At 39.3% G+C, this 57671-nt stretch carries 52 protein-coding genes, 6 pseudogenes, 1 CRISPR repeat array and 1 riboswitch (1 of these 60 running past the window's edge); of the genes and pseudogenes, 50 read left to right on the top strand and 8 right to left on the bottom strand.

The genetic code is table 11. From position 1 onward, the window contains the following. The 11 genes and pseudogenes from GZ996_RS05485 to smpB form a co-directional block, all read left to right on the top strand. A pseudogene (locus GZ996_RS05485) lies at positions 1-227 on the top strand (cache domain-containing sensor histidine kinase); it begins 1100 nt to the left of the window's first position. A 153-nt stretch (positions 228-380) separates the two neighbouring features. Continuing rightward, entirely contained in the window at positions 381-1208 is an 828-nt protein-coding gene (gene mutM / locus GZ996_RS05480; protein ID WP_162011518.1) for a DNA-formamidopyrimidine glycosylase, read from the top strand. Further along, a complete protein-coding gene (gene coaE, locus GZ996_RS05475; protein ID WP_162011517.1) occupies positions 1205-1786 on the top strand; it encodes a dephospho-CoA kinase in 582 nt (193 codons plus the stop codon). Before mutM ends, coaE begins: the two co-directional genes overlap by 4 nt. Positions 1787-1865: 79 nt before the next feature. Next, entirely contained in the window at positions 1866-2567 is a 702-nt protein-coding gene (locus GZ996_RS05470; RefSeq protein ID WP_162011516.1) for an ABC transporter ATP-binding protein, read from the top strand. Then, on the top strand, positions 2557-4188 hold the full coding sequence (locus GZ996_RS05465; protein WP_162011515.1) for a hypothetical protein: 1632 nt from the start codon (positions 2557-2559) through the stop codon (positions 4186-4188). The genes GZ996_RS05470 and GZ996_RS05465 overlap by 11 nt, the downstream gene beginning before the upstream one ends. Positions 4189-4392: 204 nt before the next feature. After that, positions 4393-5886 carry a helicase HerA-like domain-containing protein gene (locus GZ996_RS05460; protein WP_162011514.1) on the top strand — a complete coding sequence of 498 codons (1494 nt, stop codon included), beginning with the start codon at positions 4393-4395 and terminating at the stop codon, positions 5884-5886. A 44-nt stretch (positions 5887-5930) separates the two neighbouring features. Next, positions 5931-7103, top strand: coding sequence for a multidrug efflux MFS transporter (locus GZ996_RS05455; RefSeq protein ID WP_161980174.1), 1173 nt, complete (start codon positions 5931-5933; stop codon positions 7101-7103). Further along, on the top strand, positions 7103-7249 hold the full coding sequence (rpmG, locus tag GZ996_RS05450; protein ID WP_156806380.1) for a 50S ribosomal protein L33: 147 nt from the start codon (positions 7103-7105) through the stop codon (positions 7247-7249). Before GZ996_RS05455 ends, rpmG begins: the two co-directional genes overlap by 1 nt. A gap of 45 nt (positions 7250-7294) precedes the next feature. Continuing rightward, positions 7295-7531 carry a preprotein translocase subunit SecG gene (gene secG / locus GZ996_RS05445; RefSeq protein WP_156806379.1) on the top strand — a complete coding sequence of 79 codons (237 nt, stop codon included), beginning with the start codon at positions 7295-7297 and terminating at the stop codon, positions 7529-7531. Between the two features lie 249 nt (positions 7532-7780). Continuing rightward, the gene (rnr, locus tag GZ996_RS05440) at positions 7781-10162 is read left to right on the top strand and encodes a ribonuclease R (RefSeq protein WP_161979493.1); all 2382 of its coding nucleotides are present in this window, start codon (positions 7781-7783) and stop codon (positions 10160-10162) included. Then, positions 10162-10632 (top strand): SsrA-binding protein SmpB, encoded by a 471-nt coding sequence (gene smpB / locus GZ996_RS05435; protein WP_161979492.1) that lies wholly within the window; start codon positions 10162-10164, stop codon positions 10630-10632. Before rnr ends, smpB begins: the two co-directional genes overlap by 1 nt. A 183-nt stretch (positions 10633-10815) precedes the next feature. On the opposite strand, the gene GZ996_RS05430 is transcribed toward smpB, so the two are convergent. Beyond that, a complete protein-coding gene (locus tag GZ996_RS05430; RefSeq protein ID WP_162011513.1) occupies positions 10816-11244 on the bottom strand; it encodes a GtrA family protein in 429 nt (142 codons plus the stop codon). Positions 11245-11590: 346 nt separating this feature from the next. Between GZ996_RS05430 and GZ996_RS05425 the strand changes: the two genes are divergently transcribed. The 3 genes and pseudogenes from GZ996_RS05425 to ltrA all read left to right on the top strand — a co-directional run bounded on the left by GZ996_RS05425 (position 11591) and on the right by ltrA (position 14857). Beyond that, positions 11591-12160, top strand: a complete 570-nt coding sequence (locus tag GZ996_RS05425; protein ID WP_156806375.1) for a hypothetical protein — start codon at positions 11591-11593, stop codon at positions 12158-12160. 42 nt (positions 12161-12202) lie between these two features. Further along, positions 12203-12325: riboswitch (PreQ1 riboswitch) on the top strand. Further along, on the top strand, positions 12323-12847 hold the full coding sequence (locus tag GZ996_RS05420; protein WP_156806374.1) for a QueT transporter family protein: 525 nt from the start codon (positions 12323-12325) through the stop codon (positions 12845-12847). (Overlaps the previous riboswitch by 3 nt.) A gap of 726 nt (positions 12848-13573) precedes the next feature. After that, positions 13574-14857, top strand: a pseudogene (gene ltrA / locus GZ996_RS05415) (group II intron reverse transcriptase/maturase). A gap of 343 nt (positions 14858-15200) precedes the next feature. On the opposite strand, the gene GZ996_RS05410 reads toward ltrA, so the two are convergent. Next, a complete protein-coding gene (locus GZ996_RS05410) occupies positions 15201-16223 on the bottom strand; it encodes a GIY-YIG nuclease family protein (protein WP_156806373.1) in 1023 nt (340 codons plus the stop codon). A gap of 93 nt (positions 16224-16316) precedes the next feature. Between GZ996_RS05410 and GZ996_RS05405 the strand changes: the two genes are divergently transcribed. The 5 genes from GZ996_RS05405 to GZ996_RS05390 all read left to right on the top strand — a co-directional run bounded on the left by GZ996_RS05405 (position 16317) and on the right by GZ996_RS05390 (position 23848). Next, entirely contained in the window at positions 16317-17057 is a 741-nt protein-coding gene (locus GZ996_RS05405; protein WP_156806372.1) for a lysophospholipid acyltransferase family protein, read from the top strand. A 97-nt stretch (positions 17058-17154) separates the two neighbouring features. Next, positions 17155-17289, top strand: a complete 135-nt coding sequence (locus tag GZ996_RS12085) for a hypothetical protein (RefSeq protein WP_274378779.1) — start codon at positions 17155-17157, stop codon at positions 17287-17289. Positions 17290-17297: 8 nt separating this feature from the next. Then, the gene (locus GZ996_RS05400; RefSeq protein WP_202913567.1) at positions 17298-17936 is read left to right on the top strand and encodes a helix-hairpin-helix domain-containing protein; all 639 of its coding nucleotides are present in this window, start codon (positions 17298-17300) and stop codon (positions 17934-17936) included. Positions 17937-17973: 37 nt separating this feature from the next. After that, positions 17974-20151 (top strand): DNA internalization-related competence protein ComEC/Rec2, encoded by a 2178-nt coding sequence (locus GZ996_RS05395; RefSeq protein WP_162011531.1) that lies wholly within the window; start codon positions 17974-17976, stop codon positions 20149-20151. Between the two features lie 391 nt (positions 20152-20542). Continuing rightward, on the top strand, positions 20543-23848 hold the full coding sequence (locus GZ996_RS05390) for a DUF6359 domain-containing protein (RefSeq protein ID WP_162011512.1): 3306 nt from the start codon (positions 20543-20545) through the stop codon (positions 23846-23848). A 145-nt stretch (positions 23849-23993) separates the two neighbouring features. Here the strand turns inward: GZ996_RS05390 and GZ996_RS05385 are convergent, their stop codons facing one another. Then, on the bottom strand, positions 23994-24374 hold the full coding sequence (locus tag GZ996_RS05385; RefSeq protein WP_162011511.1) for a hypothetical protein: 381 nt from the start codon (positions 24372-24374) through the stop codon (positions 23994-23996). 239 nt (positions 24375-24613) lie between these two features. On the opposite strand from GZ996_RS05385, the gene GZ996_RS05380 reads away from it, so the two are divergent. From GZ996_RS05380 to GZ996_RS05355, 6 genes are all read left to right on the top strand, one after another. Beyond that, positions 24614-25282, top strand: a complete 669-nt coding sequence (locus tag GZ996_RS05380) for a hypothetical protein (RefSeq protein WP_162011510.1) — start codon at positions 24614-24616, stop codon at positions 25280-25282. A gap of 172 nt (positions 25283-25454) precedes the next feature. Beyond that, on the top strand, positions 25455-26246 hold the full coding sequence (locus GZ996_RS05375) for an HAD family hydrolase (RefSeq protein WP_232323229.1): 792 nt from the start codon (positions 25455-25457) through the stop codon (positions 26244-26246). Next, positions 26243-27079 (top strand): Cof-type HAD-IIB family hydrolase, encoded by an 837-nt coding sequence (locus tag GZ996_RS05370; RefSeq protein ID WP_156806367.1) that lies wholly within the window; start codon positions 26243-26245, stop codon positions 27077-27079. The genes GZ996_RS05375 and GZ996_RS05370 overlap by 4 nt, the downstream gene beginning before the upstream one ends. Next, positions 27066-28328 carry a signal recognition particle-docking protein FtsY gene (gene ftsY / locus GZ996_RS05365; RefSeq protein ID WP_162011509.1) on the top strand — a complete coding sequence of 421 codons (1263 nt, stop codon included), beginning with the start codon at positions 27066-27068 and terminating at the stop codon, positions 28326-28328. The genes GZ996_RS05370 and ftsY overlap by 14 nt, the downstream gene beginning before the upstream one ends. A gap of 166 nt (positions 28329-28494) precedes the next feature. Continuing rightward, positions 28495-30336 (top strand): translational GTPase TypA, encoded by a 1842-nt coding sequence (gene typA, locus GZ996_RS05360; RefSeq protein WP_156806365.1) that lies wholly within the window; start codon positions 28495-28497, stop codon positions 30334-30336. A 115-nt stretch (positions 30337-30451) separates the two neighbouring features. Further along, the gene (locus GZ996_RS05355) at positions 30452-30691 is read left to right on the top strand and encodes a DUF3165 family protein (RefSeq protein WP_156806364.1); all 240 of its coding nucleotides are present in this window, start codon (positions 30452-30454) and stop codon (positions 30689-30691) included. 82 nt (positions 30692-30773) lie between these two features. On the opposite strand, the gene queA is transcribed toward GZ996_RS05355, so the two are convergent. Next, complete coding sequence (gene queA, locus GZ996_RS05350) at positions 30774-31802, bottom strand: tRNA preQ1(34) S-adenosylmethionine ribosyltransferase-isomerase QueA (RefSeq protein ID WP_156806363.1); 1029 nt, start codon at positions 31800-31802, stop codon at positions 30774-30776. A gap of 149 nt (positions 31803-31951) precedes the next feature. On the opposite strand from queA, the gene nagB reads away from it, so the two are divergent. The 7 genes and pseudogenes from nagB (at position 31952) to GZ996_RS05315 (ending at position 39599) form a co-directional block, all read left to right on the top strand. Next, a complete protein-coding gene (nagB, locus tag GZ996_RS05345) occupies positions 31952-32656 on the top strand; it encodes a glucosamine-6-phosphate deaminase (protein WP_161980165.1) in 705 nt (234 codons plus the stop codon). A gap of 324 nt (positions 32657-32980) precedes the next feature. Continuing rightward, a complete protein-coding gene (cas9, locus tag GZ996_RS05340) occupies positions 32981-37093 on the top strand; it encodes a type II CRISPR RNA-guided endonuclease Cas9 (protein WP_162011508.1) in 4113 nt (1370 codons plus the stop codon). Further along, complete coding sequence (gene cas1, locus GZ996_RS05335) at positions 37075-37941, top strand: type II CRISPR-associated endonuclease Cas1 (RefSeq protein WP_162011507.1); 867 nt, start codon at positions 37075-37077, stop codon at positions 37939-37941. The genes cas9 and cas1 overlap by 19 nt, the downstream gene beginning before the upstream one ends. Next, positions 37938-38282, top strand: coding sequence for a CRISPR-associated endonuclease Cas2 (gene cas2 / locus GZ996_RS05330; protein WP_162011506.1), 345 nt, complete (start codon positions 37938-37940; stop codon positions 38280-38282). The genes cas1 and cas2 overlap by 4 nt, the downstream gene beginning before the upstream one ends. Next, positions 38269-38934 (top strand): type II-A CRISPR-associated protein Csn2, encoded by a 666-nt coding sequence (csn2, locus tag GZ996_RS05325; protein ID WP_162011530.1) that lies wholly within the window; start codon positions 38269-38271, stop codon positions 38932-38934. Before cas2 ends, csn2 begins: the two co-directional genes overlap by 14 nt. A gap of 85 nt (positions 38935-39019) precedes the next feature. Further along, positions 39020-39216: pseudogene (locus GZ996_RS05320) on the top strand (type II toxin-antitoxin system HicA family toxin). A 2-nt stretch (positions 39217-39218) separates the two neighbouring features. Continuing rightward, the gene (locus tag GZ996_RS05315) at positions 39219-39599 is read left to right on the top strand and encodes a type II toxin-antitoxin system HicB family antitoxin (RefSeq protein WP_162011505.1); all 381 of its coding nucleotides are present in this window, start codon (positions 39219-39221) and stop codon (positions 39597-39599) included. Between the two features lie 139 nt (positions 39600-39738). After that, a CRISPR array of direct repeats spans positions 39739-40896; the repeat unit is 36 nt; unit sequence GTTTTAGAGCTGTGCTGTTTCGAATGGTTCCGAAAC. A gap of 142 nt (positions 40897-41038) precedes the next feature. Here GZ996_RS05315 and GZ996_RS12205 read toward each other — a convergent pair. Together GZ996_RS12205 and plsY are read right to left on the bottom strand one after the other, a co-directional pair. Then, positions 41039-41547 (bottom strand): annotated as a pseudogene (locus GZ996_RS12205) (transposase); the annotation flags it as partial. A gap of 212 nt (positions 41548-41759) precedes the next feature. Next, positions 41760-42395 (bottom strand): glycerol-3-phosphate 1-O-acyltransferase PlsY, encoded by a 636-nt coding sequence (plsY, locus tag GZ996_RS05300; protein WP_162011504.1) that lies wholly within the window; start codon positions 42393-42395, stop codon positions 41760-41762. A 115-nt stretch (positions 42396-42510) separates the two neighbouring features. Between plsY and GZ996_RS05295 the strand changes: the two genes are divergently transcribed. The 3 genes from GZ996_RS05295 (at position 42511) to gorA (ending at position 45038) form a co-directional block, all read left to right on the top strand. After that, a complete protein-coding gene (locus GZ996_RS05295; RefSeq protein WP_162011503.1) occupies positions 42511-42972 on the top strand; it encodes a GNAT family N-acetyltransferase in 462 nt (153 codons plus the stop codon). Between the two features lie 77 nt (positions 42973-43049). Beyond that, positions 43050-43583, top strand: a complete 534-nt coding sequence (locus tag GZ996_RS05290) for a DUF2798 domain-containing protein (RefSeq protein WP_162011502.1) — start codon at positions 43050-43052, stop codon at positions 43581-43583. 96 nt (positions 43584-43679) lie between these two features. After that, complete coding sequence (gene gorA / locus GZ996_RS05285; RefSeq protein ID WP_162011501.1) at positions 43680-45038, top strand: glutathione-disulfide reductase; 1359 nt, start codon at positions 43680-43682, stop codon at positions 45036-45038. A 140-nt stretch (positions 45039-45178) separates the two neighbouring features. On the opposite strand, the gene GZ996_RS05280 is transcribed toward gorA, so the two are convergent. Further along, entirely contained in the window at positions 45179-46096 is a 918-nt protein-coding gene (locus tag GZ996_RS05280) for a polysaccharide deacetylase family protein (protein WP_162011500.1), read from the bottom strand. A gap of 373 nt (positions 46097-46469) precedes the next feature. On the opposite strand from GZ996_RS05280, the gene GZ996_RS05275 reads away from it, so the two are divergent. The 6 genes from GZ996_RS05275 (at position 46470) to GZ996_RS05250 (ending at position 52156) form a co-directional block, all read left to right on the top strand. Next, the gene (locus GZ996_RS05275) at positions 46470-47756 is read left to right on the top strand and encodes a homoserine dehydrogenase (protein WP_162011499.1); all 1287 of its coding nucleotides are present in this window, start codon (positions 46470-46472) and stop codon (positions 47754-47756) included. 1 nt (position 47757) lies between these two features. Continuing rightward, entirely contained in the window at positions 47758-48618 is an 861-nt protein-coding gene (thrB, locus tag GZ996_RS05270; protein ID WP_162011498.1) for a homoserine kinase, read from the top strand. After that, positions 48611-49489: an EamA family transporter RarD gene (gene rarD, locus GZ996_RS05265; RefSeq protein ID WP_162011529.1), complete on the top strand. Its 879-nt coding sequence runs from the start codon at positions 48611-48613 to the stop codon at positions 49487-49489. The genes thrB and rarD overlap by 8 nt, the downstream gene beginning before the upstream one ends. A 90-nt stretch (positions 49490-49579) precedes the next feature. Beyond that, entirely contained in the window at positions 49580-50233 is a 654-nt protein-coding gene (locus GZ996_RS05260) for a uracil-DNA glycosylase (RefSeq protein WP_156806354.1), read from the top strand. A gap of 12 nt (positions 50234-50245) precedes the next feature. After that, positions 50246-50878: a hypothetical protein gene (locus GZ996_RS05255; protein ID WP_162011497.1), complete on the top strand. Its 633-nt coding sequence runs from the start codon at positions 50246-50248 to the stop codon at positions 50876-50878. Positions 50879-50887: 9 nt separating this feature from the next. Beyond that, the gene (locus GZ996_RS05250) at positions 50888-52156 is read left to right on the top strand and encodes a dihydroorotase (protein ID WP_162011496.1); all 1269 of its coding nucleotides are present in this window, start codon (positions 50888-50890) and stop codon (positions 52154-52156) included. A 71-nt stretch (positions 52157-52227) separates the two neighbouring features. On the opposite strand, the gene GZ996_RS05245 is transcribed toward GZ996_RS05250, so the two are convergent. Next, the gene (locus GZ996_RS05245; RefSeq protein WP_162011495.1) at positions 52228-52866 is read right to left on the bottom strand and encodes a copper homeostasis protein CutC; all 639 of its coding nucleotides are present in this window, start codon (positions 52864-52866) and stop codon (positions 52228-52230) included. 116 nt (positions 52867-52982) lie between these two features. Here GZ996_RS05245 and GZ996_RS05240 point away from each other — a divergent pair, with 116 nt between their 5' ends. The 9 genes and pseudogenes from GZ996_RS05240 to GZ996_RS05200 all read left to right on the top strand — a co-directional run. Further along, the gene (locus GZ996_RS05240; RefSeq protein WP_161979213.1) at positions 52983-53528 is read left to right on the top strand and encodes a GNAT family N-acetyltransferase; all 546 of its coding nucleotides are present in this window, start codon (positions 52983-52985) and stop codon (positions 53526-53528) included. Next, positions 53529-54020 carry a methylated-DNA--[protein]-cysteine S-methyltransferase gene (locus tag GZ996_RS05235; protein WP_156807165.1) on the top strand — a complete coding sequence of 164 codons (492 nt, stop codon included), beginning with the start codon at positions 53529-53531 and terminating at the stop codon, positions 54018-54020. Then, entirely contained in the window at positions 54004-54354 is a 351-nt protein-coding gene (locus tag GZ996_RS05230) for an arsenate reductase family protein (RefSeq protein WP_156807164.1), read from the top strand. The genes GZ996_RS05235 and GZ996_RS05230 overlap by 17 nt, the downstream gene beginning before the upstream one ends. Positions 54355-54366: 12 nt before the next feature. Continuing rightward, positions 54367-54603: a DUF2829 domain-containing protein gene (locus GZ996_RS05225; RefSeq protein WP_156807163.1), complete on the top strand. Its 237-nt coding sequence runs from the start codon at positions 54367-54369 to the stop codon at positions 54601-54603. Beyond that, a complete protein-coding gene (locus GZ996_RS05220; protein WP_156807162.1) occupies positions 54596-55294 on the top strand; it encodes a 3-oxoacyl-ACP reductase in 699 nt (232 codons plus the stop codon). Before GZ996_RS05225 ends, GZ996_RS05220 begins: the two co-directional genes overlap by 8 nt. A gap of 14 nt (positions 55295-55308) precedes the next feature. Continuing rightward, the gene (locus tag GZ996_RS05215; RefSeq protein WP_162011494.1) at positions 55309-55749 is read left to right on the top strand and encodes an ASCH domain-containing protein; all 441 of its coding nucleotides are present in this window, start codon (positions 55309-55311) and stop codon (positions 55747-55749) included. Positions 55750-55758: 9 nt separating this feature from the next. Beyond that, a complete protein-coding gene (locus GZ996_RS05210) occupies positions 55759-56001 on the top strand; it encodes a DUF3977 family protein (RefSeq protein ID WP_162011493.1) in 243 nt (80 codons plus the stop codon). Positions 56002-56233: 232 nt separating this feature from the next. Beyond that, positions 56234-56784: pseudogene (locus tag GZ996_RS05205) on the top strand (LLM class flavin-dependent oxidoreductase); the annotation flags it as partial. Positions 56785-56962: 178 nt separating this feature from the next. Next, positions 56963-57671, top strand: a pseudogene (locus GZ996_RS05200) (IS30 family transposase); the annotation flags it as partial.

The raw sequence follows: 57671 nt of genomic DNA, 5'->3' as shown, positions 1-57671 counted from the left end.
TCAGTATCGAAGATAATGGGAAAGGTTTTGATAACCTGACTAAGTCAGATAGTGATGAGCCTAAAATGAAGCAAGGTGGTGTTGGCTTAAAAAATGTTGACCAGCGCTTACGTTTACAATTTGGAGAAGCCTATCACATGGTGATTGCTTCAGAAAAGGATTGCTTTACACGAATTGAACTCTTTTTACCTAAAATGTCAGTAAAAAATGAGATAATAGGCCATTAGCAGAGTGGCTTAATAATTAATGTTTCTCTGGTAATGAGTATTTCAGTTTGAAAAAATGAAGAGTTAGACAAGATTATCAAAACTGAAAAGTTGGGCTTTGCTCAGCTTTTTTGTTAAAATGATAGTAGCGATTACTCAATGAGAGGAGAACGTATGCCAGAGTTACCAGAAGTAGAGACGGTGCGCCGTGGTTTGGAGCGGTTGATTGTGGGTCGGACGATTACAGCTGTTAAGATTTTGTATTCTCCCATGGTCAAGACAGGTGCCGAAGAGCTTAGCTTATCCTTGTTGGGGTTACAGATTGAGGCGATGCGCCGCCGTGGCAAGTATTTGATTTTTGATTTTGGACAAGCGGTGCTGATTTCTCATTTACGGATGGAAGGGAAGTACTTGGTCTTTTCGGATAAGAGGCAAGTGCCAGAAAACAAGCATTTTCAAGCCTTCTTCACCTTGGATAATGGGGCTGTGCTAGTCTATCAAGATGTTCGTAAGTTTGGGACCATGGAATTACTAGCTAAGGCGGAGGAAGCGGCTTATTTTCAGCAGAAAAAAATCGGTCCTGAGCCGACCAAGGAGGCTTTTAAGCTGAAACCTTTTGAAGAAGCTCTGCGATTATCCCAAAAACTCATCAAACCCTATCTCTTGGAGCAAAGTCTGGTAGCAGGGCTTGGCAATATCTATGTGGATGAGGTGCTCTGGGCGAGCAAGGTTCATCCAGAGCGTGTGGCGAGTAGTTTGAAAAAGGCTGAAATCAAGCGGCTGCATGATGAGACCATACGGATTTTGCAGTTAGGGATTGAAAAGGGCGGCTCGACCATTCGGACCTATCAGAATGCCCTGGGGCTTAATGGAACCATGCAGGAGTATCATCAGGTGTATGGTAAGACAGGCGAGCCTTGTGCCCGTTGTGGCCGTGAGATTGTGAAAATTCAAGTGAGAGGGCGGGGCAGTCATTTCTGTCCAAGGTGTCAGAAGTTATGAAAAAAGTGATTGGTCTGACAGGAGGGATCGCTTCTGGAAAATCAACTGTCTCCGCTTATTTAAGAGAGAAAGGCTATGCAGTGGTTGATGCTGATCAGGTGGTTCGAGACTTGCAGCAAAAAGGGGGCACTCTTTATCAGGTTTTATTGGAGTGGCTTGGAGAAGGGATTTTACAAGCAGATGGTGAGCTGAATCGTTCGGAAATAGGGAAGCAGATTTTTGCTTCTAAGGAAATGTTGGCAGCGTCTGCAGAGCGTCAAAATCCGATCATTAGACAAGCCTTGTGGGAGCAAAAAGAAGCACTTCTAGCGACGGAAGAGGTGGTTATTCTTGATATTCCGCTCTTATTTGAACAAGGGTATGAGAGTTGGTGTGATGAGGTTTGGTTGGTCTGGGTTGACGAACAAACTCAGTTAACCCGCTTGGTGGCGCGAAACGGATATACGGAAGAAGAAGCGAAGCAACGAATCGTGGCGCAAATGCCCTTAGCTGATAAGAAAGAAAAAGCCAGCCACTGGATTGACAATAATGGTGAGCTGGCAGAAACCTTTGCACAGGTAGATGCTTTATTGCGATAGAAGAGGGAGTCAGCTTCCTCTTTTGTCTTGTTTGTTTTGTATGACTTTGCTATAATAATGTTAAAAAGGAGATGATGAGATGAAATTGATTGTTCGGGAATTGCAAAAATCGTTTCAAGAAAAAGAAGTGCTCAAGGGAGTCACTTATATCTTTTCATCGGGAGAGATTACTGGGCTTTTAGGGAGAAATGGTGCTGGAAAGACAACTTTCTTCAATGTGCTTTATGGGGATCTTATGGCTGATGGAGGTGAGCTCTTTCTTGAAGAAAATGGGGTTGAACGTCCGCTACAAGTTGAAGATGTGGGCATGGTGTTTTCGGAAAATTACCTACCAGAATTTTTAACAGGTTACGAATTTATTAAGTTTTACATGGACTTGCATGCTCAGTCTGATAGTCGTTCGGTGGATGATTATTTAGATTTTATGGAGATTAGTCAGGAAGATCGACATCGGATTATCAAAGGGTACTCAGATGGAATGAAAAGTAAGCTATCTTTGCTCTGCATTTTTATTTCAAAACCTAAGGTCATTTTATTAGATGAACCCTTGACAGCAGTTGATGTGGTGTCAAGTATTGCAATTAAGCGCTTTTTATTAGCATTGAAAGATAATCATATCCTCATTTTATCGACGCATATCATGGCTTTGGCAGAAGATTTGTGTGACAAGGTCGTGGTTTTGGACAAAGGTATTTTGATGGCGCTTGACGTTGACAAGAAATATGAGCAATTTGAAGAGAAAGTTTTGGAAGCCTTGCAAGGAGGCACTTATGAAACTTAGTCAGATAATGAGAGTTTTGTTTCAGGTTAGCAATGCCAAGCAGTACAATTCATTGATCCATTTTTTACAAAAGTTAGGTAAAAAGATTCCTAATCGTTGGTACAGAGCCGATGACGTCAAGGTCGTGATGATGATTCTTAAGGGCTTACTGATACCAGTTGACCTCTTTGGCAAGTCAATTATCTACACCTTTTTTTGCCTAGGCTCTGGGTTCGTCTTGAAGGAATTGCTCCCTAAATTTTTGGATTTGGAAAAAGCTTCCGCAGATCACTATTCTTTAACCTTAATGATTATTTTTTCAGTCCTATTTGCCACCATTTTTGAGATGAAATGGGTTGAAAAATCAGATGTGGAATCCAGTCAAGCCATTCGTATTTTTAAGATTCTTCCTAGAAACTATTTACTGGCTCGAGAAGTAATGGTATTTGGGCGGGGATTGATAGCAAGAAGTGTTGTGTTTGGTGTTTATTTTGGGACACTTGGAATGCCTTTTTGGTACGGTTTGACGTTTGCCCTGTTGCTCTCTGGATTGCGTATAGGTGTCAAAGTGATAGGGATTCCTCTTTATGTTTGGAATCACGAAAAAGCTGACAAACTGATGACGAGGGGACAAATTATTGGAGTCTTCGTTGTGGTTGGTCTAGGTGGAGCCTTAGTTTTTCTAGGAGAACAGTTTTCACCTCACATACTTATGGGATTACCTGCTGGGCTAATTGGGTTAGTGATGTGGTTATTTTCTTATCACTATCTTAAAAATCATCCTCAGATTAATCAGCTAACGCGCAGCCTCTTGACCCATGCAGCTCTAAAAGAAAGTGCAACAGCTATTGAAAATATCGAAGCAGCTGCAATGGAAGTCAAGGATAAGGATTTTGAGATTGATCATCAAAAGGTAATCAGAGATGATTTAACAGGAGTTGCTTTTCTCAATGCCATTTTCATGCAACGTCTTGGAAAACACCTCAAAAGAGAAATTAAATGGCGCTTGATTATTATTGGTGGGATAGGTGCTCTGATTTTAATCGTTAAGACGATTTTTGAATCCAATAAACAAGTCATCACAGATGATACATTTTTCTGGCAGAGTTTATTTGTGACAGTGGTGATTGGCTATCTTCTTTATGTGGGGGAATCCTATGTCAAGTTTTGTTTCTATCATCTAGACAGACCGCTTTTAAAATACCATTATTACCGTAGAAAAGATGTGATTCTAGCAACTTTTCTAGAACGGTTTAAAAGCTATCTACGCCATAATTTTCCTATCTTTTTATTGCTGTCGGTCATTTATTGTCTGATTTACATGGCATTTTTTGATTGGAACATAGCAGGGCTTCTGATGATTATTGTTGGGCAAATCCTATCAGTTACCTTTTTTAGTCTGTATTTCCTTTATTTTTATTTTCTGCTTCAGCCTTTTAATGATGGCATGAAATCAAAAAGTAAGTTATATAATATTTTAACGGGAATCATTTATTACGCAGGTTATCAGATCATCCGACTGGCGAATCATATGACATTCCCAATTTTGATGGGGATTTTGTTAGGAATTGCCATTTTTCTTATAGCTGGGTTCTTTGCGGTGCTCCGCTTTGCTCCCAAAACCTTTAAATTAAGGTCTTAAGGAAATTTATAATGTGAAAGTTTGGCTAGTCAAATATCAGAGATGGGAAAATGGGGCGAATACCTGTTTTCTCTCCTACTTTTTTAACCCTATCTCAAATATGTGTTATAATAAAAGAGTTGATACGTAGAAGATAAGGTGTTTGTCTAAACAGATGTGATGACCTATTGACCTTTTCTTGAATAACATTAAGGAAGTAAACGGATGTCTACAGTAACTATTGCTAAAAATGAAACCACAGATGTAGCTTTCCAGCTGGCGATGCTCAATCGTCACGGCCTCATTGCAGGTGCCACAGGAACGGGTAAAACGGTCACGCTAAAAGTCATTGCGGAACAGCTTAGTTTAGCAGGGGTTCCTGTCTTTTTAGCCGATATCAAAGGGGACTTGACCAATCTTGCGAAAGAAGGCGAGGTGACAGAGAAGTTAGCCGCGCGTCTTGATAAACTTGGAATTAGTGACTACGAGCCACAGGCCTTTCCAGTGCGTCTTTGGGATGTCTTTGGGGAACAGGGGCATCCTGTGCGTGCCACCATTTCTGAGATGGGACCGCTCTTGTTGTCTCGTCTACTAGGGCTTAACGATACACAAACTGGCATTTTAAACATCGCTTTTAAGATTGCGGATGAAAAAGGCTGGCTTCTGATTGATTTGAAGGATTTACAGTCTCTTTTACGGGAAATAGCAGAGCATGCCAGTGAGTATTCAGCAGTATATGGGAACATTGCTAAACAGTCTGTAGCAGCTATTCAGCGGAGCTTATTAGTAATAGAGCAAGAAGGTGGTGAGCTTTTCTTTGGCGAACCTGCCTTGGACTTGAAGGACTTTATGAGCCTTGACGAACACGGTCAGGGAGTCATTAACATTCTTAATGCAACCAAGCTTTTCCGAGCCCCAACACTCTATGCGACCTTCCTCTTATGGCTCTTGTCAGAGCTCTATGAAAACCTACCAGAAGTTGGTGACCTTAACAAGCCAAAATTCGTCTTCTTCTTTGATGAAGCTCACCTGCTCTTCAAGGATGCTCCAAAAGTCTTTGTGGAAAAAATTGAACAGATGGTTCGCCTCATTCGCTCCAAAGGTGTGGGAATTTTCTTTATCACCCAAAATCCGATGGATTTGCCAGAAACGGTCTTAGCTCAGCTCGGTAATCGAGTTCAGCACGCTCTTCGTGCCTATACGCCAAAAGAAATCAAAGCCGTTAAAACAGCTGCAGAGACCTTCAGACAAAATCCAGAGCTTGATGTTGTGACGGCTATTACTGAATTACAGGTTGGTGAAGCCTTGATTTCTCTTCTGAATGAAGAGGCTCAGCCAACAGCAGTCGAACGTGCCTTTGTCATGCCACCTAAGAGTAGCTTTGATGTTCTTAGCGCCTTAGAAGTACAGGCTATCGTTGGCAATTCACCATTTGACGAGAAATACCGTGAGATTATTGATCGAGAATCAGCTCACGAACTGTTGGCCAAAAAAATTTTGCAAGAAGCGGAAGCAGCTAAACAAGCTGAAGAGCGTAAGCAATTAGAAAAAGAAAAAGCAGCTTTGGAAAAAGCGAAAGCTAAAACGGCAAGTGGCGGTGGACGTCAACGAAAATCAACGGTTGAAAAAGCAGCGGATGCCTTTTTGACAACAGCCGTTCGTACCATTGGTCGTGAGCTTGTTCGGGGACTTTTTGGAAGTCTTAAAAAACGCAGATAAGAGAAAGTGTGACTATTATCGCCAGTATCAATTGGAAAAACAATATGCGAATTGCCTGGTTAGGCAATTTTCTAACAGGGGCAAGCTATTCACTAGTTATGCCCTTTATGGCGCTTTATGTAGAAGAACTTGGAGCGCCACAAGGAACGGTTGAATTTTACGCTGGATTGGCAGTAGCTCTAGCGGCTCTAGCTTCGGGTGTCTGTGCCCCTATTTGGGGGCGTTTGGCAGATCGTTATGGGCGTAAAATCATGATGGTCAGAGCGGCCTTTGTCATGACCTTTACCATGGGAGGGCTCGCCTTTGTGCCTAATGTTTTTTGGCTTTTGGTCTTAAGGCTGTTAAATGGGATGTTTTCCGGTTATGTGCCTAATGCCAACGCCCTTATTGCATCTCAGGCCCCTAAGGATCAGTCGGGTTATGCTTTAGGAAATTTAGCCACGGGTGTCATTGGCGGGAGCCTGATTGGCCCCATTTTTGGAGGCGTCCTAGCAGAATTTTTGGGAATTCGCAATGTGTTTCTATTAGTGGGTGCTTTACTCTTTATCGTAACCTTGTTAACGGTTTACTACGTCAAGGAGGACTTTACCCCTGTAACAAGGGAGCAACAATTGTCGACCAGACAAGTGTTTCACTCTGTAAAAAATCGGCAAATGTTAGTAGGACTCTTTATTACTAGCATGATTATCCAAATTTCAGCCCAGTCGGTATCACCGATTCTCTCCCTCTATATTCGCTATCTTGGAACGACTGAAAATCTCATGTTTATTTCGGGAACAATCGTGTCTGCCATGGGAGTATCCAGCATGATTTCAAGCGGTCGACTGGGGAAAGTTGGCGATAAAATTGGTAACCATAGGCTGATTTTAGCAGGTCTTTGCTACTGCGGTGTCCTTTATCTATTCTTGGCTCAGGCGGAAAATGCGGTGCAACTCGGCCTGTTGCGTTTTCTTTTCGGTTTTGGAACAGGAGCTTTGATGCCATCAGTCAATGCCTTACTAACTAAAATTACACCAACCGAACACATTTCCACCATTTTTAGTTATAATCAGATGATGACCAATTTTGGTCAAGTCATCGGTCCCTTTGTTGGCTCTACCGTAGCAACTGTATGGGGATTTCGCTGGGTCTTTTATGTAACTGCAGGAATCGTCTTTTTCAACCTTGCCTGGAGTCTAATTAATTTCAGAAAATATCTTAGAAATCGAGAAATCTAGTGCGCGTTAAAATCAATTTAAAATGTCAGGAGTGTGGGAGTAAAAACTACCTGACAAGTAAAAATAAACAAACTCATCCTGAGAAGATTCAGGTGCTGAAATATTGTCCAAAAGAGAGAAAAGTAACCTTACATGTTGAAACCTGAGGAAACTTATGGTAAACTAATAAAGACTATTCTAGGGGGAAACTCATGTATACTACATTACTAACCGTTCTATTAATTTTATCAGTCGTATTGATTTTAGCTATTTTTATGCAACCACAGAAAAATCCAAGTTCAAATGTTTTTGACAGTAGTGGTTCAGAAGCTCTTTTTGAACGTTCAAAACCTCGTGGCTTTGAAGCTTTCATGCAACGTTTGACAGCAGTATTAGTTTTCTTGTGGCTAGCTGATGCTTTAATCTTGGCAATCTTGTCAAGTCGTTAATGATGAAGATAGATAGAAATGGGCTGGTATAACAGTCCATTTTTTACAGTTTTTTTACCCTCATTCACTAATGAAAGGATTATTTAGCTCATTAGAGCTAGACAAGGAAAGCAAGTTTTGGGAATGTGAATTCAATAGATGACTTTATTTGTGCTACTAATCTTATTTCACGAATAGTAGTAAAAATAAGGTCAATGACGAATTGAATCATCACAGCATTACTAAGAAAAATTCCTTGATAATAATGATATGAAAGAACAGATTATAACTTATTTAAAGGAGCAGGGCAGATCAAATGTCAATGATCTTGCTGAAGCTCTTGATATGGCAGGAAGTCAAAAATTTCCTGCCTTGATTAAAGAAATTTCTAAAATGGAGAGCCAAAAGGAACTCCGCTTTTCAGACGATGGGACCATCAGTCTGCGTAAAAAGACAGATAAAAAAGAGCAAATCACTATTCAAGGTACTTTTCGTGCTAATAAGGCAGGTTTTGGTTTCCTTTTTGTCGATGAAAATGAAGACGATATGTTTATCGGAAAAAATGATGTTGGCTATGCCGTTGATGGAGACCAAGTTGAGGTTGTCATTAAAAAGCCATCAGATCGTCTTAAAGGCACAGCGGCAGAAGCGCGTGTTGTTGGGATTATAGAACGCAGTCTCAAAACAGTTGTTGGGAAATTTATTTTAGATGATAAAAAGCCTAAATATGCCGGTTACATCAAGTCTAAAAATCAAAAAATCCAGCAAAAAATTTACATCAAAAAAGAACCTGTGGTATTGGATGGAACTGAAATCATCAAGGTGGATATTGACAAATACCCAATACGAGGTCATGATTACTTTGTAGGGAATGTCCGTGATATTGTGGGCCATCAAGGTGATGTCGGTATTGATGTCCTTGAAGTGTTAGAGTCCATGGATATCGTGTCTGAATTTCCAGAGGATGTTTTGGCGCAAGCTAATAGTATCCCTGAGGCGCCGACTGAAAAAGATTTGATTGGTCGTGTGGATTTAAGAGGAGAAACGACTTTTACCATTGACGGTGCGGATGCTAAGGACCTAGATGATGCGGTGCATATTAAATTACTGGACAATGGGAATTTTGAACTTGGAGTTCATATTGCGGATGTTTCCTATTATGTGACGGAAGGCTCTGCCTTGGACCGTGAAGCGATTACGCGTGGTACATCGGTCTATGTGACTGACCGTGTGGTCCCAATGTTACCAGAACGTTTGTCAAATGGGATCTGTTCCCTTAATCCTAATGTTGACCGCTTGACGCAGTCGGCCTTGATGGAAATTAATCGTCAAGGTAAGGTGGTTAACTATCAAATTTGTCAGTCTGTCATTAAGACCACTTACCGTATGACTTACATCCGTGTTAACGATATGCTTGCCGGTGATGAGGAAGCTCTTGCAGAGTATGAAGCTATTGTTCCGAGTGTTCGTTACATGGCGGAGCTGCATAACATTTTGGAAGAAATGCGTGTCCGCCGTGGTGCCTTAAACTTTGATACTTCTGAGGCTAAAATTATCGTTAATGATAAGGGGATGCCGGTTGATATTGTGGTGCGTCAGCGTGGCATTGCAGAGCGGATGATTGAATCCTTTATGTTAGCCGCAAATGAGTGCGTTGCTGAGCATTTTTCAAAACACCATCTGCCATTTATTTACCGTATTCACGAAGAGCCTAAGGCAGAGAAATTGCAGAAGTTCATTGATTTTGCAAGTGTGATGGGGGCTAAAGTTCAAGGAACGGCTAACAAGATGACTCAAGCTGCCTTACAACAATTCATGGCAAGTTTCGATGGTAAGCCAGGGGCAGAAGTTCTCAATATGATGTTATTGCGCTCTATGCAACAGGCTCGTTATTCTGAACACAATCATGGGCACTACGGGCTTGCGGCAGAATACTATACGCATTTTACGAGCCCGATTCGCCGTTATCCAGATCTTTTAGTACACCGTATGATTCGTGAGTATACTAAAAATGCCTCTCAAGAAGTTCAAGACCATTTTGCTCAAGTTGTTCCAGAATTGGCGACTTCATCTTCAAATCTTGAACGCCGTGCCATTGATGCGGAACGTGTCGTTGAAGCCATGAAAAAAGCTGAATACATGGAGGAGCATGTTGACGAAGAATTTGAAGGGATTATCTCCAGTGTTGTTAAATTCGGCTTGTTTGTGGAATTACCAAACACCATTGAAGGTTTGATTCATGTGACAAGTCTCCCTGAATTTTATCATTACAACGAACGAAACCTCACACTTCAAGGCGAGAAGTCAGGCGTTGTCTTCAAAGTCGGTCAGCCGATTCGTGTCAAATTGGTTAAGGCGGATAAGGAAACTGGTGATATTGATTTTGAGTATCTGCCTAGTGACTATGATGTCGTTGAAAAGACTGCTAAATCTGATAGACATGATCGCCGTGGCGGTCGTTCTAAGGGAAATAGCAGAGCTAATCGTGATGAGAAGCGTAGTACAGAAGAAAAGAGCAACCACTCTCGAGGTGGTTCTGGCAAGCGGAAATCATCTGATAAGCGCAGCCATTCTTCCAAAACAAAATCCAAAAAGGCCCCCCTTTTTTATAAGGAAGCGGTTAAAAAATCAAGTAAGAAAAGGAAAAAATGATGCCCAAAGGACTTTCTGATAACGTTCTTGCGCAAAATAAAAAAGCAAGGCATGATTATAGTATTGTAGATACATTTGAAGCAGGAGTAGTTCTGACAGGAACAGAAATAAAGTCTGTTCGTGCTGCTCGTATCCAGCTTAAAGATGGTTATGCGCAAATCAAAAACGGGGAAGCTTGGTTGGTCAATGTGCATATCTCACCTTTTGAACAGGGAAATATTTGGAACCAAGATCCCACTCGTACCCGCAAGCTACTTCTTAAGAAGAAGGAAATTGCCAGATTGGAAAATGAATTAAAAGGAACAGGTATGACCCTCGTTCCCCTCAAGGTTTATTTAAAAAATGGCTTTGCTAAAATCCTTATCGGATTAGCTAAAGGGAAGCATGACTATGACAAACGCGAGTCTATCAAACGTCGTGACCAAGAACGTGACATTAAGCGCGTCATGAAAAGTGTCAATGCAAGATAAATTGAGTAAACCAACCAAAAGGCTAAGAAAAAATCTCAAAAATAGAAAAGGGCTTAGAATGACGTTGTCAAGAAATGTTGATTTTAAGCCTTTTTCTACTATGTAATTTTATCAGTAAGAGTTAAATCTGAGTTTTACCGGTCTCATTGGCTTTATTTTCATGATTTTGAGTCATCGAATGGCTTATTTCTTAAAAATTAAAAATTTACTAATCACGTAATTGGTGATAACAATTAAGACTTGGCCGATTAAGGCGACAATGGAATCAACAGTATCAATATTGTGATTAACAAACTGACCAATGATTTCAGGAAATTTGTCAACTAAAAAGAAAGAAAGGGAGACATCAATTCCCATAGAGGATAACCTAGCAATAAAAAACTTGATAAGCCTTGCAAGCCATCCTTTTCTTTCTTGAGCAAAAACCCAGATATCATTGAGTGCAAATGCTGCTAAAATAGCTAAACCATTTGCGAAAATAGTTGAGGTAATAACATGATGACTGAGGCTAAAAATTAGTTTTCGGGTTAGAAAATAAAAGATTGTTGTCAAAATACCAGCAATCAGATACTTAAAGAGATCATTTTTTAAAACATTATTAAAATACTTCATGGTATAAGCATATCAAAAATCAATAAAAAATACGATTTATAGAACAATTTGTTTTTAAAGTTACAGAAGTAATACAGGAAATATGATCATCTCGTAATAAAAGTGTCGATCTCCAATAATTGTTTCAGCACCACTCTAACCATTTGAGGATTATCAGATAGAAAATGATAAACTGATGGTGTGCAATATAAAAATATGAAAAGACATACAACTATATGTGGTTAGACAAGGTTTAAATGTTTTTTTGTGCGTTTGTTGTGAACAAAGAGCTTTGATTTGTCAAAGAAATTCAAAGTATGGTATAATAACTTGATGTAAATACTTTTCAATAAAGGAGTTAAATGAAATGAAAAAAGTTTTTACCCTAGTATTTACCTTAGCAACTGTGTTTTTTTTAGTAGCTTGCTCAAAAGGTAAAAACAGTAAACAGGTATCGTCAGAACAAGAAGTGACAACAGCTAGTGAGACAACAACAATAACAGAAACTAAAGAAACTTATAAAAAATCGCAAGAGATAAATGGGGGAAAGCAAGATATTTATATTGATTTAACCTATACAGGAGACACTTATCAATCGCTTGTTCTTCGGTACGAAACGATTTATGAAGGTGAAGCTTTAGCGAATTTTCAAGCTCAAGGACGTGAAGCAGTTGAAGCTAGCTTTAATGAGCATCTTGAGGCTCTAATACCAGGAATTAGTGCGATTAAAGATTTAAAAGGTGTTGACGTCAAATCAACTGTCGATGAGAATTTTGCTTGGAAATTGACAGTCTCGTTAGATCCTAATGTTGTTAATTTTGAAGATCTTGCAACAAAAGGAGATACTTTCGCTTACTTAGCAAAAATAGAAAAGATGCCACCAAGTCAATTGATTGCTGGATTTAGCATTATTGGTTTTGAAAAAGTACCGCAGTAAAGTATAAAAAGCAACGGCAAAGGTTGCTTTTTAATTTGTTTTTATGATAGAATATTCAAGTTGCCTAGCAACCCTTGGTGCTTAGTTCTTCTTTCGCCAAGCATATTACACACGTTGAAAGATCGTCATGTTGGTCTTTGGGACGTTAAAGGAGAAAAAAACATGAAAAACTTAACGATTCGTGACTTTGTCCAAGTCACTCTTGTGGCTGCGCTTTACGTTGTATTGACTGCAACCCCACCCCTCAATGCTATTGCTTCAGGCATGTACCAGTTCCGTATGTCTGAGATGCTGAACTTTCTTGCCTTTTATAATCGCAAGTATATCTGGTCTGTGACGATTGGCTGTATGATTGCTAATGCACCATTTGTTAATCCGATGAGCCTCGGAGCGCCAGATATTTTGATTGGCGGGCTATCAACCCTTATATTTGTCACCCTTGGTGTTATCTTGTTTGATCAATTCAAGAAGAAAGAGGTATTTGGTGGGCAATTTATTCTTGGACACTTGTTCTTTGCTGTCTTCTTTGCAGCAACCATGTTTACCATTGCCTGGGAATTGAAAGCTTTTCTTGGCTTGCCATTTTTATCAACATGGGCATGGCTCTTTCTTGGAGAATTGTCGTCACTCATTTTCGGAGCCTTTATTATCAAAAAGGTCGGTGACCGTATTGATTTGACAAAGTGATTATATTAAAAGAAGTAGCGCGAGCTACTTCTTTTGGGTACGACGGGCATGTCGTATATCTGAGGTGCAAGTCCTCCGTGGGCACCCGCTGAAGGTAGAACCCAATAGCGACTATGCATCCTGACTATCGTGAGGTAGCGGATTAAAACAGTCTGGGGATAGACTGTTTTAAGTCTGACGTTAGAAATTGTGACCGTCAGAGGAAGGGATAGCGAAATCGTGGCTCTACGAACAGAAACGTGATATCATCAAGGCGTATATAGGGGATGAGGAGGCCCAAAACTCTAAAGTCCAAAAAGGTAGTCGTAACCTATGTGCGTCAATCACGAGAGTAAACGAGGAAAGATGTACGACTTATCCCGTGAGGTCTCATGAGCGTCAAAGACGTAATAACAACGACTACTCATGAGAAGTCAGCCGAGACCATAGTAGTGGAGAAACTTCTGTAATGGAAGTGGAGCGAAGGGCGAACAATTAACCGAAGTATACCTACTTCACTTGTGTCTGTAAAATGAACGGTCTGATAGAACTGGATACGGTCACGTATGGACTAGAGGAAAGTTCACTAATATAAGATGTCCCTCAGACACCGAAACAAGAACTGAACCCGCCTACGACACTGTGCGAAAAGATACAGCCTTCCTAGGTGCTTTGGCACCTTCGTCAGTTTGCCTATTTCGCTATGTGTCGCTTAACAGCTTAGTATCTTGTGAAAGGAATACACACATGTCAGAATTACTAGATAACATTCTATCTCGTGAGAATGTGTTAGAAGCCTATAACCAAGTGAAAGCCAATAAAGGCTCAGCTGGAATTGATGGCATTACAGTTGAAGAGATAGACAACTATCTTCGCCAACATTGGCGACCAACCAAGGAACTGATAAAACAGAGGAAGTACAAACCTCAGCCAGTCTTACGAGTAGAAATCCCGAAACCTAATGGGGGAGTCCGTCAGCTCGGTATCCAACAGTAATGGACAGAATGATTCAACAGGCAATCGTTCAGATTATCAGCCTTCTCTGCGAACCTCACTTCTCTGAAACGAGTTATGGCTTCCGACCTAATCGGTCATGCGAAAAAGCCATCATCAAGTTACTGGAGTACCTTAACGATGGCTATGAGTGGATTGTGGATATAGACCTTGAGAAATTCTTCGATCCAGTTCCTCAAGATAGACTGATGTCACTCGTCCATAACATTATTCAAGATGGTGATACAGAATCTCTGAGTCGCAAGTATCTTCATTCGGGTGTAGTCATCAACGGACAACGACATAAAACGTTAATAGGAACCCCACAGGGAGTAAATCTATCTCCTCTCCTATCTAATATCATGCTCAATGAACTGGATGAGGAACTGGAAAAACGAGGCTTTCACTTCGTTCGTTACGCAGATGATTGTGTCATAACTGTTGGGAGTGAGGCGGCAGCTAAACGAGTTATGTATTCAGTTAGTCGCTTTATTGAAAAACGTCTCGGACTGAAAGTCAATATAACTCAGACCAAGATTGTGAGACCAGATAAACTGAAGTATCTTGGCTTTGGCTTCTGGAAGTCATCTGAAGGCTGGAAAAGTCGCCGCATCAAGACAGCATACAGAATTTCAAGAGAAAGCTTAAGCAACTGACCATACGGAAATGGAGCATAGACTTGGATAGTCGTATAGAGAAACTCAATTGGCTTATCCGAGGCTGGATAAACTATTTCTCCATGACAAACATGAAATCTGTTATGAAAAGCATTGATGAACGCTTACGAACACGAATTAGGGTTATCATCTGGAAACAATAGAAGAAGAAATCTAAGAGACTTTGGGGACTTCTTAAATTAGGAGTTCCGAAGTGGATAGCAGATAAAGTATCTGGTTGGGGTGACCGCTATCAATTGGTGGTACAAAAGTCAGTCCTAAAGTCCTAAAACGAGCTATATCCAAACCAGTCCTCATTAAACGTGGACTGGTTTCATGCTTGGATTACTACTTAGAACGACATGTGTTAAAAGTTAATTGAACCGCCGTATGCCGAACGGCACGTACGGTGGTGTGAGAGGGGTAGAGATTAGTCCCTACTCGATTGTTGAAGAAAAAGTTTCTTTTCGACACTTTCCTTAGGTGATGTCGGACATCAGCGACTTCCTTCGGAATTCCATGACTAATATTTGAGTCTATAGTCTCAAATATTCCGAGTGTCAGAAATCTTGATTTGTAGAGATTTCTGACACTTTCATCACGGCGGAAGTATCTTTTGATAGCTCGCTATCACTCGCAAAAATAAATGCTTACTTGCAAAGCTCCAAAGTTTATTTTATTTTGGGACACAGAGTTTGTCTACAATCTGAAAACAGTAGCGCTGGCTACTTCTTTTGGTGTTCAGCAATATAATCGAGTTTTTCCTGTCTGGTTTTGCGTTTTTTAAACAAGGCTTCCGCAGACATGGCAGCTTGTTTGCTTGGAAAGGCTTCTTGATAAAGGAGTTTGACGGGGAGGCGTGATTTGGTGTACTTTGCCCCCTTGCCAGCATTGTGAGCCTTTAGGCGCTTGTCAATATCTGTGGTGTAGCCTGTGTAGAGGGTGCCGTCTGCGCATTCCAAAACATACATGTAAGCCTCTTTTTCAGCTTGTGGCTCAGCCTTTTTGCCAAAATAAATCTCAAAAATCTCATCGGTGTAATCTCCATTTGCCTTGTGGACAAAGAGGGGTGGAAGGATTTTGAGGCCGTCGGTTGAGCCGTCTTTGATGGCTTCGAGGAGAAGCATATTGGCCTCCTTGCCTTCTTTAGGATAGACGAACTGTACTCGCTTGGGCGCTAGGTTATAGCGACGCAAGGTGTCAATGATGTCTAAAAAGCGATCGGGACGATGCACTATAGCGAGACGACCGTTGGATTTGAGGGCGTGGCGAGCGACCTCGCAAATCTCATCCAGATTTGTGGTGATTTCATGGCGGGCAAGGAGATAATGCTCAGAAACATTCTTTTTAGAGGTTTCGGTTGCCTTGAAGTAAGGCGGGTTGCAGAGGATAAGGTCAACTTGACTACGTGGTACATAATCCAGAAGATGTTTCAAATCATCGTTAATCATCGTCACCTGATCTTCTAGCTGATTCAGCTGAATAGAACGCTTTGCCATGTCAGCTAAACGTGGCTGTAATTCAACGAGCTTAATCGGCGCCTTGGTTTTTGTGCTGGCAAAGAGACCCACTGCACCGTTTCCTGAGCAGAGGTCAACGATGAGACCACGGCTAGGGATTTTGGGAAAACGAGATAGCAGAACGCTATCAATAGAGTAGCTGAAAACAACCTTATTTTGAATGATCTTGACATCGGTAGAAAAGAGCTGATCAATACGCTCTCCTGTTTTTAGAATCTCATTAGTCATACTTAACATTATAACAAAAATTTGGTAAAATAGAGTGTTGAATCTTGTTAGGAAAGGAAGCAGCTCGTCGTTTGACAAGCTCTAGATATACAGATGTTTTATGCCTATTTACGTGGATTAGTGATGTTTCTCCTTTGGATTGCCAACGGTAATGCCTACTTCCATAACACGGATAAGATTTTAGATAAGGATGAGAATTACATTCTCGTTGCTCCACATAGGACTTTTTGGGATCCTGTTTACATGGCGTTTGCGGCACGTCCAAAGCAATTTATCTTCATGGCTAAGAAGGAATTATTTACTAATCGCATGTTTGGTTGGTGGATTCGTATGTGTGGAGCTTTTCCTATTGACCGTGATAATCCTGGACAAGAAGCGCTGCGCTATCCTATCAATACCTTGAAAAAGGGTAACCGTAGTCTCGTTATGTTTCCAAGTGGAAGCCGTCATTCCTCGGATGTTAAGGGTGGTGTTGCTGTGATTGCTAAAATGGCTAAGGTCAAAATCATGCCAGCAGCTTACCAAGGTCCTCTGAAATTTAGCAACTTCTTAAAAGGGGAGCGTGTAGATATGAACTTTGGTAACCCTATTGATATCTCAGATATTAAGAAAATGAATGATGAAGGGATTGCAGAAGTTGCAAATCGCATTCAGTCAGAATTTGACCGTTTAGATGCTGAAAATGCTAGCTATTCTAATGGTAAAAAAGTGAACCCTTTGTCCTACCTCATTCGTATCCCAGCTGGGCTTGTAGCGCTTGTTGTGGTACTCTTAACCGTTATCTTTAGTTATCTCGCTAGTTTTGTTTACAAACCTTGGGAGAAGAAAGGATAGCTTGATATTAGTTGAGCAGAAATTTAAATACATTGAAAATCTTCTAATTTTAGGAGATTTTTTTGTATTTTTCGAATTATAAGGTAAGGAGGCTTTTATGCGAGAAAAAAATATCATTATAATTGTTGGTTTGTTGCTTATGGTCATTTTATCTTATTTGATAATGGTGCAGTTGGGGACGATGTTACTGCTACCTTCTCTGACGACCCCTAATGTGGTATTAACAACTTAGGAGGGATTATGGAAACAATCATTGAAAAGGTAAAAGAACATCCGATTCTCTCTGGTGTAGGTGGAGGAGTGCTCATTTTGGTGTGTTTTGTTGGTTTTCTGATGCTGAAACCTAAGGAAGATGCGCCAGCTTTTCCAGTGGTAGAAGAAGTCACGCAAGTAGTAACAGAAAAGCAAGATGAGAGCAACTCAGCTATTTCCCAGGAAAGTGATAAAATCCTTGTGGATGTTAAAGGTGCTGTCGTATCTGAGGGGGTTTACGAACTTGCTCAAGGTGATCGGGTTCGTGATGCTATTGAAATGGCTGGCGGGCTATCTCAGGAAGCGGATAAAAATTCTATTAATTTAGCTCAAAAATTAGAGGATGAAGCCGTCATCTATGTCGCTAAAGTAGGTGAAGTTGAAACATCAGTAGCAATTTCTGTAGTTTCAGGAAATAAAGAAAAGGGTTCTGATAAAGTTAACCTTAATAAAGCTTCCATCTCAGAATTAACAAGTATTTCAGGTATTGGTGAAAAGAGAGCGCAAGATATCATCTCTTATCGTGAAGAGCATGGAAAATTTTCAAGCCTGGATGAATTGACAAATGTATCAGGTATTGGTGCAAAGACCCTAGAAAGATTTAAAATGGAGCTGACTCTTGATTAAGCGACTACCGATTCCAGCATTTTATTTAGCTTTTCTTATGATTTGGCTTTACTTCGTCCTTGTTTTTAGAGAAAAGCTGGCACTATTTGGTCTAGTTTTTCTGTTAATGTGCTGTTTTCGGTTTTATTCTCTAAAACAGTTTGGTCAGGTGATTCTTATTCTAGGACTTTTTGCTTCCTATATCGTTTTTCAAGAATGGAAAACATCTCAAAAAGAAGAACATGCTCCGCAGACGGTACAAAGATTACAGATTTTATCTGATACGATTTCGGTTAACGGTGACCGCCTATCTTTTAGAGGACATTCGAAAGGGCAGACTTATCAAGCGTTTTATAAATTGACTTCTGAAAAGGAGCAACGCTTTTTCCAAAACCTAAATGGTAGTATTGTTTTGGATATTGAAGCTAATTTAAGCATCCCTGAGAGGCAACGCAATTTTAATGGATTTGATTATGCAGCTTATTTAAAAAGTCAAGGTATTTATCGCTTGGTTCAGATTGAAAAGCTACAAAATATTTACCCAGCAACTCAAATCACCTTTTTTGAATGGATTAGAGAGTGGCGACGTAAAGCAATTGTGTCTATTTATAGTTCTTTCCCTGCACCGATGAAACATTATATGACGGGGCTTCTTTTTGGACATCTTGGTAAGGAATTTGAGGAAATGAGTGATCTCTATAGTAGTCTGGGAATTATTCATTTATTTGCTTTGTCGGGCATGCAGGTCGGATTTTTTATTGGTGGTTTTCGTTACCTTCTTTTACGGGCTGGAATGAGAAAAGATTGGGTTAATTGGTTAACTTTACCTCTTTCTCTGATTTACGCAGGTTTAACGGGTTTTTCTGTTTCTGTGATTCGTAGCCTCCTTCAACTCAATTTGGCAAATCTTGGACTTAGAGGACTTGATAACTTTGCAACAACCGTCATGGTAATGTTTCTCATCATGCCTAGCTTTCTTCAAACAACTGGAGGAGTACTCAGCTTTGCCTATGCCTTTATTCTAGCAATGACCAATTTTGAAGTGTGGAAATACCCACGTCTGGCAGAAATGTTGGGCGTTAACATTGGTATTTTACCCGTCCTCATCTGGTATTTTTCTAGTTTTCAACCTCTTGCTATTGCACTAACTGCCTTGATGTCTGTGCTCTTTGATGTAATAATTCTGCCTTTGCTCAGTCTTGTTTTTATCTGCTCGCCTGTCATTAAGCTAACGTTTGTCAATTTCCTTTTTATTTTGTTGGAAAAAGGGCTGACGCTAGTTGGGCAGGTCTTTGATAGACCTATTATATTTGGAAGCCCAAGTTTGGTGATTTTTTTGTTCAGTCTCATTTGTCTAGGCTATCTTTATGATAGTTCTAGCAGTAAAAAAAGGGTGATTAGACTTAGTCTAGTTTTAGCTCTGCTATTTTTTATCACTAAAAATCCGATGACAAATGAAGTGACGGTGGTAGATATTGGCCAAGGAGATAGTATTTTTCTGCGTGATATGAGAGGGAAAACCCTACTGATTGATGTTGGTGGCAAGGCAAAATTTACTCAAAAAGAAAGATGGAAAAATGGTACCAGCGATGCGAATGCTGAGAGGACACTGATTCCTTATCTGAAAAGTCGGGGCGTGAGTCATATTGATCAAGTGGTGTTGACCCATACCGATACGGACCATGTGGGTGATTTAGAAGTGGTCGCCAAGTTTTTTTCTATTGGTGAAATTATTGTCAGTCCAGGTAGTTTGACAGTTCCTAATTTTGTCAAGAGATTGAAAACCTTACGCATTCCGGTTAAGGCTATGTTAGCAGGTGATACTATTTCAATTATGGGAAGTCAGCTACAAGTCCTTTATCCAACGATGATTGGAAATGGTGAAAATAATGATTCTTTGGTGCTTTACGGTAAACTTTTGGATAAGACATTTCTCTTTACAGGAGACCTTGAAGAAGGAGAGTTAGAATTGATCCAGAGATATCCGAAGTTACCTGTGGATATTCTCAAAGCAGGTCATCATGGGTCAAAAGGTTCTTCTCATCCAGAGTTTTTAAAACATATTGGAGCAAAAGTGGCTCTTGTTTCGGCTGGAAAAAACAACCAGTTTAACCATCCTAATCCAGAAACTTTAGAACGGTTTAAAAAAGAAAATATGACAGTCTATCGAACGGACCAACAAGGCGCTATTCGTTTTTATGGATGGACTAATTGGCAAATAGAAACGGTGAGGTAGCGACAGGTTACTAGGCTAATAGTTATTGGGTGACAACAGTTTTAGACTACAATAAAAGGTATGGAATGATGTTTATCAAAACGTTGATTTCGTACTTTTTGCTATATTCATATTTCAAGAGAAGGAATGAGATTTACTAGCTTGTCTCTCATTTTTACGATTATATAGAATTCTAGGAGTAGCCACCGTTTATCACTATTGTAGAAATTAGCAATATTAGCAGTATTACTAAAAATTAATAGAGTGTTAAAATGATTGATAGTTTCATTAATGTTGTTTTATATTTATAACTATAAAAAAAACAGAATAAGCATAACAAAAAAATATATAGTTGATTTATTTGTTCGGGTTTTGTATAATGTAACCGTATTAAAAATTCGGAGGAATTAAAATGTTTGGAAAAAACAGAACTCGAGAGAATGCGCAACGTTTTTCAATCAAGAAGTATAGTATCGGTGTTGTCTCTGTCCTTTTAGGGTTAGCTTTCCTAGGTGGAACAATTGTTCAAGCAGAGGAGCCAACCAATTTGGGAAATCAGCTTATACAGCCTAACGCTAACACCTCTCCACAAGGTTTGGAAGAAACCCAACCTGTTTCTTTGACGCCAGAACCTAATGCAGTATCAGGTATTGTTTCTCCAGAGGTAGTTTCAGAATCACTTAATACCCCAGCACCAGTTGTCGAATCAGAAGTTCTTCAATCATCAGTTGTTAGCGTAGAAGATTACCAAAAAATGACTGCTGATAAGAAAGAAACCACTGTTGAGGGCTATATCACAGGATCTTTGAAATCAGGAAGTGCTTATGGAAATGAATATTCTAACCTAGCTCTTGGTGCCACAAAGGACGCTGAAGCAAAGGACACCATTCCAGTTCAACTCGTTAGCAAGTCAGAGGTTAGAAAAAATTTCAATGTGAAAGATAATCCAAGTTATATTGGGAAGAAAGTTCGAGTAACTGGCATTTCAGAAACCTATTTCAATAAAATTGGCATAAAATCTACGAGCAAAATTGAATTAGTTGAAGATGGTAGTGTACCAGTAGAAGACAAACCTATTGAGCCCCCAGTTCCATTAGATCCAGTAAGTTCAAATCTTACCCCAATCGCTCATTTGAGAACATATGAGCAAGGTAAAGAATATAGTTTTTTAGGAAAAGTCATCAGTCCTGTCAATGCTTGGGGTGGCCAAGGATTTTACGTTCAAGATAAGTCTGGCGCAGGAATTTATGTTTATCCTAAACAAGACCTATCGTTCAAGCAAGGTGATGTTGTAGAGTTGACTGGTACCCTGTCCAAATACGGCAGTGAGTTACAGGTTGTTGATATTACAGCAAGTAAAAAAATTGCAGGTGACATCAACACGACACTGACGACATTAACAATTCCAACATTGAGTGCGGATAAACAGTCTACACTAATCAAATTAGAGAATGTCAAAGTTGGAACGATTTCAAATGATTCCTTTGATAACGCGACTTTTGATGTTACTGACAAGGATGGCAAGGTTGTTTCTGTGCGTTTAGACAGTCGTTCTGGCTTCACAGCAACGGCTCTTAGAGAAAAAATTAATACTAATGACGAGATTCATGTCACAGGGATTTTATCTAGTTTCAAAGAAGCCAATCAAGTAAAACCTTTCTCTCTTGACCATTTTGAAATTGTGAAAAAAGCAGAGCAGGCCCCTGTTCTTGAAGTAACCGTTGCCCAAGTACAAGGAGAAGGGCATGTCTCTCCTTTAGTTGGGAAACAAGTCACAGTTAAAGATGTCGTTGTTACCTACGTTGAGAAAGATAATAAATTCTATGTGCATGATTTAGTCCCTGATGGTAATGCTAAAACTTCTGATGGCATTGCTGTCTTTTTACCAAAACACAAGGTCAAAGTTGGTGATAAATTGGAAATCACTGGTGAAGTTGAAGAATATTTAGGTGACGGTTATTCGGATAAAGCTGAAACTGACCTTACCGTCACTCAAATCAAGGCAAATGAAACAAGAGTTGTAGGGACAGCAGAAGTGCCTAAAGCCATTGTTTTAGGTGAGGATAGAGTAGCTCCTACTAAAATTATTGATGATGATGCTTTTAAAGAGTTTGATCCAGAAAATGATGCCCTTGATTTCTGGGAATCGCTAGAAGGACAGCTGGTTACTGTAAAAGGAGCAAGAGTCTTAGGTCCACAAAGATACGGTGAAATCTATGTTGTACCAGGAAATGACACGACTAAGAAAAATAATTCAGGTGGTATCACCTTGCAAAGTGATAGCTACAATCCACAAAAAATTGCTCTTCTGACAACGAATCGAAAATTTGTCGCTAAAGCAGGGGATTATTTCGGTAAAGACATTACAGGACCAATTTCTTATTCGTACACTAACTATAAATTGTTAGTTGATAATAAGGCCTTGGAATCTCATCAAGATGGTGGTTTGAAGCCAGAAGTTAGCCGCATTGTCAAAGACCCTGCAAAATTAATGATTGCATCTTATAATATTGAAAACTTCTCTGCCAATAAAAAAGGTACAAGTGATGAGAAAGTAGCAAGAATTGCGAAATCCTTTGTCTCTGACTTGCATTCTCCAGACATTATTACCCTTATAGAGGTTCAAGATAATAACGGGGAAACTAATGATGGTACGACAGATGCGACGAAATCGGCACAACGTTTGATTGACGCCATTGCCGCTTTAGGTGGCCCAGCTTACAAGTATATTGACTTTGCACCTGAAAATAATGCCGATGGTGGAGCACCTGGTGGTAACATTAGAACAGGTTTCTTGTACAATTCTGAAAGAGTTAAATTATCTGATAAACCAGCAGCCCAGCCAAATGAATCAGCAACTTGGGAAAATGGAGAGTTAAAATACAGCGTCGCAAGACTAAATCCAACAAGTCCTGTATGGGAAGGCACACGAAAAGTTCCAGTAGCTGAATTTGAATTTAATGGTGAAAAAGTTGTTCTGCTAGGGTTACACTTAAATTCTAAACGCGGTGATATGGGCGTCTTTGGTAAGGTTCAACCACCACAGTTCAAGTCAGAAGCCAGACGTCATCAGATGGCAGAAGACATCAAGGTATTTGTAGAGGCTGGATTTGCTCAAAATGAACGAGCGAATATCGTTATCCTAGGGGATTATAACGATTATGAGTTCACTAAGACTCTGTCTATCATTGAATCAGCAGGACTAAGAAATCTTGTCAAACATCATGAAGAATCAGATAGATATTCTTACTTCCATCAAGGAAATAATCAAACCTTGGACCAAGCCATGATTTCAGGCCACCTAGCTGATCACTATGAGTTTGATATGGTTCATGTAAATGCTGCCTTTATGGAAGAACATGGCAGAGCTTCGGATCATGACCCATTGTTGCTACAAATTGACATCAGAAAAGTCAATGAAGTGCCAAAAGATTTTCCAATAGTGGATAAGAAACCTGAATTGACATTACCATTATCTTTGACATCTAAAAACGAGAAAATTAATGCTCCTCATGCACAAACAGAGGTGAAACCATCACCGGTTGTGAAAGAAGGGCAACAAACAGCAGGTGGAGCGAAACAAGATATCTTTAACGTTTCAAAAGCAGAAAGCCTACCAGCATTGTCAGACTCAGATGAACACGTTATGCTAGTCGTAGGAGCAAGTGTTCTCTTGAGCAGTCTTGCCATTGCAAGTCATAAACGTAAAGAATACTAAGCAGTTTCTAAGAAACACTATTTGTGTATCTGATAAAAATCAAAAGAGACCAAATTCTAAGTAAGGAATAAGGTCTCTTTTTTATGTTTGTGAGAGATTAATAGTTTATATCTGTCAACATTTTAGCTGTGTCTTTGGACTTTTATTAGTCTGCACCTGCTTTTTCCAATAGAAAACGAGGAATAAAAAGACTTGCTAGGATACTAGCCAACCCAAGCCAAGTGATAATAGCCATGATCCACGTTCCAGGAGAAAAAATAAATTGCCCAAAGAGGATGGCTAAAACACCACTCCAAAACGTTAGAATATTCAGAACATTATCTTTAATAATAACGACATCACTATCTGATACAGAAATTCTAGATTTTTTATTGCCGCGAACGGTGAGCAAACTTTCAGATGTAGGAAGACTCAAGTCAACCTCCTCATTTTCCATAATACGAGCAACAATTTTCCCATTCAGCTTCAGGTAAATAGGAGCAAAGGCGCGAATATACTTCGTACGACGTTTAATGGTAATAGACATGATAAACCTTTCGAGATTACTTTTCCTTATTATAGCGTGAAACGAAAAAGAGGGCAAGGAAGAGGGTGATGTCGTGAAGAGGCATGAGAAATTTAGTGCGTAAATTTTAGAAGAATTCTCCATTGTATACTCTGCAGAGTGGACCTATTTTTGCTTTTTATATGTTACAATGAGAGATAACGAAACAGAAGGTACTTAACAGAATAATAGATGATTATTTGCTTTGTACGAGGTGACTGATGAATACACATTTAAAGAAATATTTAGAAATCTATGAAAAATTTCCTTTAAATGCTTATTTTTCCAAAGAGCAAAGGAAAGTTCGTCACAAGATGATGACTAGTTGGGAAAAAGAAGTGGTAGACGAGTATCCAAGCTTAGACGAGCTGATGGATTTTGTGACTCAGTATAAAAACAACATTCACATTACGCCACAGTTTTTTCAAAAATTTCAATATGTGTGGAGAGAAGATTTTAACCATGGCTATCAGTTTTCTGAATTTTTATTGGAAATGGATTTAGAGGAATTGATATGGAAATTTGATCTTTCATCTATGCATTTGGCAAATCAAGTCTTAAAACGTCATCAAAATCATGTCAAAGCCTTAAAACTTAAATTAAAACTGTTAGTCCGTTACCACGATTTTTGCTTACACGAACTTCCTTGGGGAGTATTAGTAGAAGGAAATAGAGAAGAAGAATTAAACTCAGTAACAGAGATGGAAGAAACGGCTAAGAAACTCAATTTTCAAGCTAAAAACTTTGAAATATTATGCCATAATTGTAAACGGTATTATCCACTCTGGTTTGAATATTTAGAAGAAAAAACTAAATGTAGCTTTAAAGAGTTTTTAGAGCTAAAAGGTGTAGATACCGAGAGTATTCATCTACCTTATACAATAGTTTAGAAATGTTAACCTTTGGAATGAATAGTATGAATAATGAGTGATTATTATCCGAAAATGTTTCTTTTTCGAGAGCTTGCCCGAGGTGCGCTTTTTTAACTTTTTATATGTTATAATGGAAGTTAGAAAGCGGAGGCGAAATTGGCATTCCTAAAATAGAAATTGGTGACATTGTATGATTAAATTAATCGCAACAGATTTGGACGGTACTTTTTTGACGAAGGAGCATACTTATGATAAGACTTTATTCGCAAAGGTTTTAGATAAGTGTGAAGATCGAGGGATTTTATTTACGGTGGCTAGCGGTCGCCCTATGTTGAGTGTGCAAAGGTTATTTTCAGATGTCCTATCTAGGATTGCCATTATTGCTGAGAACGGTAGTGTTGTTTCCTACAAGGGTAAAGTGATTTCAGAGCATTTTATGAGTCCTGAGCAATATCTGGCTGTGGCAGAGCAACTTGAAAATCTTTCAGATTGTCATGGCTACCTACTTTCAGGACGGGTAGGTGCCTATGCTCCGTTAAATACCAGAGATGTTTATTTTAACCGTGTTTCTGAATTTTATGAAAAAACACAGAAAATGGATTTAACTCAAATAACTGATGATATTTACAAGTTAACTGCTCAGTTTTCAGATGATTTAATTTTGGAACATAGCAGAGCCTTGACTGATAAAAATCCTAGCTTATCAGCTGTAGTGACTGGTTTTGGAGGAATGGATATTATCCTAGACGGTATCACAAAGGCAACTGGTTTAGAAGACCTGTGTCACTTTTTGGGGCTAAATGTTTCAGAGGTAATTGCATTTGGGGACAACTTTAACGACGCAGAGATGTTGTCGTTTGCAGGTACAGCTGTTGCTACCGCCAATGCGCGTGAAGGTATTAAAGAAATAGCCGATAAAGTGATTGGCTCTTGTGAAGATGGTGCCGTATTGACTTACTTAGAAGGAATGTTAAACGAATGACTGAGATTAAATTACTAGCCTTGGATATGGATGGGACCCTTTTTACAACTGATAAAGCCATTACTGAAGAAAACAAACAGGCTCTGAAAAAAGCGCAAGAATTAGGGGTTAAGATAGTTATTACCACAGGACGCCCTTTAAAAGCTATTATCCACGTTTTAGAAGAATTAGACCTTTACAATGAGGATAACTATAGTATTACCTTTAATGGTGGTTTAGTTCAATGCAATAATGGGGACATCTTAGATAAAAGTGACATGACTTTTGAGGAATTGGAAATCATTTACCGGCATATAGAGCCATTAGGACTACCTATGGATGTTATTAGTGATGGGACGGTGTATAGCATTGCTAGTCGTGGCAATCATTCACAGTACTATCAAGCTAATCCTATGTTGACTTTTGTTGAGTTAGACAGCCTTAATGAATTATCGAGAGATATCATTTATAATAAAGTAGTGATTGTGACAGATGCTGATTTTTTAGATAGCCAAATTCCTAAAATTCCAGCTCATCTACATCAAGTTTTCGAGATTTTTAAATCACGTGAGATTATTCTTGAAATCATGCCAAAAGGTGTTCATAAAGCAGTTGGACTTGACCTTTTAGCAAAGCATTTAGGGTTAAAGGCGGAGCAGGTGATGGCAATGGGTGATGAAGAAAACGATATAACCATGCTAAAATGGGCTGGTTTAGGTGTTGCTATGGCGAATGGCTCTGCTATTGCCAAAGAAAGTGCTAAGGCAGTCACAACGAAAACGAATGACCAATCAGGAGTTGCTGAAGCGGTCAAAAAATATATCGTGAATGGAGAATGTAATGGGCTTATTTGATAAGTTATTTGGAAACAAAGAAGAAAAAGCTGTCGAGGAAGTGGCAGAGGTAGCGAGTGAAGAAGTTGTTGATGCTGATAATGCCGAGCAAGATGAATTAGTAGTTGAGAAAATATCAGAAGAAGTCTCAGAAGAAATCATTGAAGCATCAGCTGAGCAAACGCAAGCAGTTGATAATGCTTTTTCATCTGTGATGGCAGACTACTATGCTAAAAAAGCTGCTGCCAAAGCTGCTGCTGAAAAGGGTGAAGAAATTCATTTTGAAGCAGTTGAGACACGAAAAGTGAGTGAACCAGCTCCAGTTATAGAAGAAACCTTTGTTGAAACAACAGAGGAAAAATATAACCGAAGTTTAGAAAAAACACGTACTGGTTTTGGAGCTCGTCTCAATGCTTTCTTAGCCAATTTCCGTCGTGTTGACGAAGATTTCTTTGAAGAATTGGAAGAATTGCTCATCCTGTCAGATGTTGGTGTTAGTGTTGCAACTAACTTGACTGAGGAGCTTCGCTATGAAGCTAAGTTAGAAAAAGCTAAGAAACCAGAAGAACTCCGTCGTGTCATTATTGAAAAATTAGTAGACATCTACGAAAAAGACGGTAACTTTAACGAGAAAATCAATTTCCAAGATGGTTTGACAGTCATGCTCTTTGTTGGGGTCAATGGTGTCGGTAAGACAACGTCTATTGGTAAACTTGCCCATAAATATAAGGCGGAAGGCAAAAAAGTCATGCTCGTTGCAGCGGATACCTTCCGTGCTGGTGCCGTTGCTCAGCTTGTTGAGTGGAGCCGCCGTGTGGATGTGCCAGTTGTTGTTGGTCCAGAAAAAGCTGATCCTGCCTCAGTTGTTTTTGATGGTATGGAAAAAGCTGTCGCAGAAGGAGTAGACATCCTTTTGATTGACACTGCTGGTCGCCTGCAAAACAAAGATAATCTCATGGCAGAGCTTGAAAAAATTGGTCGTATTATCAAACGTGTTATCCCAGAAGCACCCCATGAAACCTTGTTGGCTCTAGATGCCTCAACTGGCCAAAATGCCCTCAGCCAAGCCAAAGAATTTTCAAAAATTACACCATTGACAGGACTCGTCTTAACTAAAATTGACGGGACTGCCAAAGGTGGGGTTGTCCTAGCCATCCGTGAAGAATTGGATATTCCTGTGAAACTCATCGGCTTTGGCGAGAAAATTGATGACATTGGACAATTTAATTCAGAAGACTTTATGACCGGACTTCTCGCAGAAATTTTATAATAACTAGAAAAAGATTGCTTAGGCAGTCTTTTTTGACTAAATGAATGATTTTAAGAGGAAATAAGTGCTTTGTAACAACTGAAAACATTTACATAAAGATTAGAACAGTCATTTTTTTAAAAATGTGATACAATAGTTAGGTTAAAAATAAGAGTAAGAGGATTTTATGATAAACTTAAGAAATGATATCCGTAACGTAGCCATTATTGCCCACGTTGACCACGGAAAAACAACCCTCGTAGACGAGCTTTTGAAGCAATCGCAAACACTGGATGAGCGTAAAGAACTTGAAGAGCGTGCGATGGACTCAAACGATATTGAGAAAGAGCGAGGTATTACAATCCTTGCGAAAAACACAGCAGTTGCTTATAACGATACTCGGATCAATATCATGGATACCCCAGGACACGCGGACTTCGGTGGTGAAGTTGAACGTATCATGAAAATGGTTGATGGCGTTGTACTTGTTGTAGATGCTTATGAAGGAACAATGCCTCAGACACGTTTTGTGTTGAAAAAAGCTCTTGAGCAAAACTTGACACCAATCGTTGTTGTTAACAAAATTGATAAACCATCAGCACGTCCAGCAGAAGTTGTGGATGAAGTTCTTGAATTGTTCATCGAACTTGGTGCAGATGATGATCAGCTTGAATTCCCAGTGGTCTATGCGTCAGCGATTAATGGAACATCATCACTTTCAGATAACCCAGCTGATCAAGAAAAAACAATGGCACCAATTTTTGATACCATTATTGAGCACATTCCAGCGCCAGTTGATAACTCAGATGAGCCGTTGCAATTCCAAGTTTCCCTTCTTGACTACAATGAATTTGTAGGACGTATCGGTATTGGGCGTGTTTTCCGTGGAACTGTTAAAGTCGGTGACCAAGTTACCCTTTCAAAACTTGACGGTACAACTAAAAACTTCCGTGTCACAAAACTTTTCGGTTTCTTCGGTCTGGAGCGTAAAGAAATCCAAGAAGCTAAAGCCGGTGATTTGATTGCTGTTTCTGGTATGGAAGATATCTTCGTTGGAGAGACAGTAACACCAACAGATGTAATCGAGCCACTTCCAGTTCTGCGCATTGATGAACCAACGCTTCAAATGACTTTCTTGGCAAATAACTCACCATTTGCAGGTCGTGAAGGTAAGCACGTGACATCACGTAAAGTTGAAGAGCGTCTCATGGCGGAACTTCAAACAGACGTCTCTCTCCGTGTTGAAAATACAGAGTCACCAGATAAATGGATTGTATCAGGTCGTGGAGAGCTTCACTTGTCGATTCTTATTGAAACAATGCGTCGTGAAGGTTATGAACTTCAAGTTTCAAAACCAGAGGTTATCATCAAAGAGATTGACGGTGTGAAATGTGAGCCATTTGAGCGTGTTCAAATCGATACACCAGAAGAATATCAAGGTTCAATTATCCAAGCCCTTTCAGAGCGTAAAGGTGATATGCTTGATATGCAAATGGTCGGAAATGGCCAAACACGTCTTATTTTCTTGATTCCTGCTCGTGGTCTTATCGGATTCTCTACAGAATTCTTGTCAATGACACGTGGTTACGGTATCATGAACCATACCTTTGATCAATACCTTCCATATATTGATGCTGAAATTGGTGGTCGTCACCGTGGAGCTTTGGTTTCTATAGACCAAGGTAAGGCAACTACTTATTCAATCATGCGTATTGAAGAGCGTGGCACTATCTTTGTCAACCCAGGCACAGAAGTGTATGAGGGAATGATTATCGGTGAGAATGCACGTGAAAATGACTTAACTGTTAACATCACAACTGCTAAACAAATGACTAATGTTCGTTCAGCAACAAAAGACCAAACAGCAGTTATTAAAACACCTCGTATCTTGACTCTTGAAGAATCTATCGAGTTCCTTGACTACGATGAGTACATGGAAGTAACCCCTGAATCAATTCGTCTTCGTAAACAAATTCTTAATAAAAACGAACGCGAAAAAGCCAATAAAAAGAAAAAACAAGCTGAATAATAACAGAATGAGTTATTATAACAGCTTAGAAAGGAACTAAATACGGGTTTTAGATAGCGACATACTTTATTTTATCATTATGTTTTCTTTGTCTTAGCTCTCGGTGTTACATTTTATGTTCTATTTCATTGTAGCTGTTTTAATCATCCTTTATTATTTTTTTAGAGCTCCAAAGACCATAAAAAATACCCTTAGTATGATTTTATTGGTCGGTCTGCTTGCTTTATTAATCGTTTTAGCTGGAATGACATTTATGAAAATTCTTCAGTCGCCGCCAGAACTGTTTATCGTCCTTGGGATGCTAGGTTTGGCTTACCTAACTTTAAGAGATATTAAAAATCTTTCAGAAAAATAAACTGATGCTCATCCTTGTGGTGAGCATTTTTTATATCAGAAAAAGCCGTGCGATGTTCACACGACAGGTTAAAAGTAGACTATCATTGGATAAACATGGCGTCTCCGAAGGAGAAGAAGCGGTAGCGTTCATTCACAGCATGTTTGTAGGCTTCTAAGACAAATTCTCGTCCTGCAAAGGCAGAGACTAGCATGACAAGCGTAGATTTTGGAAGGTGGAAGTTCGTTGAGAAGGCATCAACAACTTTAAAATCATATCCAGGTTTGATAAAGATTTTAGTCCAGCCTGAATCTGCTTGGACTTTTCCATCAAATTTCTGTCCAATGGTTTCAAGTGTACGGATAGAAGTCGTTCCAACAGCAACAATACGGCCTCCTGAAGTCTTGACTTGATTGATTGTGTCAGCTGCTTCTTGACTAAGACTATAAAATTCAGAATGCATATCATGGTCGTCCACATTGTCAACCGAAACAGGTCTAAAGGTCCCTAGCCCGACATGAAGGGTAAGATAGACTAATTTAACGCCTTTGGCTTGAATTTTTTCTAAAAGCGAAGTTGTAAAGTGTAATCCTGCAGTCGGTGCAGCCGCGGAGCCATTTTCCTTAGCGTAAACAGTCTGATAACGTTCACGATCATCTAATTTTTCATGGATATAAGGTGGTAGTGGCATTTCGCCTAAACTTTCGAGGATTTCAAGAAAAATACCATCATAATGAAATTCGACAATACGACCACCATGCTCTAATTCTTCAACGACAGTAGCTGTCAAACGACCATCACCAAAACTGATTTTTGTACCAGTTTTAAGGCGTTTTGCTGGTTTAGCTAAAACTTCCCATTGGTCACCTTGGTTATTTTTTAATAGTAAAAGCTCTACATGGCCATGAGTATCAGGCTTTTCTCCGTATAAACGAGCGGGGAGGACACGTGTGTTATTCATGACCAAGGCATCACCAGGATTTAGCTGATCCACGAGGTGGTCAAAATGGCTATCAACCATCGTTTTTTGGTCACGATCTAAAATTAAAAGACGAGAGCTATCACGCTTTTCAAGAGGTGTCTGAGCAATCAATTCCTCTGGTAAATAAAAATCAAAATCATTAGTATTCATAAATTCTCCAATATCATTTCAAAAGATGCTTTTATATTATACCACGTTGATAAAAATAATGAAAAGAACTTCTTTTGAATTGACATTTATAGGTTAATATAATAAAATAAAATCAAACAATATTGGTATATACCAAAAAGGAGAACAAAATGGAAATTTTTAAAGTGAAAAATCAAGTAGAAGGTGGAGCTCTTGCTTTTGATTTATTAAAAAAAGCTGTTGATGAGGGGGCTAAGACATTAGGGCTTGCGACTGGTTCTACTCCATTAGAGTTTTACAAACAAATTAGAAAATCTGATATTGATCTTTCAGAGATTACATCAATCAATTTAGACGAATATGTTGGACTTGATTCTGAAAATGAGCAGTCTTATCATTATTTTATGACAGAACAATTATTTAATCATAAAAGCTTAAAAGCGCATTATGTTCCTAACGGCATGGCACAAGACCTACAGGAAGCAGTTAAGAATTATGATCGCTTGATTGAAGAACATCCTATTGATTTTCAAATCTTAGGAATCGGCCGTAATGGTCACATCGGTTTTAATGAACCAGGCACCGCTTTTTCAACTAAAACCCATGTTGTAGATCTTGATGCATCCACTATTGAAGCTAATGCTCGCTTTTTTGAAGATGTAAGCCAAGTGCCTCGTCAGGCAATTTCGATGGGAATTGCCTCTATCATGTCTGCTAAACAAATTATTTTGATGGCTTATGGTTCTGAAAAAGCTGACGCTATTTACAAAACAGTCCACGGACCAGTTACGGAAGAAGTCCCAGCTACGGTTCTCCAAAATCATGACAATGTCGTTTTAATTATTGATGAAGCCGCAGCGAGTAATTTAAAATAAAAAAGTAAGGATACATTACAGGTTTAGAACGAACTAGTTATTTTTAGTAGTTTTTTCTAAGCCTTTTACAGTTGATGATTCCTGATAAAATAAAAAAGCACCGAATCGGCGCTCACTTTTTCAAGTTGGATACGGACGGGATTAAAAATCACTGCCTTATTTTAACTCGCTGTGTTGTTTCGAATGGTTCCAACATATTAATTGTATCTCTTAAATGACAAATAGTCAAGGGGGTATAAAAATTATAATAAATTTTTACGGAAAAATTTAAATATGTTAAAATAAAAGCATTAAAAACAAGACAACATTTTATGGAGGTAAAAGATGAAGTCGAGTTTAAAAGTACAAAAGCCTTATTCGATCGGACTAGACATTGGAACAGATTCTGTCGGATGGTCTGTCGTGACAGATGATTATAAAGTACCTGCTAAGAAAATGAAGGTGTTAGGGAACACCGATAAAAAAGTTATTAAGAAAAATTTACTTGGTGTTTTGTTATTTGACAGTGGGGAGACTGCAGAAGCTACTCGTCTGAAACGGACAGCACGTCGCCGTTATACACGTAGAAGAAATCGCCTGCTGTATTTACAAGAGATTTTTGCAGATGAAATGACAAAGGTGGATGAGAATTTCTTTCATCGTTTAGAAGATTCATTTCTGGTTCCAGAGGATAAAAAAGGTGAGCGCCACCCTATTTTTGGAAGTTTGGTTGAGGAAGTTCAATATCATAAAGATTTTCCTACTATTTATCATTTGAGAAAACATCTAGCTGATTCTAAAGAAAAAGCAGATTTACGTTTCGTTTACTTGGCATTGGCTCATACGATAAAATACCGTGGTCATTTTTTAATTGACAATCCTAAGTTTGATGTCAAAAATATTGATAGTCAGGAATTATTTAAACAGTTTTTAACAACTTACGATGCAACACAAGAAGATAGTCATTTAGTTGATCAAGTAGCTGATATTTCAGAGATTATTGGTGCAAAAATAAGTAAATCTCGTAAAGTAGAAACGTTATTATCTCAGTTTCCATTTCAAAAGAAAAATTCGTTTTTTGGAAATCTTGTTTCCCTTGTCTTTGGATTACAACCTAATTTTAAAACGAACTTCAATTTATCAGAAGACGCTAAATTGCAGTTCGCGAAAGACTCTTATGATGAGGATTTAGAAAACTTACTTGGGCAAATTGGCGATGATTATGCCGATGTTTTTGTCGCTGCTCGAAAATTGTATGATAGTATTCTCTTGTCAGGAATACTGACGGTTAATGATGTGAGTACGAAAGCTCCGTTATCTGCTTCTATGGTGAAACGGTACGAAGAGCATGAGACAGATTTAGCAAAATTAAAAGACTTTATTAAGAAAAATTTTGACTATAAAGTGTTTAGAGAAGTCTTTTCTGATGAAAGTAAGAACGGTTATGCAGGTTATATTGATGGGAAGACGAGTCAAGAAGAGTTTTATAAATATATCAAAAATCTAATAGCTCAAGTAGATGGTAGCGTTGAATTTATTGAGAAAATTGATCGTGAAGATTTTCTGAGAAAGCAACGCACCTTTGATAACGGTTCAGTACCTCATCAAGTACACCTTGCTGAAATGAAAGCTATTTTGAAACGTCAAGGAGAATACTACCCATTCTTGAAAGAAAATGCCGAGAAAATTCAGCAAATTTTGACTTTCAGAATTCCTTATTATGTGGGACCTTTAGCTCGCAATGGGAATAGCCGATTTGCTTGGGCAGAATTCCAGTCAGAAGAGAAAATAACACCTTGGAATTTTGAAGAGGTTATTGATAAGAATAGCTCAGCTGAAAAATTTATTAAACGGATGACAAATAATGATTTGTATTTGCCGAGCGAGAAAGTATTACCAAAACACAGTCCTCTTTATGAAAAATTTACTGTTTATAATGAACTAACGAAAATTAAATATGTGACCGAAACGGGTGATTCCAAATTCTTTGACGCGAATTTGAAACAGGAAATATTTGATGGTCTTTTCAAAAAAGAACGAAAAGTGACGAAGAAAAAACTGTTGAATTTCTTAGAAAAGAATTTCGACGAATTTCGAATTGTTGACATCCAAGGTTTGGACGAGGAAACCGAGACGTTTAATTCTTCTTATAGTACTTATCAAGATTTGTTGAAGATTATAAAAGATGAAGCGTTTATGAATAATCCTGAAAATGCGGAGATTTTTGAAGAGATTATATTGACCCTAACTCTTTTCGAAGACAGAGATATGATCAGAGAGCGCCTTTCAAAATATGAAGAACTATTTGATAAGAAAGTTTTTGGCCAACTTGTTCGTCGTCATTATACTGGATGGGGGCGTCTGTCTGAGAAGTTACTTAATGGTATTCGAGATAAACAATCACGCAAGAGTATTTTAGATTATTTAATTGATGACGGAAATGCTAACCGTAATTTGATGCAATTAATCACAGACGATAATTTGAGTTTTAAAGATGAGATTACCAAAGCACAAACGACTAATGATAGTGATGATGTTCATCAGATTGTTCAAGATTTAGCTGGTAGTCCCGCTATTAAAAAAGGTATCTTGCAAAGTATTAAAATTGTCGATGAGTTAGTCAAAATCATGGGATATGCCCCTGAACATATTGTTGTTGAGATGGCGCGTGAAAATCAGACAACAGCTAGGGGACGTCGTAATTCACAACAGCGTCTGAAAGGGCTGACTGATGCTATGAGGGACTTTGGTAGTGATTTACTGAAACAGCACCCTGTTGAAAACGCCCAATTACAAAATGATAGGCTCTATCTTTACTACCTTCAGAATGGACGTGATATGTATACGGATGAGGCATTGGACATTGACCATTTAAGTGATTATGATATTGACCATATTATTCCACAAGCGTTTATTAAGGATAACTCGATTGATAATCGTGTTCTAACAAGTTCTAAAATGAATCGCGGTAAATCAGATGATGTGCCTAGTGAGGCAGTTGTCAATAAGATGAGAGCATTTTGGACTAAACTCCTAAATAGTGGTTTGATTTCTCAGAGAAAATACCAGAATTTGACAAAGAAAGAGCTTAACCAAGATGATAAAGCTGGGTTTATCAAGCGCCAATTGGTTGAAACGAGACAGATTACAAAACACGTTGCTCGTATCTTAGACGAACGCTTTAATAAAGAATTTGATGATGACAACAATCGTCTTCGTAAGGTAAAAGTTGTTACGCTAAAATCTAACTTGGTATCTACTTTCCGTAAAGAGTTTGAATTATATAAAGTTCGTGAAATTAATGATTATCATCATGCACACGATGCTTATTTAAATGCTGTTGTTGCTAAGGCGTTATTGATTAAGTATCCAAAATTGGAACTAGAATTTGTCTATGGAGAATATCCAAAATATAATAGCTACCGTGAACGTAAGTCAGCAACGCAAAAGATGTTTTTCTATTCAAACATCATGAATATGTTTAAAACAAAGATTAAGTTGGCGGATGGCAGTGTCATTGAAAAGGAACAGATTGAATTTAATAAAGAGACTGGTGAGATAGCTTGGGATAAGGTGAAACATATTGCCACTGTCAAGAAAGTTCTTTCTTATCCACAGGTTAATGTTGTCAAGAAAACGGAAGTACAGACTGTCGGTCAAAATGGTGGCTTATTTGATAATAATCTTGTTTCCCCAAAAAAAGTAGATTCAAGAAAATTAGTGCCGCTAAAAAGACATTTGTCTACAAGATATGGGGGATACGCAAAACCTACGACAGCTTATCCAGTACTGATATCTGCCGATTTTAAAAATAAGAAAATCAAAGAGCTTTTTCCGATTTCAGTAATGGATCAAAAAATCTATGAAAAGGATCCGATTCTATTTTTAGAAGAAAAAGGCTATTGCAATGTGAGGTTGAAAAATATTGTAACACTCCCTAAATATACATTAGTAGATGTAGGAGATGGTATTAAGAGGCTTTGGGCAAGTGGTAAAGAAGTTCATAAAGGTAATGAATTGATTGTATCTAATTTATCTGAGAGATTGGTATATCATGCCAATCGTATAGATAGGTCAGAGAGTTTAAACTATCTTCAAAATAATCGTCAACAATTTAATGTTTTATTTGAAGAAATAATTGCTTTCTCTAAACGAACAAAATTAGGAAAAGAACATATTGAAAAACTTGAAAAAGCGTTTGCTAATCAGTATGAGAAGGCAGATGTTAAAGAATTAGCTAGTAGTTTTACCAATATTTTTAACTTTACCAAATTAGGAGCTACATCCCCATTTATCTTTTTGGGAACTAAATTAAATCAAAAACAATATACGGGAAAATCAGATTATCTTGAGCCGTGTATGAATGGAATCCTCATCCATCAATCCATCACAGGCCTTTATGAAACGCGTATCGATTTAAGTAAACTTGGAGAAGAATCATGGGATGGCGAACAGTAGTTGTTAATACACATTCAAAATTATCCTACAAAAATAACCATTTGATTTTTAAAGATGCTTATAAAACAGAGATGATTCATCTATCTGAAATTGATATTTTACTCTTAGAAACGACGGATATCGTATTGTCTACAATGTTGATAAAGCGTTTAGTTGATGAGAATATTTTGGTGATATTCTGTGACGATAAGCGATTACCAACAGCTATGGTCATGCCTTATTATGCAAGGCATGACTCTAGTTTACAGTTGAGTAATCAGATCTCATGGGATGATGAGGTTAAATGTGACGTTTGGACAGCCATTATTGCTCAGAAAATTTTGAATCAGAGTATGTATTTGGGAGAGTGTTCTTTTTTTGAAAAATCACAATCTATTATGGATTTGTATCATGATTTGGAGCCGTTTGATCCAAGTAATCGTGAGGGGCATTCTGCACGCATCTATTTCAATACCTTATTTGGCAATGATTTTTCACGGGAACAGGATAGTGACATCAATGCAGGACTTGATTATGGTTATACCTTACTCTTAAGCATGTTTGCGCGTGAGGTGGTTGTTTGTGGGTGTATGACGCAATTCGGTCTAAAACACGCAAATCAGTTCAACCAGTTTAATTTTGCGAGTGATATCATGGAACCTTTTCGTCCGATTGTTGACAGAATTATCTATGAAAATCGCAATAATTCTTTTGTCAAAATGAAACGTGAGCTATTTACGATGTTTTCTGAAACCTATCTTTATAATAACAAAGAAATGTACCTCTCAAATATTGTCAGTGATTATACGAAAAAGGTCGTGAAGGCGTTGAATAATCAAGGAAAAGGAGTTCCTGAGTTTAGGATATGAGTTATCGGTATATGCGAATGATTTTAATGTTTGATATGCCAACAGATACCGCGGAGGAACGGAAGGCATATCGTAAATTTCGGAAATTTTTACTTGGAGAAGGCTTTATCATGCATCAATTTTCGGTCTATAGTAAGTTGTTACTTAATAATTCAGCTAATAAGGCCATGATAGATCGTCTTCAAGAGAATAATCCCAAGAAAGGAAGTGTTACCTTATTAACAGTAACTGAAAAGCAGTTTGCTAGAATGATTTATTTGCATGGTGAGCCTAACCAGAGTGTTGCCAATTCCGATAGTAGGGTTGTATTTTTAGGGGAGACCTATGATGTTGAAGATTAATTTTCCAATTTTAGATGAGCCTTTGATGTTAGAAAATGGGACAATCCTCGTTATCGAAGATGTTATGGTCTTTTCCTTGTTGATTAAACAATTTTACAACTATAACGAAGATGGTGAACTGAAAGTATTTGATGGTAAATTAAAGTCTCTCAAAGAATCTGAAATCATGTTAGTGACAGATGTTTTGGGATATGATATCAACGCCCCTGTTATGCTAAAATTAATCCATTTGGATTTAGAGGCGCAGCTCAATGACAAACCCGAAGTAAAATCAATGGTTGAAAAATTAGCTGCGACCATTACAGAGTTGATAGCTTTTGAGTGTTTGGAAAATGAACTGGATTTGGAGTTTGACGAGATTACGATTTTAGAGTTGATTAAGGCTCTAGGTGTCAAAATTGAAACACAAAGCGATACCATTTTTGAAAAATGTTTTGAAATACTACAAGTTTATAACTATTTAAGTAAGAAACGTCTGTTGGTCTTTGTCAATAGCGGAGCTTATTTAACCAAAACTGAAGTGGAAAAGTTATTGGAGTATATCAAACTTTCTCATCAAACAGTATTATTTTTAGAGCCAAGGAAGCTTTACGACTTGCCGCAGTATGTCTTAGATAGTGATTACTTTTTAACAGCCGAAAATATGTTTTAATACGAATAACAAGATGTCGAGAAGTTTTTCGGCATCTTTTGTTATCAATTGACAAATACGCATAATGAGTATAAAAAGGAGAAATATGCCATTATCAGGTAAAGAGCTTACAAAACTGGCTATTGAAAATGACTGGATAGAAGTTCGTGTTAAGGAGGGCATCATCATTTTAAGAAAGCAGGTGTGCCGTACTTAGTAACTATTCCAGTTCATGGGAATCAATCATTAAGGGTTAGTTTGGAACAGAAAATATTAAAAGATTTAGGGATAACAAGGAGATAAGCATGTTAAGGACATATCCAGCAATATTTCACAAGGAAGAAGATGGGAGCTATTGGGGTGAGTTTCCTGATTTCGGCGGTGGTACAGAAGGGGCTGATATTGAAGAAGCGATGAAAAATACACGTGAGATGCTAGAGAGTGTTTTAGCGACTTATTTGGATGAGGGAATACCTCTTCCTGAGGCAACAGCTATTGAGAATCTTAATGTTGAAGGTGGCTTTACAACCCTTATTCAAGCTAATCCAACTCCATTTTTGAAAAATAATAAGGCAATTCGAAAAAATGTGACAGTTCCAGAGTGGCTGGTTCGATTTGCCGATAGGGAGTCAATCAATTATTCCGAAGTACTGACTAAAGCTTTAGAAAAGCAGTTGCAATTATAATTAATATCCGCTTAAAACGTTGATTTTAAAGGCTTTTTGAGGTATAATAAAAGTAACAAAATGGAATTATTTGAAGCTGAAGTCTAGCTGAGACGAATGGTGCGATTACGAAATTTTCTAGACAAAAATGGTCTACGAGGTTTTAGAGCTGTGCTGTTTCGAATGGTTCCGAAACCAAATAGTTCAACCGTCGCTCCAAGTCCGTGTTTTAGAGCTGTGCTGTTTCGAATGGTTCCGAAACATTGTTTCAACTATTGGAGGGTTCGCTGGTGTTTTAGAGCTGTGCTGTTTCGAATGGTTCCGAAACAAGTAATTTCAAGCCGTGAATCAACGAATTGTTTTAGAGCTGTGCTGTTTCGAATGGTTCCGAAACCTCAAATCAAAAGGAAAAATTTTCAATTCGGTTTTAGAGCTGTGCTGTTTCGAATGGTTCCGAAACTGGAATAGTTGTTTAATTGACTCATCTTAGGTTTTAGAGCTGTGCTGTTTCGAATGGTTCCGAAACAGGGAGTTACTCTATTAGGTAACACGGAAAGTTTTAGAGCTGTGCTGTTTCGAATGGTTCCGAAACCAACCACTGAAATTAACACCGGTATGCAGGTTTTAGAGCTGTGCTGTTTCGAATGGTTCCGAAACAAGTTTGACCTCCTAGCTTACTAATCGTCGGTTTTAGAGCTGTGCTGTTTCGAATGGTTCCGAAACAAAAGAAATCGCCGTAAAAATGATTGACCCGTTTTAGAGCTGTGCTGTTTCGAATGGTTCCGAAACCAAAATCATTTTGGCTAAAAAGGTAAATAATGTTTTAGAGCTGTGCTGTTTCGAATGGTTCCGAAACTTGAAGAATTCCTTGAACAATAACTTGACCGTTTTAGAGCTGTGCTGTTTCGAATGGTTCCGAAACATTATTGATATTTTACAGGCGCTCCTTGCCGTTTTAGAGCTGTGCTGTTTCGAATGGTTCCGAAACTTGTCATTTTTACAATCCTAACACAACAACGTTTTAGAGCTGTGCTGTTTCGAATGGTTCCGAAACCTTTGAATTTACAGTATATAAAAAGGCAATGTTTTAGAGCTGTGCTGTTTCGAATGGTTCCGAAACATCCTAACGATGCACAATTGATGACGGTTCGTTTTAGAGCTGTGCTGTTTCGAATGGTTCCGAAACCTAAGACAAACCAGCAGTAAACACTTAGCTGTTTTAGAGCTGTGCTGTTTCGAATGGTTCCGAAACGAAATTTCGAGCTTATGCTCGGATTGTAAAGTTTTAGAGCTGTGTTGTTTCGAATGGTTCCGAAACGTAAACATTGGAAAAATCCTTTCCATAAATAGTCCCTTCTTTCTTACAAAGTTATTATTACAGAAATAAAAAAAGTCTGAGACAAAAATAGTTCTCAGCGACAAAAAAAGCTAGAGCTTCCTAATAGCGGAACTCTAGCTTTTTAGTTTTGAGTTGTTCTTTTACTGTATTTTAGGAGATTATTGGCCATAAGTACCAATCCCATGTCAATTGTCACCTGACATTTGCCTCTTAAGTTACATCTTTTGTAACCCAAACAAGCCTTTATCTGCCCAAAGACAGGTTCCACATCAATCTTGCATTGAGCGAAAATCTGTCTACCTTCGGGAGATAAAAGTGCTTGGCATTCTTTAGCCTTTAAGTGTTGATAATGTTCGTTGATATACAGTCCCTTTTGAGGGCTAGTTCAGGTTCATCGGCGTAGTAAACCTTGATTTCCTGTTGAAAGTCCGTCTGTGTTTTCTGATGTTTGACATGGTGAAAACGATAGCACCACCCGTCAGGATGAGTATAGCTATCCTCTTTGTCATCATAGTGCCAATTCGTTAAGTTCCTAGCTGACGGTTTATACCCTTTCTTCTGCTCTTTATCAAACATGGCATACTTAATCAAATGGTTCACATTGCTTTCATCCAAACGAAGGAGGTTCTTTCTCTTTTTGATAGTAATAACAGATTGACGCAGTGGTTGATTGGAGGTCTGCAACTGGACACTTCTTTATTTTCAAGTGTCCACCTCAAATAGTCAACCGGACTATTTGAGTACCACGCAATCGTTAGCGGCCATCCTAATCAACTATGCGGAGGTGGGACGATAAAATCGAAATCGTCTTTTTTGACGATTTAATGATTTTTGTCCCATTCTCATTTTTTTTGTTGCTTGGTAAGGTTTAGTCCCCATGGGACGAGGTTTTCGTTTTTCGCTTTTATTCGAGAGATATTTTCTTTATGTCGAACCATGATGACGGCTGCGATTAGAAGAATGAAAAGGCTAAAAAGTGGGTCGTAGGTTGTTAGGATGAAATCAATGGCAGGGAAGATAACGATTCCTAGAATAGCAGCAGTTGCTGCAATGACACTCGAAAGAGAAATCATGCTAAAGAGGTATAGGCTGGCTACAAAAATAATGGCTAGATAGAGAAGAAAACTCGGTGCAAAGCCTAAGAGAACGCCTGCGCTGGTAGCGACAGCTTTTCCACCACGAAATTGAGCAAAAATGGGAAAGGTATGTCCTAGAATGGCAAAAAATCCAATCATAAGAGGTGATAGTGTGATGCCAAGCCAGATAGGTAGTAAGGTCGCTAGCGTCCCTTTGAGGACGTCAACAGCAAGAACGACTAACCCAGCTTTAACTCCAAGTACACGGAAGGTATTGGTTGTTCCCATATTTCCTGAACCATGTTCGCGGAGATTAATCTTAAAAAATTGCTTCCCAATCCAAAGACCAGTCGGGATTGAACCAAGCAGATAGGCGATTAGAATAAAAAGTAATGTTTTCATAGTTACATTATAGCATAAAGGAGAAGATTTATGATATAATGGACAAAAATTAGAAAGGGAGCTCAGCTAAACGAAGAGGAAGACTTCTCTTTTTTAGTGCTTTAGGAACTATCAAATGATTAGACGCGCGACTTTAGAAGATATTCCAGCCATTCAGAGATTATTGGTACAAATTTTAGGAGTCCATCATGAAGCTAGACCGGATATTTTTAAAGGTGAGGGTAGTAAATTTACCGATGCAGAACTAGAGTTACACTTAACAGATGATACCAAGCCTGTTTATGTTTATGATAATGGCAAAGCTGTTATCGGACATCTCTTTTTAGAGATAAGAGAGGCGAAAGGAGCAGTTCTTGAGCCGGTAAAATCTCTCTTCATAGATGATTTATGTGTGGATCAAGAGGTACGTGGTAGTGGTATTGGTCAGGAGTTTTATGCGTTTGCCTTGGCCTATGCTAAAGAAATTGGGTGTTACCATTTGACTTTGAATGTTTGGAATGGCAATGATTCGGCGTTCCGCTTTTACCAAAAGCAAGGCATGAAACCCTTACATACAGAAATGGAAATTATCTTGTAATTTTTTGAAAAAATTGCTTACGAAGAAAAAATTTTTATGGTATAGTAAAATCTAATGTTTTAGAAATGGAGTTTATAATGCCTAGAAATGTTAAAGAAGCGATGTTGTTTACAGTGATGATGTGTGGCATCATGGTGTTTGGAATGTCAATTTGGAACCTTTACATAAATACAGGAGCAGTACATTGGGGGCATGTTTTTGCTGGCTACTTGCCAGGATTTGCTGTCGCTTTTCTGCTTGATGTGATTTTGGTAGGGCCGATTGCTAAGAAAATTGCTTTTGCGATTCTACACCACATCGGTCATCACGAGAAACGTTGGGTGAAAATTATTGCGATTTCAGGGACAATGGCACTGTTTATGGTGACCTTTATGTCGCTCTATGGTTTGATTTTTAATCTTATTATCGGTCAAGGATTACCTTGGTCTGTGATTACTTTGGGTGCTTATGGAAAAGCATGGCTAACAAACTTTGTGGCTGCTATCCCACTCAATTTCCTCATTGCAGGGCCAATTTCTCGTTTTATTTTGGGTCATCTTCAAAAACCATTTCCAGGTGAAGATAAGGTTGAAGATTTTGATGATGATGAAGAATTACCTGAAATTATCTAACTCAAAAATGTCGTAGCAGTTTTTTGTCTGCTACCCTTTTTTATGTTAAAATAAAGAAAATTGTACCAATCGGTCTAGTTTGGAAAAGGAGAAATGATGTCAGAAGTAAAACAATATGATTATATCGTTATCGGTGGTGGTTCAGGCGGAATTGCTAGTGCTAACCGTGCAGCTATGTATGGTGCTAAGGTCATCCTGTTTGAAGGAAAAGAAGTTGGTGGAACCTGTGTCAATGTGGGTTGTGTTCCTAAAAAAGTGATGTGGTACGGTGCTCAGGTTGCTGAAACCCTCAATCATTATGCGGCAGAGTATGGTTTTGAAGTTGAAACGAAAAACTTTAATTTTGCAACTTTGAAGGCTAATCGTCAGGCTTATATTGACCGTATTCACGGGTCTTACGAGCGTGGATTTGACAAAAATGGTGTGGAGCGTGTTTATGAATACGCAACTTTTGTAGATGCTCATACCGTAGAAGTGGCTGGGCAACGTTATACAGCTCCTCATATTTTGATTGCGACAGGTGGTCATGCCCTCTATCCAGAAATTCCAGGTGCTGAGTATGGTATCACCTCTGATGGATTCTTTGAGCTAGATGCTGTTCCTAATCGTACAGCTGTTGTAGGCGCAGGCTATATTGCGGTAGAAGTAGCGGGTGTTCTCCATGCTCTGGGTTCGGAGACGCATCTTTTTGTCCGTCAGGACCGTCCGCTCCGCAATTTTGACCAAGAAATCATTGGAACACTGACTGATTATATGACAGAGAATGGTCCTACTTTGCATACGCATTCGATTCCTAAGGAAGTGATTAAGAACGCTGATGAGTCGCTGACTTTGGTTTTGGAAAATGGGCAGAGGTACACAGTTGATACGCTTATCTGGGCCATTGGTCGTCGTCCAAATGTGACTGGTTTTGGGCTAGAAAAAACTGGAGTTGCACTTAATGATAAGGGATTTATCGCTGCTGATGAATTTGAAAATACAAATGTATCAGGAATCTATGCGCTTGGTGATGTGACTGGTAAATTAGAATTAACGCCTGTAGCTGTTAAAGCAGGTCGTCAATTGTCAGAACGTCTTTTCAATGCTAAAACGAATGCCAAGATGGATTACAAGGATGTGGCAACCGTTATTTTTAGTCACCCTGCCATCGGTTCAATCGGTTTATCAGAAGAAGCAGCCGTCGCTGAATTTGGTGCTGAAAATATTAAAGTTTATCGCTCAACATTCACACCAATGTACACAGCTCTTGGAACACACCGTCAACCAAGCAAGATGAAGCTTGTTTGCCTTGGGGAAGATGAAAAAATTATTGGGCTTCATGGTATCGGATACGGTGTTGATGAAATGGTTCAAGGCTTCTCAGTTGCTATCAAGATGGGCGCAACAAAAGAAGATTTTGATAATACTGTAGCCATTCACCCAACAGGTGCAGAAGAATTTGTGACGATGAGATAATTGGTACTGTAATTTGAATCAAGAATAGGATGATAAAAATGCGAATCAAATTATTCCATATTACTCAAATGAGTTAGTCTCCTGATTTTAACTGTTATGATAAAAACACTCCATTCAATGTTGAATGGAGTGTTTTCTTGTTATTGGATTCGAGTCATCAATTCATCAGCAGTTGTTGTTGGGAACATACGGATACGGTTAAGGGTGAGTAATCCGTTTGCTGCGCTAGCTACACCTTCATTTGTCGTCATACCAAGTTTATAGTTGAGTGATTTGGCGATATCCAAAGTTGTTTGAGAGTAGCGACCTGCTGGATAGGCAACAGCGATAGTATCTTGTGAAAAGGTTTGATCAAGATAGTTTTTTGAATCGCTGAGTTCAGCTGTTTGATTTTCAGGTGTTGAATATTCTAAATCTGGATGATTGACAGTGTGTCCTTGCAAGGAAATACCATTTGCCTTCATTTCTTGCATTTCATCAACCGTTAAATTACCTTCATGGTCAACAGAACCTGTGATGACATTATTAGTTGCCTTGGCACTGTACTTAGCAAGAATCGGATAAGCATGGTCGTAAAAGTCCCAGAGGCTATCATCAAAGGTAAGCCAGACAACTTTTTCAGCAGGGAGACTATTTTCAGTAAGGGCCCGGTAGGCTTCTTCAGGGCTTAAAAAATAATACCCTTCATCTTTTAGGCGCTTGATATGGCTCTCAAAAACATCTGGTGCCACGATAAGGTTAGCATTAGCAGCTTCCTCAGGAGCCATGACGTGGATAGCGTGATACATGAGGATTGGGATAGTAACGGGTTGCTCTTGTGTCGTCCAAGTGACGGTTTCCGTTTCAGAGGTGCTTTCGGTTTGTTGGGCTTGATCGGTTGTTTCTTGGACTTTGGAAATAACAGAGCTGGCTTGAGTTGTTTTCTGATTACTATTTTTAGCGTCAGCCATTTTCCAAAAGAAGAAAAGAGCAAAGCAGCTAAGCAGGATTATGAGAGAAAGTAATACGCCTAGGAATGGTGAACGACGGCGTCTAGAATGGCGAGAAGGTCTTGACATGTTGGGCTCCTTTGTTAATTTTTCTTCATTATAACGAAAAAGTGAATAGGATGCAAATGGAATTGAAAAGCTATTTGAGACTCTCCTAACTGACTAGTGTTAAAATAGCTGGAATATTTTGGAACTTCTTCTTAATATGCAAAAACGATATAAAATAAGAACTAGACTTTATCGATAATAACATACTATTTTAGTTATTGGAAACGTTTACGTTTGTAGAGATTAAGTTTAGTGTACCGATTACAAACTTCAGCATACCTGTAGGACTTTTATATTTTAGTTTGAAAATATTTGTTTTTGCGTTAATCTCCCATTTTTTGGTATAATGAATTAACATTTGGCATGTTATGTTTTAGAAAGTAAGGAGAATGATATGACAATTAAACTAGGTTTGCTTGGATTTGGTACTGTAGCAAGCGGTATTCCGTTTTTATTAGAAGAAAATGGTGATAAAATCACAGCAGCAGCGAAAGATCAGATTGAAATTTCTAAGGTATTGGTGAAGGATGAAGAAGAGAAAACGCGTCTTTTGGCAGCAGGAAATGATTATCATTTTGTGACGGACATTGACGATATTATCTCTGATAGTGAGATTGATATTGTGATTGAACTGATGGGGCGTATTGAACCAGCTAAAACCTTTATCACTAAGGCTTTGAAGGCTGGTAAACATGTGGTGTCTGCCAATAAAGACTTGATTGCTAGTCACGGTAAGGAATTGATTTCTTTGGCACAGGATAAGGGTGTAGCTTTTTACTACGAAGCAGCTGTTGCGGGTGGTATTCCAATTTTGCGCACTATGGCTAATTCCTTGACTTCTGATAGGGTCACTCGTATCTTAGGGGTTTTAAATGGGACATCTAACTTCATGTTGACCAAAATGGTTGATGAAGGTTGGTCTTATGAGGATGCTTTGGTGACTGCTCAGAAATTAGGTTACGCTGAAAGTGATCCGACAAATGATGTTGAAGGTATTGACGCTGCTTATAAAGCTGTTATTCTGAGTCAGTTTGGTTTTGGCATGACGATTGGATTGGAAGATGTTACCCACAAAGGCATTTCAACCATTAGCACAGCTGATGTTGCAGTGGCGCAACAGCTCGGTTATGTGATTAAGCTAGTGGGAGCAATCGAGGAAACCCCATCAGGGCTCTTTGCAGAGGTGTCACCAAGCTTTGTGCCCAAGACACACCCATTGGCAAGTGTTAATGGTGTGATGAATGCTGTTTTTGTTGAGTCAATAGGTATCGGTCAATCCATGTATTACGGACCTGGTGCTGGACAAAAACCAACAGCAACAAGTGTTGTGGCAGATATTGTTCGTATTGCTCGTCATTTAAATGATAAAACCATTGGCAAACCTTTTAATGAATTTAGTCGTGAAATAAAATTATCTGATTTATCAGATGTGAAGAGTCGTTATTACTTTTCAATTGAGACACCAGATAAGAAAGGACAACTTTTGCAACTAGCTGAAATTTTCAGCTCAGAAGATATTTCATTTGAGCAAGTGCTACAACAAAAGGCTCAAGGAGAGCGAGCTAGTGTTGTTATCATTACACACGAAATGAGCAAAACTGCCTTGGCAAATGTGACCGCTAAATTATCAGAAGTAGCAGAGTTCAAGGTCTTGAATACTTTCAAGGTGTTGGGTGAGTAAGATGAGAATTACAGTACCTGCAACTTCAGCCAATATCGGACCTGGTTTTGATTCGGTTGGGGTCGCACTTTCAAAATATTTAACGATTGAGATTAAGGAGCCAGCTGATAAGTGGTTCATCAAGCATGATTTGGGAGATATTCCTAGTGATGAGAGTAACTTATTAATTGCTACGGCACTTCAAATTAATCCTAATTTGCAGCCGCACATGATTGAGATGACATCAGATATCCCACTGGCGCGTGGTTTGGGGTCATCATCATCAGTTATTGTAGCAGGTATTGAGTTAGCCAATCAGCTTGGTCATCTTGAGATGACTGCTGATGAAAAATTGGCTATAGCGACTGAGACCGAGGGGCATCCTGATAATGTTGCACCAGCTATTTTTGGAAATTTGGTCATTGCTTCTTATGTGAATCAAAACGTTAATCAGATTGTTGCTGAGTTCCCAGCTTGTAGTTTTATTGCTTTTATTCCTAGTTATGAGTTGAAAACTTCTGATTCTCGTGGGGTATTACCACAAGAGCTTTCTTATAAAGAAGCTGTCGCAGCCTCCTCCATTGCAAATGTGGCTGTTGCAGGGCTTTTATCAGGAAATCTAGAAGTGGCAGGAGAGGCTATTGAGGGCGATCGTTTCCATGAAGTCTATCGCCAATCTTTGGTCAAGGAATTTCTTCCGATTAAGACTTTAGCTAAAGAAATGGGAGCCTATGCGACCTATTTATCAGGTGCAGGGCCTACAATTATGGTCTTAACAGCACACGATAAATCCGATGAAATCAAGTTAGCTATTGAAGCACTCCAATTTGATGGTGAATGCTTTATCTTAGAAATTGACCGTGAGGGTGTGCGTGTTGAATGAAAGTAGAAAAGGATTGATTTACGCCTTCTGTGCCTATCTGGCTTGGGCACTTTTATCCCTTTATTGGAAAGCATTGGGTGGAGTACCTGCCTATACGACTTTTTCCTATCGGATTGTCTGGACTTTTGTAACGATGTTAGCTTATTTTGTTTTGGCTAGGCAGACTGATAAGTTAACGAAGGAGCTCACTTATCTGAAAAGCTCTTCAAAGCCTTTATGGACAATGATTTTTGCGAGCCTATTTATCGCCGTCAATTGGCTAGTCTATATCTATGCGGTGAGTAGCGGTCAAGCCACCGAGGCTAGTCTAGGTTACTACTTAATGCCGTTGGTATCAGTTCTTTTGTCCATTCTTTTTTTAGGGGAAAAGCTGGTGCGTCTTGAGTGGATTGCAGTGGCTTTGGCGGCTTTAGGAGCTCTTGTCTTGATAGTGCTAACAGGACGGCTGCCGCTTGTAACCTTTATTTTAGCCTTGTCTTTTGGCATTTATGGCTTATTAAAAAAACAGGTTAAACTTTCAAGTGATGTTGCGATGCTAGTAGAAGCGGGAATTATTTTGCCTTTTGCGGTAGGTTATCTTATCTTTTTAAGTCCAGTTGGCTGGTGTGATGTTAGCTTGATTGAGCAAGGGTTACTAGCTCTGTCGGGAATAATCACTGCAATTCCTCTCTTATTATTTGCGGAAGCTGTTAAACGCGCTCCGCTTAATCAAGTCGGATTCATTCAATATTTTAATCCTACTTTGCAACTGGTTATTGCAGTTTTTATCTTTGGTGAGGGGATCAATGGTGGAGAAATGGTAGGCTTCGCGATAATTTGGCTTGCAGTAGGAGTCTTTGTTTTTGCGCAGCTTTTTCATAAAAAAAAATAATGAACAATCCTTTTTGATTATTGAACAAAAGGGATTTTTTAGGTATCTTATGGTACAATAAATAGCAAAGCAATACGGTAGGAGGTCAAAATGAAACATTCAACCTGGCATGAAAAAATCAAAGCAGAACTACCAGAGCATTATTTTGGTCAGATCAACGCTTTTATGGACAAGGTTTATGGTGAGGGAGTGGTCTATCCACCGAGAGAGAAGGTTTTTGCGGCCTTGACACACACGACTTTTGAGCAGACCAAAGTCGTTATTTTAGGACAGGATCCATATCATGGTCCCAATCAAGCGCAAGGGCTATCGTTTTCAGTGCCAAATGACTTGCTTGCTCCGCCATCTTTGCAAAATATTTTGAAAGAATTACAAGAAGATATTGGTCTGAAAGAAAACCATGATTTAACCCCTTGGGCTGATCAGGGTGTATTATTGCTAAATGCTTGTCTGACGGTTCCAGCTGGTAATGCCAATGGTCATGCGAATCTTATCTGGGAACCGTTCACAGATGCCGTGATTAAGGTCCTTAATCAAAAAGAAGCGCCTGTAGTCTTTATTCTTTGGGGTGGCTATGCGAGAAAGAAAAAAAACTTGATTACCAATTCCCATCATCAAGTGATTGAATCGGCTCACCCAAGTCCTCTTTCAGCCCATCGTGGTTTCTTTGGTAGTAAGCCTTTTTCAAGAGCTAATGCCTACTTAGAAGAGGCTGGGCTGGATAAAATTGATTGGTTGCAGTAAGGAGTGAGAGTAGTGACAGAGTTGGATAGAACCGCACTCTTTTTTGAGGCGCTAGAGAGCAATCAACTAACAGAAGCAGAACAGTTACTGACACAGCTGTATGACTCCCTAGACAAGGAAGATGTCATCGGACAATTTTGGGCTAATAACAATAGGATTTATTTGTCCGTGAAGAAAGCGCAATTACAGGAAGCAAGGCAGTCAGGCCGACGTAATGTAAGGCTAGCAGAAAAGCTTGGTGACTTGGAAATGAAGCACATAGCTCTTCACCAGCTGGCTTATGTCGAACGAGAGGCCAAAGACTACCCTAAAGCTCTCGACTATATTGTTCAAGAACAAGCCTTAATAGCACAATTAGACTTAGATGACAGTGATCGGAAACAGGCGGATTCAGTAGCTGACTATGAAGATGCTTACCTACATTTTTTAATGGGTGACAAAACTACTGCGGAAGCTAAGATGAGAACGGCACTAGATTTGGCATTACAGACCGATGATGAGGTGGCTAAAGCCTGCGCTTATCGTGGTCTCGGTGAAATCACCAAGGAGCTCAGCTATTTCCAAAAGGCCAAAGACCTCTTTTTAACCATCGGAGATACCATAGGTGCAGCTGAAGTGGAAGAGCTAATCACGCAACTAAAATAGGGAGAACACATGCTTTTAATTAAAAATGGTCGAGTGATTGACCCAAAAACTGGTTTGGATAGGGTGACGGATGTGCTTGTTGAAGGGAAAAAAATCCTAAGCATTGCAGATGGTATTGAAGCGGCAGGTGCCGAGGTGATTGATGCCACGGGCCTTGTGGTGGCACCTGGTCTCATTGACATCCATGTGCACTTCCGTGAGCCGGGGCAGACGCATAAGGAAGACATTCACACAGGTGCTTTGACGGCGGCAGCAGGTGGCTTTACCACTGTGGTCATGATGGCCAATACCAATCCAACCATTTCGGACGTGGAGACCTTGACCGAGGTTTTGGAGTCAGCAGCAAAAGAAGCTATCCATATAAAAACTAATGCTACTATAACCAAAAACTTTGACGGTGAAAATTTGACGGATTTTGATGCCTTGTTAGCAGCTGGTGCAGTCGGCTTTTCAGATGATGGGATTCCTCTTGAAAATACCGGTGTGGTTCGCAAGGCCTTCAAAAAAGCCAAGGAATTGGATGTGGTTGTGGCGCTTCACGAGGAAGACCCTCAGTTGAATGGCATTCTAGGGTTAAATGAACACATCGCCAAACATCATTTTGGCTGTGGTGGTGCTCGTGGCGTGGCTGAATATAGCATGGTGGCGCGTGATGTCATGATTGCCTATGAGGTGCAAAATAAATTCCACGTGCAGCATTTGTCTAAAGCGGAGTCAGTGAAAGTTATTGAATTTGTGCAAGGATTAGGTGCCAAGGTAACCGCAGAAGTTGCACCGCAACATTTTTCAAAAACCGAAGACCTGCTCCTTGAAAAAGGGTCCAATGCAAAAATGAATCCCCCGTTACGCTTGGAGAGTGATCGCTTGGCAGTCATTGAAGGGTTGAAATCAGGCGTGATTTCTGTGATTGCAACCGACCATGCTCCTCATCATACCGATGAAAAAGCGGTCTCTGATGTGACCCAAGCACCGTCAGGTATGACTGGTTTAGAAACCTCCCTTTCTTTGGGACTGACTCATTTGGTTGAAGCAGGGCACCTTAGTTTGTCGGAATTACTGGCAAAAATGACCGTCAACCCAGCAGAACTTTACGGATTTGACGCCGGTTATTTGGCGGAAAATGGCCCAGCAGATATTGTGATTTTCGCTGATAACGAAGATCGCATCATCTCGGAGCATTTCCATTCAAAAGCAGCCAATTCGCCATTTATCGGAGACAAACTCAAAGGCGTTGTCAAATACACGATTTGTAATGGGAATCTTGTCTATCAGGCATAAAATGGACTGATAGAAATGCCATCTTTGGGCACAATAAAAGCGCTGGGTTTTCCAGTACTTTTTAAGATGATTTAGTCAGCGACAAGTCCTGTTCCGTGAACTTGGCTAGCTCCCGTTTTTTCAATGAGTTCTTGATAGTTATCAGCATTGACCCCACCACCGAGGAGAATGTCAATGCGACCATTGGCGTGGGTAATGAGTTCTTTGATGTGGTCTACATTTTTAAAAATATCTCGGCGAATGGCAGAGCCGTGAAGAAGAACTCGGGTAAATCCTAACTCCATCAAGCTATCCAGTGCAGCTTTTTGCTCAGCTTTTGGAATCAAATCAAAGGCCATGTGAAAGACGAGGGGCAGTCCTTGAGTAGCAGGTAAAAGGTACTCAATACCTTCAAGATCCAGTTGGTTATCCTCAGTAAGTAGACCGAGAACAATAGCATCGCTTTCTAGCTCAACCGCACGCAAGATATCTTCCTCCATAATACGAAGTTCAAGGTCGTTGTAGACAAAATTGCCACCACGAGGACGAATCATCACAGCAGAGGTAATGTGATTCTCATGTAGGTAGCGGTTAGCTTCTTTTATGACACCATAACTCGGTGTTGTGCCACCAACAGCTAAATTATCACAAAGCTCGACACGTGTGATATCAGTACCAACTAAGCGGTGCAAATCTGTTAAATTTTCAGCACAAAATTCTTTGGTAATCATGGGAACTCCTTTGAGATTTTATGAGATAAGTATAGCAAAATAAGTGATACAAAAGCAAGCATTCAAAGATGAAAAATAGTATAATAGAAAAATAGATTGTGTATAAGGAGAATACTATGGAAATACGGTTAGCTCACCCAAATGAATTTGGTCGTATTTTGGAAATTATTGAAGAAGCACGTGCCTTTTTGAAAGCCTCAGGTAGTGATCAGTGGCAAAGTGCTTATCCAGCAGAAGAGGACATCTTTGATGATATTTTGCAGGCGCGTGGATGGGTTGGTCTCATTGATGGAGAGATTGTTTCATATGCTGCGGTAATTGTTGGTAAAGAAGAGGCTTATGAGAAGATTTACGATGGGAAATGGCGCCACAATCACCCACGTTATACGGTTTTCCACCGTGTCGCAGTTGCTAGTCAATATAGTGGTCAAAAAGTGGCACAAACCTTCATGCAAGGTCTGATTGAAGGGCATGATGGTCCAGATTTTCGCTGTGATACTCACGAAAAAAATACCATTATGCAACACATTTTAGAAAAACTTGGTTATGTGTACTGCGGCAAGGTCCCTCTAGATGGTGTGCGACTTGCTTACCAGAAGATTAAGATGCGTTCAGAAAAGGCACAGTATCAAGAAATTGCTGAATTTGCTATGGTAGATTAGATGTTGTCAAAATGCCGTTACAAATCCCCACTCGGTGAGATGACCTTAGTTGCCTTTGATGATCAGTTATGTGGCGTTTACTTTGATGACCAGAAGTATTTTATGGCTGGTTTTGAGGGGATGGAAATAGCAGAGCAGGATAGTGAGATTTTGAAAGTCACTAAGCAGTGGTTGGATAGCTATTTTGCAGGAGACAAGCCAGACACCGTTCATTTGTCCTTACGACCACAAGGGACTGCTTTTCAAAAAAAGGTTTGGGCAGCGCTAGCAGATATTCCTTACCGTGAGACGATAACTTATGGACAATTAGCTGAACAACTCTCTTGTAAGTCTGCGCAAGCTATTGGCTCTGCCGTAGGAAAAAATCCATTAAGCATCCTTGTACCCTGCCACCGTGTCTTAGGGTCAAAAGGGCAACTAACGGGATATGCTGGTGGCTTAGAGCGAAAGAGATATTTACTAGAATTGGAGAAAAATCATGATTTTTTATGAATACCCAAAATGTTCGACTTGTCGTAAAGCGAAGTCAGAGTTGAAAAACTTAGGTGTTGAAGTGGAGGCGATTGACATCAAAACCAATCCTCCTCAGCTGGCTATTTTGAAAAGCTGGCTCGATAGTGGTGTTGAGCTGAAAAAATTGTTTAATACCTCTGGCAATAGCTACCGTGAGTTAGGGCTGAAGGACAAATTGCCAACCTTATCAGTTGATGAGGCTCTAGCGTTGTTGGTGGCTGATGGTATGCTGATTAAGCGGCCAATCCTTGTGGACGGTGACAAAGTTCTACAAATTGGCTACCGCACAAATTACAGTGAATTAGGATTATAGAAGGAGAAAAACATGACATTTGAGGAGATTTTACCAGGTCTTAAAGCTAAGCAAAAATATGTGCGTACCGGATGGGGGGGCGCTGAAAACTATGTACAGCTCTTTGATACCATTGAAGTCAACGGCGAAAAGTTAGAAGCAACCCCTTATTTTTTGATTAACGTGACAGGTGACGGTGAAGGCTTTAGCATGTGGAGCCCGACACCTTGCGATGTGTTGGCGACTGACTGGGTAGAAGTGCATGACTAAAACTGTCCTTATTACAGGCGTTTCCTCAGGTATCGGACTGGCTCAGGCGCGTGTGTTTTTGGAAAATGGCTGCGCAGTTTATGGGATCGATAAGTCAGCTAAACCTGACTTATCCGGAGATTTTCATTTTCTTCAATTAGACCTCACAGGGGACCTAGCGGCGCTTTACGATTTTGCACCAGCGGTAGATGTCCTGTGCAATACCGCAGGAATACTGGACGCTTATCAACCCTTATTAGAGCAGAACCAAGAAACCATTGAGACTATTTTTGCCATCAACGTTTTTTCTGCTATGGTCATTACACGCCATTACTTGGCAAAAATGGTAGCCCAGCAGTCTGGTATCATTATCAATATGTGCTCTATTGCCAGTTTTTTGGCTGGCGGTGGCGGTGCGGCCTACACAGCTTCCAAACATGCTATAGCAGGTTTTACCAAACAGTTGGCACTAGATTATGCGGACCAAGGTGTTCAAGTATTTGGCATTGCTCCTGGTGCTGTTAAGACAGCAATGACAGCAGCCGATTTTGAACCGGGAGGACTAGCGGATTGGGTAGCCTCTGAAACCCCAATCAAACGTTGGTTAGAGCCAGAAGAAGTCGCTGATTTGACCTTCTTTTTAGCATCAGGAAAGGCACAAGCCATGCAAGGAGAAATCATCAAAGTTGATGGTGGCTGGAGTTTGAAATAAAAAGGAGAATTACCATGAAAGCAACCGAAATGTGGAAAGCCTATAAGAAAATTCGTCCAGAAATTGGTGATGAAATTGATGCATGGGCATTTGGTGCTGAGCCAGATGAACTTGCTCAGTTGGTGTTAGCAGGTACAAAGACCGCCACAGCATCAGCTTATGATTTATATCAATTAGAAAATGAACCACTTCCGAAAGTCGGAACTTATGATGTTGTTCTTGACAGTCAAGATGAGGCTGTTTGTATTATTGAGATTACTAAGGTGTCAGTTGTTCCCTTTAATGAAGTGTCATCAGACCATGCTTTCAAAGAAGGTGAAGGCGATAAATCTCTGGCATATTGGAGTCAGGTTCACCAAGACTTGTTTACTCAGTGGCTTGGGGAATGTGATTTGACCTTTACGGAAAATTCCAAGATTGTATTAGAAGAATTCAGAGTCGTTTATCCACTTTAAGGAAAATCAATGGAAAAGTTTATCGAAATAGGTTTTGACAATCGTTGGTTTATTCGGACAGAGTTTGAAAAAGATGACGGAAGCGAGTGGGAAGTCAAAGGAATATCGGGGAAAATCATCCCAAAGTCTTATTACCTCAGACTTTGGTTTGGCAAGATGGTGTTCATCTTAGATAGCAAAGAAGGTTTCAAGAAACAAACGAAATCGTGTACGACTTTGAAAGTTATTCTAGGAATTAAATCTGCAGTTTAATCATATCCGTGAGAAAAATCGGGAAAACCCAGATTTGAATCTTACTGTTGAAAATAAAAAAAAATAAACTGGCTTAGAATCAACGTTTTTTGACGACGTTACTCTAAGCCAGTTACTATTTTTAAGGCCTTTTGACCTATTATGAGGCGATTATTCTTAGGCTGAGCAAAATCGTTATTTATATTACTACATAGTGATAAAATAATCCTATCATCCTAAAAGAGATACAAACATGATTGAATTAGGAATTTCTACTTTTGGAGAAACAACGGTTTTAGAAAAGACTGGGAGGTGATTCCGCACGATCAACGTATTCGTGAATTGGTGGCGGAGATTGAGCTTGCTGATCAAGTAGGCCTTGATATCTATGCTATCGGCGAGCACCACCGTGAAGATTTTGCGGTGTCAGCACCAGAAATTGTCTTAGCAGCAGGAGCAGTCAATACCAAGCATATTCGTCTTTCGAGCGCTGTGACAATTTTGTCTTCTATCGACCCGGTTCGTGTCTATCAGTAGTATGCGACCATTGATGCTTTGTCAAATGGTAGAGCAGAAATCATGGCTGGTCGTGGATCATTTATTGAAAGTTTTCCATTGTTTGGTTATGATTTGGCAGATTATGATGAACTCTTCAATGAGAATCTAGACATGCTCCTTGCGATAAAAGAAAAGACTAACTTGAAGTGGAATGGAAAATTCACCCAATCAGTTGATAATCGTCCCGTTTATCCTCGTGCAATTCAAGAGGATTTCCCAATCTGGATTGCGACTGGAGGGGGATTGTGTCATAATAATGACAGGTGCTTAAAACGCTGACAAATCAAGGAGTTGAGCGTTCTACAATCTGTCATTAAGGAGGAATTTTGTAGATTCCCAATTTGTCAAATTAAGCTAGACAGAAAAAAGCCATTTATGTTAGTCTCAGATAAACACCACATTTTTCTGAGAGGAACTAACATAAATGACCTACACTCATCTTACCACAAACGAGCTTGTAATGATAGAGGCTTACTACCAAGAAGGAATGGCAGTTAGCGCTATTTGTCACTCTCTCAAAAGATCAAAACAAACTATTTATAAGATTATTGCTTATTTTAAGGCTGGACACACTGCCTATGATTACTATGAACACTACAAAGCTAATAAGCAGCGTTGTGGTTGTCGTAAAACCCAACTCACTCAAAATGAACAAACATTTATCCCAATGCATTTAGATCGCGACTGGAGTCTGGATGTTGTTAAAGGAACTTATCCTGATAAAATCTCTTGTTCTATGAGAACTCTTTATCGCCTAGCTGACCGTGGCATCTTCAAGAAAGAGGATCTACCCTGGAAGGGAAAGCGCAAGCCAAATGGTAAGACAGAAAAACGTGGCAAGCTAGCTTTTCGTCGGGATATTCGTGAGCGTTCGAAAATCTATCCGAAATTGGAAAGAGAATTTGGGCATCTTGAAGGAGATACGATCGTTGGTAAACATCACAAAAATGCTGTTGTCACCTTGGTAGAGAAGCAGTCTAAAGCTATTATCACGCTTCGAACAAAGGGGGCGAAAAGCTAGTGATATTGAACAAGCACTAACTAGATGGCTCTCAAGATTTCCAAAACATCTCTTTAAATCAATGGCCTTTGATTGTGGGAAAGAGTTCTGTAATTGGAAGACGATTTCTAAC

This window comes from Streptococcus sp. S784/96/1, assembly GCF_902729355.1.
Taxonomy (GTDB): Bacteria; Bacillota; Bacilli; order Lactobacillales; family Streptococcaceae; genus Streptococcus; species Streptococcus caledonicus.
Note: the sequence above shows the minus strand (reverse complement) of the source record. Positions and strands in the feature narration are given on the sequence as shown.

Excerpts from the sequence above, each read along its gene's own strand:
- mutM (WP_162011518.1), top strand. The coding sequence starts at position 381 with ATGCCAGAGTTACCAGAAGTAGAGACGGTGCGCCGTGGTTTGGAGCGG.
- coaE (WP_162011517.1), top strand. The coding sequence starts at position 1,205 with ATGAAAAAAGTGATTGGTCTGACAGGAGGGATCGCTTCTGGAAAATCA.
- GZ996_RS05470 (WP_162011516.1), top strand. The coding sequence starts at position 1,866 with ATGAAATTGATTGTTCGGGAATTGCAAAAATCGTTTCAAGAAAAAGAA.
- GZ996_RS05465 (WP_162011515.1), top strand. The coding sequence starts at position 2,557 with ATGAAACTTAGTCAGATAATGAGAGTTTTGTTTCAGGTTAGCAATGCC.
- GZ996_RS05460 (WP_162011514.1), top strand. The coding sequence starts at position 4,393 with ATGTCTACAGTAACTATTGCTAAAAATGAAACCACAGATGTAGCTTTC.
- GZ996_RS05455 (WP_161980174.1), top strand. The coding sequence starts at position 5,931 with ATGCGAATTGCCTGGTTAGGCAATTTTCTAACAGGGGCAAGCTATTCA.
- secG (WP_156806379.1), top strand. The coding sequence starts at position 7,295 with ATGTATACTACATTACTAACCGTTCTATTAATTTTATCAGTCGTATTG.
- rnr (WP_161979493.1), top strand. The coding sequence starts at position 7,781 with ATGAAAGAACAGATTATAACTTATTTAAAGGAGCAGGGCAGATCAAAT.
- smpB (WP_161979492.1), top strand. The coding sequence starts at position 10,162 with ATGCCCAAAGGACTTTCTGATAACGTTCTTGCGCAAAATAAAAAAGCA.
- GZ996_RS05430 (WP_162011513.1), bottom strand. The coding sequence starts at position 11,244 with ATGAAGTATTTTAATAATGTTTTAAAAAATGATCTCTTTAAGTATCTG.
- GZ996_RS05425 (WP_156806375.1), top strand. The coding sequence starts at position 11,591 with ATGAAAAAAGTTTTTACCCTAGTATTTACCTTAGCAACTGTGTTTTTT.
- GZ996_RS05420 (WP_156806374.1), top strand. The coding sequence starts at position 12,323 with ATGAAAAACTTAACGATTCGTGACTTTGTCCAAGTCACTCTTGTGGCT.
- GZ996_RS05410 (WP_156806373.1), bottom strand. The coding sequence starts at position 16,223 with ATGACTAATGAGATTCTAAAAACAGGAGAGCGTATTGATCAGCTCTTT.
- GZ996_RS05405 (WP_156806372.1), top strand. The coding sequence starts at position 16,317 with ATGTTTTATGCCTATTTACGTGGATTAGTGATGTTTCTCCTTTGGATT.
- GZ996_RS12085 (WP_274378779.1), top strand. The coding sequence starts at position 17,155 with ATGCGAGAAAAAAATATCATTATAATTGTTGGTTTGTTGCTTATGGTC.
- GZ996_RS05400 (WP_202913567.1), top strand. The coding sequence starts at position 17,298 with ATGGAAACAATCATTGAAAAGGTAAAAGAACATCCGATTCTCTCTGGT.
- GZ996_RS05395 (WP_162011531.1), top strand. The coding sequence starts at position 17,974 with ATGATTTGGCTTTACTTCGTCCTTGTTTTTAGAGAAAAGCTGGCACTA.
- GZ996_RS05390 (WP_162011512.1), top strand. The coding sequence starts at position 20,543 with ATGTTTGGAAAAAACAGAACTCGAGAGAATGCGCAACGTTTTTCAATC.
- GZ996_RS05385 (WP_162011511.1), bottom strand. The coding sequence starts at position 24,374 with ATGTCTATTACCATTAAACGTCGTACGAAGTATATTCGCGCCTTTGCT.
- GZ996_RS05380 (WP_162011510.1), top strand. The coding sequence starts at position 24,614 with ATGAATACACATTTAAAGAAATATTTAGAAATCTATGAAAAATTTCCT.
- GZ996_RS05375 (WP_232323229.1), top strand. The coding sequence starts at position 25,455 with ATGATTAAATTAATCGCAACAGATTTGGACGGTACTTTTTTGACGAAG.
- GZ996_RS05370 (WP_156806367.1), top strand. The coding sequence starts at position 26,243 with ATGACTGAGATTAAATTACTAGCCTTGGATATGGATGGGACCCTTTTT.
- ftsY (WP_162011509.1), top strand. The coding sequence starts at position 27,066 with ATGGGCTTATTTGATAAGTTATTTGGAAACAAAGAAGAAAAAGCTGTC.
- typA (WP_156806365.1), top strand. The coding sequence starts at position 28,495 with ATGATAAACTTAAGAAATGATATCCGTAACGTAGCCATTATTGCCCAC.
- GZ996_RS05355 (WP_156806364.1), top strand. The coding sequence starts at position 30,452 with ATGTTCTATTTCATTGTAGCTGTTTTAATCATCCTTTATTATTTTTTT.
- queA (WP_156806363.1), bottom strand. The coding sequence starts at position 31,802 with ATGAATACTAATGATTTTGATTTTTATTTACCAGAGGAATTGATTGCT.
- nagB (WP_161980165.1), top strand. The coding sequence starts at position 31,952 with ATGGAAATTTTTAAAGTGAAAAATCAAGTAGAAGGTGGAGCTCTTGCT.
- cas9 (WP_162011508.1), top strand. The coding sequence starts at position 32,981 with ATGAAGTCGAGTTTAAAAGTACAAAAGCCTTATTCGATCGGACTAGAC.
- cas1 (WP_162011507.1), top strand. The coding sequence starts at position 37,075 with ATGGGATGGCGAACAGTAGTTGTTAATACACATTCAAAATTATCCTAC.
- cas2 (WP_162011506.1), top strand. The coding sequence starts at position 37,938 with ATGAGTTATCGGTATATGCGAATGATTTTAATGTTTGATATGCCAACA.
- csn2 (WP_162011530.1), top strand. The coding sequence starts at position 38,269 with ATGTTGAAGATTAATTTTCCAATTTTAGATGAGCCTTTGATGTTAGAA.
- GZ996_RS05315 (WP_162011505.1), top strand. The coding sequence starts at position 39,219 with ATGTTAAGGACATATCCAGCAATATTTCACAAGGAAGAAGATGGGAGC.
- plsY (WP_162011504.1), bottom strand. The coding sequence starts at position 42,395 with ATGAAAACATTACTTTTTATTCTAATCGCCTATCTGCTTGGTTCAATC.
- GZ996_RS05295 (WP_162011503.1), top strand. The coding sequence starts at position 42,511 with ATGATTAGACGCGCGACTTTAGAAGATATTCCAGCCATTCAGAGATTA.
- GZ996_RS05290 (WP_162011502.1), top strand. The coding sequence starts at position 43,050 with ATGCCTAGAAATGTTAAAGAAGCGATGTTGTTTACAGTGATGATGTGT.
- gorA (WP_162011501.1), top strand. The coding sequence starts at position 43,680 with ATGTCAGAAGTAAAACAATATGATTATATCGTTATCGGTGGTGGTTCA.
- GZ996_RS05280 (WP_162011500.1), bottom strand. The coding sequence starts at position 46,096 with ATGTCAAGACCTTCTCGCCATTCTAGACGCCGTCGTTCACCATTCCTA.
- GZ996_RS05275 (WP_162011499.1), top strand. The coding sequence starts at position 46,470 with ATGACAATTAAACTAGGTTTGCTTGGATTTGGTACTGTAGCAAGCGGT.
- thrB (WP_162011498.1), top strand. The coding sequence starts at position 47,758 with ATGAGAATTACAGTACCTGCAACTTCAGCCAATATCGGACCTGGTTTT.
- GZ996_RS05260 (WP_156806354.1), top strand. The coding sequence starts at position 49,580 with ATGAAACATTCAACCTGGCATGAAAAAATCAAAGCAGAACTACCAGAG.
- GZ996_RS05250 (WP_162011496.1), top strand. The coding sequence starts at position 50,888 with ATGCTTTTAATTAAAAATGGTCGAGTGATTGACCCAAAAACTGGTTTG.
- GZ996_RS05245 (WP_162011495.1), bottom strand. The coding sequence starts at position 52,866 with ATGATTACCAAAGAATTTTGTGCTGAAAATTTAACAGATTTGCACCGC.
- GZ996_RS05240 (WP_161979213.1), top strand. The coding sequence starts at position 52,983 with ATGGAAATACGGTTAGCTCACCCAAATGAATTTGGTCGTATTTTGGAA.
- GZ996_RS05235 (WP_156807165.1), top strand. The coding sequence starts at position 53,529 with ATGTTGTCAAAATGCCGTTACAAATCCCCACTCGGTGAGATGACCTTA.
- GZ996_RS05225 (WP_156807163.1), top strand. The coding sequence starts at position 54,367 with ATGACATTTGAGGAGATTTTACCAGGTCTTAAAGCTAAGCAAAAATAT.
- GZ996_RS05220 (WP_156807162.1), top strand. The coding sequence starts at position 54,596 with ATGACTAAAACTGTCCTTATTACAGGCGTTTCCTCAGGTATCGGACTG.
- GZ996_RS05215 (WP_162011494.1), top strand. The coding sequence starts at position 55,309 with ATGAAAGCAACCGAAATGTGGAAAGCCTATAAGAAAATTCGTCCAGAA.
- GZ996_RS05210 (WP_162011493.1), top strand. The coding sequence starts at position 55,759 with ATGGAAAAGTTTATCGAAATAGGTTTTGACAATCGTTGGTTTATTCGG.